This window comes from Variovorax sp. 05T418 (assembly GCF_056396385.1).
This window is the reverse complement of the sequence record NZ_JBFTLJ010000003.1, coordinates 1-55,277: the sequence shown is the minus strand read 5'-3', so window position 1 is coordinate 55,277 and position 55,277 is coordinate 1. Positions and strand designations below refer to the sequence as shown.

Sequence of the window (55,277 nt, the reverse complement as noted above, 5' to 3'; positions counted from 1 at the left end):
GCGCTGGCCTCGCCGGGGCAACCCGCCTGGCCGGTGGCGCGGATCGAGCGCATTGCCGAAGCGGCCGCGGTGCCGCCGGGCTGCATCCCGGTGCTGCAGGTGGTGGCCGCGCCGGCGGAAGACATCGTGCCGGGCCGCATCAGCGCCGAAGCCGGCCGCGTGGCCGGCCACTGCGTGGTCTGGGCTGCGCGCGCCGCCTTGCGTGGCGAGATCGCCGCCATCGTCACGGCGCCGCTGCACAAGGAAGCACTGGCCGCGGCCGGTTTTCCCTATCCCGGCCATACAGAGCTGCTGCAGGCCGAGGCCGCTGCGCATGCGGGCCTCGCGGTGGACGGCATGCCGGTGCGCATGATGCTGGCCAACGACGAGCTGCGCACCGTGCTGGTGAGCATTCACATGTCGCTGCGCGACGCCATCACGGCCGTGAGCTTCGGCAGCGTGCTGGAGACGCTGCGCATCACCCACCGCGCCTTGCAGCGCATGCTCGGGCGGGCGCCGCGCATCGGCGTGGCCGGCCTCAATCCGCATGCGGGCGAGGGCGGACTGTTCGGCTCCGAAGAGCACGACATCATTGCGCCGGCCATTGCGGCCGCCCTTGCCGAAGGCATCGACGCCCACGGGCCTTATGCGCCCGACACCGTCTTCATGCGCGCGCGTGCCAGGCCCGGGGTGCCGGGGAGCGGCGAGTTCGACGTGGTGATTGCGATGTACCACGACCAGGGCCTGATCCCGGTCAAGTACCTTGGCGTGGAGAAGGGCGTGAACGTGACGCTGGGCCTGCCGCTGGTGCGCACCAGCCCCGACCACGGCACCGCATTCGACATTGCAGGCACCGGCCGGGCCGATGCGTCGAGCCTCGTCGAGGCGCTGCGCATGGCCAGAACCTTGGCGGGCGCCTGATCAGGAAGGCGCGCGAGGGCGGCTCAGGGGCGCTTCAGGCTGTCGCGGATTTCGCGCAGGAGGGCGATGTCCTCCGGCGGTGCCACCGGTGCCGCGGGCGCCTCGGCATGCGTCTTGCGCAGCTTGTTGATCTGCTTGACCATCATGAAGATGATGAAGGCAAGGATCACGAAGTTGACCGCGATGGTGATGAAGTTGCCATAGGCCAGCACCGGCACGCCGGCCTTCTTGAGGTCGGCCAGGTTGTTGGCGACCCCCGCCGGCACGGTGCCCAGCACCACGTACAGGTTAGAGAAATCCAGCTTGCCGAACACCAGCCCGACGACCGGCATGATGATGTCGGCAACGATCGAATCGACGATCTTTCCGAATGCTGCGCCAATGATCACGCCGACTGCGAGATCGATCACGTTGCCCTTGACGGCAAATTCCTTGAACTCACTGAGGATGCTCATGATTTCAATATGCTCCAGGAGCGCTGGTGTTGAAGGTGCCGCAAGTATGCCTTCGGAACGGCTCCGGCCGGCGATGGCGAAGCAATAGAAAAGCGCACTTATTTCACGTTAATGAATAATTTCTGGTTAATTGCCACCGGCTTCGGTGACAGCGGCTTCCTGTTGCCCACCGCATTGGGAATTGCTATTTGGCTCGCAATCGACCGCGGCACGCGCCCGGCGGCGGTGCGGTGGACGCTGCTATTCGGCGGTTGCGGTTTCATCGTGATGCTGTCCAAGCTTCTGTTCATGGGCTGGGGCATTGGCAGCGCCCATTTCGATTTCATCGGCTTCAGCGGACATACCGCGCTGGCAACCAGCGTCTGGCCGGTCGTTTTCTGGCTGGCGGCGCGGCGCCGCGCACCAAAGGTGCGCATGGCGGCTGCGGTATCGGGATGGGTATGGGGCGTCTTCATCGGCGTGTCGCGCCTGGCCCTCGAAGTTCACTCCACCGCAGAGGTCGTCACGGGTGCGATGCTTGGAACAGTTGTAAGCGCAAGCTTTTTGCTGTTGCATTGGCACCAGTCCATGTTGGTCAGGACACCCCGCTGGCTCACCTTGGCGATGGCGCTGCCGCTCCTCTTTTTCATAGTGGGGCGGCCTGCACCCACACAGGACGCGCTGGAAACGCTTGCCGCGTGGATGGCGGGCATCGAGCGCCCGTTCACCCGTGCCGATCTCCTGCAGAACCGCAGGGCCGTGCGTCAGCCTGCCAACAGCACACAGTTCCTTACAAAAGAGCAAAGCTTTTCACCAAGCGATTGAGGCGGAAGATTTGTGGCCGGAGCGCCACAATTGCTCCGCGCAGCCGGTTAATTGATAGTTCACATTTGCAAACTGCAGGACACAGTTGCAAGCGTGCCATCGAAGCCCTTTTTCCCAATGAAAGAGGCACTTCAGGCATTGATCTCAGGGATAACCCCATCAAGTCCTGGGTTAATCCGCATATAGACACATTTTTTGCATCTATTGAACGGAAATGGGTCAATGTGCGGGCAGCGACAATTCGCTCCAGCCCGCCTGTCCACGATGCGCGGGCTTTGCTTTGACAAACCGCGGCAAAAAAAGTCCCGCCCAATATCAACTGGGCTCGGGCCTTGCATATGAATCGCGGCTGCTGAAAACCAATTTGTGCAATGGGGATCAATTTGACACGCTTCGTGAACCCGAAGGGGTGGGGTTTTGCCCTAATGGGCGCGTTATTGCTGCAGGGCTGCGCACCGGGCTTCAATTCCATGGGCGCCTACGAGGCGGACCAGAGCCTGCCGCCGGAGTTCCAGTACCTGCCGGCCGATGGTGCGCCGGATGGCGTCATCACGTCCATCTCGCCGGCCTTGATCCGCACGATGGCCGAGTCCCAGCCGGCCGCGGTTCCTGCGGAGGTGAAAGCGCTCTTCGGCGAATCGCCGGTCTACACCATCGGCCCGGGCGACGTCGTGGGCGTGATCGTCTATGACCACCCGGAACTGCTGCCGAATGCCGGTGCGGTGATTACGCAGCAGGCCGACCCGACGGGCATCAGCGTGGCGCCCGGCTTCATCGTCGGCGCGGACGGGCAGATCACCTTCCCCTACATCGGCCGTGTCAAGCTCCAGGGGCTGACCGAGATCGAGGCCTCCGACCTCATCGCCGACCGCATCGCCACCTACATCAAGGCTCCGCAGGTCACGGTGCGCATCCAGTCCTTCCGAAGCCGGCGCGCCTTCGTCGAGGGCGAAGTGCGCAACCCGGGGCTGCAGATCTTCACCGACGTGCCGATGACGCTGGCCGAAGCCCTGAGCCGGGCCGGCGGCATCACCGCCAATGGCGACCGCTCGTTCGTGACGCTCACGCGCGGCGACAAGACCACGCTCATCAACCTGCCCAACCTGCAGGACCTGGGCGCCGACGCCAGCAGGATTCCGCTGCGCAACGGCGACGTGGTCCAGGTGCGGCACCGCGACGAGAGCAAGGTGTTCGTGATGGGCGAAATTGCCCGTCCGTCGGCGCTGCTCATGCACAACGGGCGGCTCAGCCTCAACGAGGCGCTGGGCGAGGCCGGCGGCCCCAACCTGACTTCGGCCAACACGGGCCAGATCTACGTCATCCGCAACAACGCGCGGGGCTTGCCGGCCATCTTCCACCTGAACGCCAGGAACCCGGCGGCGCTGGGCCTGGCCGAGCGCTTCCCGCTGCAGCCGCGCGACGTCGTCTACATCGATTCGGTGCCGCTGGTCACCTGGAACCGCCTGGCCAGCCTGATCCTGCCGGCTGCGCAAGTGATCAATTCCGGCGACGAGGTCTGGAGCCGCCACAGATGAAATCCGTCCTGACAGTCTGCATCGGCAACATCTGCCGCAGCCCGATGGCCGAAGGCATCCTGGCCGCGGGCCTGCCGCACCTGCGCGTGGTGTCGGCCGGCACCGGCGCTCTCGTGGGCAAGCCGGCCGACGCGATGGCGCAAAAGCTCATGCAGGAGCGCGGCATCGACATTTCCGGCCACCTGGCGCAGCAGGTGAACCAGATGCTGTGCCGGCAGGCGGACCTGATCCTTGTCATGGACATGGCGCAGCGCCGCCATCTCGAGTCGGCCTACCCCTTTGTGCGCGGCAAGGTCTTTCGCATTGCCGAGGCCGCCAAGCAGGACGTGCCCGATCCCTACCAACAGGACGAGGCGGCCTTCGAGCATGCCCTGGCGCTCATCGACGTGGGAGCCAGGACGTGGATCGACCGCATTTTGAAAATTACAAAACCTGAGCAGCAACCGACATGAACGCACCCCAGCAAGCCGCCCTGCCGATGCCCGCGCTGGAAGAGGAGAACGACGGGTTCAAACTCGTCGAGTACCTGGACATCCTGATCGACCACCGGTGGTTCATTGCCATCGTGGTTGCCGTGGCCCTGCTGCTTGGCATGGCCTACGCCCTTTTCGGGCAGCCGATGTACGAAACCAATGTGGCCGTGCAGGTCGAGGACTCAGGCAATTCGGCAGGCAGCTTCCTGGGCGATGCGGCGTCGTCGCTGCTGAGCGTGAAGACGCCGGCCGCGGGCGAGATCGAGATCATCAAGTCGCGCGCCATCCTCGGCCAGGCGGTGGAGAACACCAAGCTGTACATCAGCGCGCAGCCGCGCTATGCACCCATCGTGGGCAGCTGGCTCGCGCGGCGCGCCACCGAGCTGTCGAACCCGGGCTTCATGGGGCTTTCCGGCTACGTGACGGGGGCCGAGGCGATCATGGTTCCGCAATTCGACGTCCCCGCGGAGCTCGAAGCGAAGCCTTTCATGCTGACCCTCGGGCCGGACAACCGCTACGAACTGCTCGTTCCCAACGTCGACACGCCGCTCAAGGGCACCGTCGGAATCCCGCTCGTGGCCAACGTTCCGGGCGGCAGCCTCCGGCTGCTGGTCAGCTCCATCAGTGCCAAGCCCGGCGCGCAGTTCCAGCTGGCCCGCAACTCCAGGCAACTGGCGCTGCTGTCGCTGCAGGACAACCTCAAGGTCGTCGAGAAAGGCAAGCAGTCCGGCGTTCTCGACGTCAGCCTGAAAAGCCCGGATCCGGAAAAGCTGACGCAGCTGCTCAATGAAATCGGGCGGCTCTATGTGCGCCAGAACATCGAGCGCAAGGCTGCCGAGGCCGAGAAGACCCTGGGCTTCCTGGACACCGCGCTGCCGCAGTTCAAGAAGCAGCTCGAGCAGTCCGAAGACCTCTACAACCGCTATCGAAACGAGAACGGCACCGTCAGCCTCGACGACGAGGCCAAGAATGCGCTGGCCCAGACGGTCGACCTGCAGTCCAAGCTGCTCGAAGCCGAACAGAAGCGGCGGGAGCTTTCGGCGCGCTTCACCGACAAGCACCCGAATCTCCAGACGCTGGACGCGCAGATTTCGGCATGGCGGAGCCAGATCTCGGCGGTCGATTCGCGCATCCGCAAGATGCCGCTGCTGCAGCAGAACACCGTTCAGATGCAGCGCGACATCAAGGTCAACACCGACCTCTACGTGTCGCTCCTGAACAGCTCACTGCAGATGCGGCTGGCCAAGGAAGGCAAGGTCGGCAACGTGCGCCTGCTGGACGACGCCATCATTCCCGAGGAGCCCGTCTGGCCCAAGCGGCCGCTGATCATCGTCCTGGCGCTGCTGCTGGGCCTGGGGGCCGGCGTCGTGCTCGCCATTGCCAAGAACTCGCTGTTCGGCGGCATCCGCAATCCGAGCGAGATCGAGATGCACACGGGCCTCAACGTGTACAGCAGCATCCCGTTGAGCCCGGCCCAGCGCACGATCGACAAGAACATCGAGAGCAGGGCGCCGGGAATGCACATTCTCGCGCTCCAGCAATCGGAGGATCCCGCGGTCGAAAGCCTGCGCAGCCTGCGGACCGCATTGCAGTTCGCCATGCTGGAGGCGCCCAACAACCGCCTGCTCATCTCCGGCGCGACGCCGGGAGTCGGGAAGACCTTCGTCTCGGTCAATTTCGCGGCCATCACCGCTGCGTCAGGAAAGAAGGTCCTGCTGATCGACGCCGACCTGCGCAAGGGCCGGGTCAACCAGTTCTTCTCCCTTTCGCGCTCGTCCGGCCTTTCGGAATTGATTGCCGGCACGCTCGGCTTCGAAAAAGCCATTCGCTCGTCGATCCTGCCGAACCTGGACGTCATGACGACCGGCATGCTGCCGCCCAATCCGGCCGAATTGCTCATGAGCGATTCTTTTTCCCAGATCCTGGAAAAGCTTTCGCCGGATTACGACCTTGTGATTATCGATACCGCGCCGGTGCTGGTGGCGGCGGACACCGCATCGGTGGCGCCGCTCGCAGGCTCTCTTCTGCTCGTTGCCCGGGCCGAAAAGACGCACCTGGGCGAATTGAACGAAAGCGTCAGAAGGCTGGCGCACGCGGGCTGCTCGGCCAATGGCGTAATTTTGAATGCTATGGACTTATCCCGGCGCCATGCGGGCAGCAGCAGCTACAAATACGGTGGTTACCGTTACACACACTATAAATACAAAAACAACAGGGATACCACCTAGTCTGGTGGATAGTTTCTGAGAAAATTTAGCGAGATTGTGATAATTATCACATTGCGCACTCAATCGGTGCCATCAATCAAACGCTAATAACAAAGGACTAGAGACAAGTGCGTCGCTCTTTTGTATTACGTATTTGGATCGCTCGGCCTGCGCATTGATTTTTCTGCGCTGCAACCTTCACGGCTTCCGTGCAGGGCCGTATTGGCCTGAAAACCAAGCCGCCACGTATCACTGAACCCGAAAGGGACAAGCACCTGCTTGTAAGACGAAAGGTTCTCCTGCAATGAGAGTTCTCAAGCTGCAAATTTGCCTCCGCTTCGAATGTGAGAAGGGGGCATTCCTATGACGAATTTCCGCCATGAAGAGTCGATGGCGCCCGCAGGCGATGAAGCGATCGGCGCCATTGCGAACGACGTCGCATGGACGAGGGTGGAGCATCCCGCGCTGCTGCGCGCCGGAAAAAGAGCGGTGGACATTGCGGCCGCCCTGTTCTTTTTCTGCGCCTTCGGCTGGCTCTACGTCCTGATCGCCCTGGGCGTGTTCATCACTTCCGGGGCGCCTGTCCTGTATTCCCAGCCGCGCTTCGGGCGGGGAGGGCGCGTGTTCAAGTTCTACAAGTTCCGCTCGATGCTGCGGAACTCCGCCGAGATCCTGGAGGAGCACTTGCGCAACGATCCGGTGGCGCGCCAGCAGTGGGACGACTACCAGAAGCTCGAAAACGACCCGCGCATCACGCGTTTCGGCAAGTTCATCCGCAAGACCAGCCTGGACGAGCTGCCGCAGTTCTGGAACGTGCTGGTCGGCGACATGAGCCTGGTCGGCCCCCGGCCCTGCATGCTCGACCAGAAGATGCTGTACGGGGCGGACTGGTCGTTCTATTGCGCCGTCCGGCCCGGCATCACGGGCCTGTGGCAGGTCAGCGGGCGCAACCAGCTGAGCTACAAGAAGCGCGTGGCGCTGGATGTCGCCTATGTCGAGACGCTGTCGGTCGGCCGGGACATCGGCATCTTCATCAGGACCATCTGGGTGGTCGCCGTGGGCCACGGGTCGCGATGAGCGGCTTGGCTTCGAAGGCAACCGATGCTTGATTCACAGATGAAAAAGATCCTTATCTGCGCCGTGCCTTTCAGCGACAACCTGGGCGACGGCGTCATCGCGGCATCCCTGGCCCATATTGCGGGCCTGAAATATCCGCAGGCCCGGGTCGAATTCCTGGACATTGCCGGCCGGCTCGGCTTCGAGGAAGAAAACCTGCGCGGCGGCGGCGCATTCCGGCTCTTTGCGAAGCTGCCTTCGTTCATCAGGTCGGTGATCGTGTTCCTGTATTGCCTCAAGGGCTATTTTCTCGGCTGGCGGAAGAACTGGAAGGCCGCTGTCGACGATGCGGACCTGATCGTCATTGGCGGCGGCCAGCTGTTTTGCGACGTGGCGCTCAATTTTCCGGCGAAGCTGTTTCTCCTGAGCCGGCTGCTGCGTGGAAAGAAGGTGGTGATCCTGTCGGTGGGCGTGACGGCGAAATGGTCTTTTCTCGGGCGCTTTCTCGTCGGGCGATTCCTGAAAAACGCGAGGCCCGCCTTCTACGCCACGCGCGACCAGGAATCGGCCAGCAACCTGCACAATTACTTCCGAATCCCGAGGAGCGACATACAGGTGGTGCCCGATCCGGCGCTCATCTGCGCCGATGCCTTCTCGGACGAGCTTTCGCCGGAAAAGAATTGGGACATCGGAATTTGCGTCAGCAGCCTCGATGCGCTGGTGATGAATTCCGAATACGAAGGCTCTAATTCAACGCAATCGGCCAAATTCTTTGCCACGCTGGCCGAATCATTGCGGGCCGAGGGAAAGCGGGTGCTTTATTTCACGAACGGCGCCTCCGAAGACAACAAGGTCCTGGAAGAAATTTCCTCGGCCTCCGATGCGCCGAAATCGATTTTTCTCGTTCCCCGGCACCCGGATGAACTCGTTGCCTTGATCAGCGCCTGCTCGTGCATCGTGGCCCACCGGCTGCACGCGAATATCGTGGCCTACGGTTTGAACATTCCGTCCATAGGAATGAATTGGGACAAGAAGGTGGAGTCGTTTTTCGAACTGACCGGCAGAAAGCGCTACCTCTTCGACTTGTCGCCCCGCGTCGAAAAGCTGGGTACCTCGGTGCTGGGCCTGCTCGATGACCGGCACCCGGACCGCAAAGCGCTCGACGCATTGAGAAGCCAGGTGGTGGCCGGTATCCATGCATTGATCTGATTGGCACCTATGAAGATATTGCACGTTGCCGAAACGCTCAAGGGCGGGCTCGAAACCTATCTTCGGCTGGTTTCGGGCTTTCAGCAGAACTCTCCCGTGATCAGCCAGGCCAAGTTCATCTTGCCCGGCCCGGTGGAGTGGCTGGACTCCCGGGACACGCATGTGGTCCCCACGGCCCGCAGTCCTCTTGCCCTTGCAAGCTACGCCGCCGAGATCAAGAAAATCATCCGCTCGGAGCGCCCCACGGTGCTGCACCTGCACAGCTCGATTCCGGGCGGAATCGTTCGCGCCATGGCGCTGCTCGGCCAGGTGCCGGCCGAGACCAAGATCGTCTATTGCTCGCACGGCTGGGCCTTCGACCAGGTCGGGCCCTCGTACAAGAAGTCGATCTATCGGTGGATCGAATGGCTGCTGTCCCATTGGAGCGACGCGATCATCTGCATCAGCGGCCACGAGTTCCGGGTGGCCGAGAAATTCGGCATCAAGCGGTGCAAGTGCATTCCGAACGGGATCCAGCCCACCGCGCCCATTGCGGAAAACACGGTGGCTCCCAGGGCCCCGGCACGGCCCCGAAGAGTCCTTTTCGTGGGGCGGCTCGACCGGCAGAAGGGCATCGACGCCTTGCTCGACGCCTATGCCCGCGTCCAGCCCGGCTTCAAGCTCGTGATCGTGGGCGGCGCCGTCAGGAACGATCTTTCCCTTGCGCGCTCGAGCGAGATCGAGTTCGCCGGATGGCTCGAGAAGGACGAGCTCGAAGAAGCCTACCGGTCGTGCGACGCGGTCATCGTTCCCTCCCGGTGGGAAGGCTTCGGCCTTGTCGCGGTCGAGGCCATGGCGCGCAGCAAGCCGGTTTTTGCATCCGCCGTGGGCGGCCTGGTCGACATCGTCGAAGACGGCAGGAACGGAAGGCTGTTTTCGCTCGACGCGCTGGACGACGTGCTGCGCGAGATCGATCGGATCTCCGATGAGGAATTGCAGCGGATGGGGCGTGCCGGCCGGCAGATTTTCGAAGAGAAATACACCGCCGACCGAATGAACGCCGCCATCCTGGACTTGTACAAGGAGTCGGTACAGTGAAGAAGCCTTCATTTTTTTCTTCGGTGGCGGGGCGTTTGCGGGGTGCCTTCAGGCTGCTGTGCGCCTCGGCGGCGCTGGCGGCCGTGGCCTGCACCGCACAGGCCCGCGGCATCGCCGAACTGGGCACGGAATATCCGGTCGCGCTGAGCGTGCAGATCGACCCGGCCACCATCACGAACGAGGATCTGAACGAGATCAGGGCATCGGGCTTCGAATTCGTGAGATTCGGCGCGCGGCCGCCGCTGAAGAGCGTCAACCCGGCATCGGTCGACTACTCGGGCCTGATCAAGCGCGTGAAGAACGCCAGGCTCCAGGCGATCGTGACCTTGTTCGGAGGCCGCGAGATCTGGGGGCAGAGCCCGGCGGAAGCGGGAGAAGGCCAGCGCGAAAAGCTGTTTGCCAAGTTCGCGCTCGAGTTCATGAGCGCGCACGCGGCCGATGTCGCCGTCTGGGAGCTGTGGAACGAGCCCGACCACAAGACCTTCCTGAACCCGTCGCTTTTCTCGAGCTTTGAAACCGCGACCGCCGAGTTCTGCCGCAGCATCGCGCAAATGAAGACGCCGCCGAAGATCGTCATGGGATTCGGCTTTGCGAAGCTTCCCTTCAGCCCGGGCCAGGTTCCCTCGCAGCTCGAGAATGCCTTCGTGTCGGCGGCCAAGGCCGACTGCCTGACGGACATATCGATCCATCCCTACCGCTCCATTCCGGAAACCGCCATCGCGGACTATGGAAAGCTGCGCGCAAAGCTGGACCAGCAACAGCTCGGAAAGGTCGGGATCGTCGCTTCCGAGTGGGGCTATGCCTCCTACCTGCCGGTGCGGGACCGCAACACCCAGGCTTCGCTGATCCTGCGCGAATACCTGACCAACGTGGCCGCGGGCATCAGGCTGCTGAATCTCTATGCCTGGCAGGACCGGGGAACCTCCGTCATCTCGAGGGAAGACAACTTCGGCCTCAAGTCGAAGGGCGGCGAAAAGAAGGAAGCCTTTTCGAGCCTCACCGAATTCCTCAAGATCGCCCGCAATTCGAAGAAGCTTTCATACCAGAGCAATGCCGGCCTGAACAAGCTGGTGCTGAGCCGCGGCAATTCCCTGCTGCACGTGGTGTGGACGCAAAGCGCCGAGCAGAACGTGCTGGTTCCCGCCGACAAGGGAAAAAAGTGCACGCGGGTCGACTTCTTCCCGCAGGTGCGCCACGGCAGCTGCGGCAGCCCCGTCGACGGTGGCTTTGCTGCCAAGGCCACCGACTATCCGGTCCTGTTTTCCATTTCGGAATAGGGTGAACAGGCCCAGGATGGCGTCCCTGTCCGGAATTCGAAAGCGCCTCGCAGGTCCGATCTACGCAGTTGCAGACCAGTGCATCTACAGCGCGAGCCAGCTGCTGCTGAGCTTTGCGCTGGCGCGGGCGCTGTCGCCCTCCGACTTCGGCATTGCCTCGGCCTTCCTGGCGATCGTCAGCTTCCAGTACATCGTGCATACGGCGGTGGTGCACGAGCCGCTGCTGATCAAGCGCTACTACGCGGGCCGGTCCGCCGCCTGGTGGAGCTGGGCGCTCGTGCTGGGGGTCTCCATTGCGGGCTTCCTGGCCTGGCAGTTCACGAGCTTTCCGGGGCCGCTCCGCTGGGCCGGCGTGGCCCTGATCGCGGGCTATGAAATATTCTGGATTTCCCGAAGCATCCTGCTCGTGGGACGCCGCTACCTGGTGCTCTGTGCATCCGGCGTGCTGGTCTGCGTCGGATACGTGGCGGTGCTGATCGGCCTGAAGCCGGCGTCATGGACGCAGGCGCTGCTGTGGATCGCCGTCATCCAGCTGCCCTTTGCCATCCTGGTGGCGACGAGCCTGCGCCAGGTGATGGCACCGCTGCCGGCCGCCGCCAACGCCCAGGCCCTGACGCTCGGGGAAGCCGCCAGCTACGGCTGGAAGGCCAGCCTTTCGCAGTTGATGAGCTGGATCATGACGGGAGGCGCCATCCTGCTGCTGGGCTCCTCGGCGGATTCGGTGCAGGGCGGGCTGCTGAAGATCTACATCACCTTCCTGCTGCCGATGCAGTATGTGCTGCTTGCGTTGGGCTACTACATCCTGCCCAGGCTGGCGGCCAACTGGGCATCCGATCGGCGCAAGGACGCCTTTGGCCTGTTCGTCAAGTTCGTCGTCTTCGGTTTCCTGGTGGCCGAGATCGGCGGAATCCTGCTGGGGCTGCTGGGCCCGTACCTGGTGGTGCTGGCCTTCGGCAAGAACTACGGCGGCATGGATTTTTCGCCGTTCTTCTACGCGCCCGCCATCTTCGGCCTGACGATGTGCCTGCGTACGGGGTTCAGGGCCGCCGGCCGGCCCGGTGCGCTTCTGTGGTGCTCGATCTTCGGTGCGCTGGTGTTCGCTGCGGCCATGCTCGCGGCCACGCCGCCCATTTCCTACATCCAGACCATCAACGCCATGACGCTGGGCTTTGCCTGCATGGCGGCCATGATGATGGCCTGGCTGTTCTTCATCATGCGCGCAGCCGGCTCGGACCAGGCCGGCTGATTCCTGTTCTTCGAAAGCCCTGCCGCACGGGTGAGCGCGGCAGGGGATTGGCGGCCGCGCCGCGTCAGCGCGGCCGTTCGAAGTTCAGGATGTTGTCGCCCGTGCCCGGCGTGCCGCTGTCCGGCGGCGCGAACTTGTAGGCGCTCGGGTCGCGGGCCGAGGTCATCTCGTAGAGCGGATGGATCCGGCCGAGCCGCGCACCGCCGTCGCGCACCAGCGGCGCCCAGGCGAAGTTGGCGGTGAACTTGTTCGAGCGCGGCAGCAGCGCGTCGAAGGGAATGGAAAGATAGATGCCCTTGTCGAAGCTGCCTTCGCCGAACTGCCTGGCCGATACGTTGGTCTTGGTGGCGTAGGCCCCGAGCACCACGCCGTTGTCGAAGCGGCGGCTGATGTCGATGGTGACGCCGCGGTCGCCCGCCAGGTACTGGCCCGCGCTGATCTTGGCCAGCACGCCGTGCCAGCCGGTGTCCCAGTAGAGCGTGGCGTGGCCGGTGTTCACCTTGTAGTCGCGCAGGCCGAAGTCCTGTTCGAAGTCGCGCTGGCGCACGTGGTTGAAGTCGACCCCGAAGGCGATCCGGCTGCGCCATGGCCGGTAGAGCCATTCACCGCCGACGCCCGCATACATGGTTTCCAGGGCACCGCCGTACACGCTGTAGTACTGGTTGTCGGAGAGCCTGCCGACGTGCGTCAGCTGGAGCACCGGCATGGTCAGGCGCCTGGCGGTGACGTACTCGCGCTGCAGGGTTCGCACGCGGGGCAGGTTGCTGCCCGCCGTGTAGGTGAACTTGTCGAAGTTGTCGACCATGCGCAGGTTCAGCGCGCCGTTGACCCAGGTGCTGGGCGTGAAGCGGTATTCCGCCACCGCCTGCACGCCGATCTGGTAGAGCACGAATGCGTTGGGCCCGCCGAGGATCTGGCCGAGGCTGGGCGTGAGGCCGATGCTGAACTTGTCGCTGCGGCGCTCCCACGGGCCAAGGGCCTTGTTGTCGGCCGTGGCGGAAGAGGCATCTGCGGATGCGGCCGCAGTGTGGGCGCTGCTGCCCGGCGGAACGAAGGTGGCCGGATCGCCCGAGCCCACGGGCGGGGGCGCATAGTCGCGCTGGCTGGCCGCGCGAACCTCGCCGGGCGTCTGCGCCTGGTAGTGCGCGGTCACCCATTCATTGCGGTTGACCACTTGCGCGTGCATCGGCAGGCCCCGCTCCGAGTAATGGAGCACGAAGTTCTTGATCGAGGCCGGCGCATCGCGATGCAGCACGGCAATGATCTTCTCGACCCGCACATCCCGGTAGACGGTGGCGCTTTCGGTGATCCACACATGCAGCATCTGGCCTTGCGGTGCGATGCGCTGGATGGTCCAGTCCGTGCGGCTTTCGATGTCGGCCGCGGTGGCGGCCCAGCCCGGCGAGGCGGCCGGCGGGTCCGGCGAGAAGCTCGGCGCCGGCGGGTCTGCCGCCTTGGGCATCTGCAGGGTGGCCAGGTTGGTCTGCAGCGTGAGGCCCAGCATCACCTTGTTGCCGCGTTCGAAGCCGGCCGAGAAAATCACGCCGGGGGAGTAGCGGTACTCCAGGCCGATGTTGAACGGGGAGCGCTGCCGCTGGGGGTTGTTGAGCGGCTCGTTCTTGTAGTCGTTGCCGTCGTATTCGAGCTTGAGCGTCAGCGGGTCCCAGGGCGTGCGCCATTGCACGCCGCCAAAGAGCGCGGCAGGTCCGCGAAAGAGCCGGCCGAAGTTGGCGCCGCCCCAGGTCGTCTCGCTCACGCGGGTCTTGAAGCGGCTGCTCAGCAAGCCGAAGGGGTTGCTGATGTTTCCGCTGCTCCCCAGGTAGCCCCAGCCGATGCCGAGGCTGAAATCCAGGTCGCCGTGGCGCTTGCTGGCCACCAGGTACTCGGAGGAGAAGAGGCCGGTGCCGCCGATGTCGCGAAAGCCCAGCGCCACCTCGGGCAGGTAGGCCGACTCCTTCCACAGCCGCGCCTTCAGGTCGATGCTCTTGTCCTTGTAGCCCTGGTTGCTGAGGCCGACGCCGTAGATCCGGTTGCTGATGGAGGTGTAGCGAAAGCCCGCTTCCAGCCAATCCAGCGGCTGGAACATGACGTTCAGCCGCGTGTAGGGCGAGACGTGCGTGAGCGAGGTCCGCATGTCGCCCGCCTGGCCCATGCGCGCGGTGGGCGTCTGCAGCAGGCCGGTCTCGCCCCAGTCGTTGCCGCTCGTCTGGAGCGCGCGGTATTGCGGTGCTGCTTCGGGACGCACGGAAATGGCCGTCGATGGCGCCGGCGCGGCAGGTGCCGGCGGCACGTCGGGCAAGGCAGGCAGGGCGGGCGGTGCAGCGGGTGCGGCGATGGCGGCGGCCGGTACGGCCGCACCCGCCGAAGGCTGCAGGACCGCGCCGCCTTGCGGCGACGGCCCTTGCGTGGCCAGAAACTTGATGATGCCCTCGGAGATCGCCTCCAGGTCGTCCATGCCGCGCGGCGCGGCCCAGACCCATGCGCCCGGCGCCGGCTCGTTCGAGGGATGCGCATTCCAGGGCGCTACGCCCACGCGGGCGGTGCGCCCGTCGGGCTGGGCGACCCAGGCCCAGTCGTGCTTGCCCTCGGGGCTGCAGGCGGCGACATAGTCCCACGCCGTGCGGCCGGGTTCATGGGCCACCTGGCAAAGCTGCCCATCGGGCTGCAGGACCGAGATGGTCTTCAGCGCTGGCGGCGGCGCCACCAGCTGCTGGCCGGCCGTCAGCACCGGATCTTCTTCCGGGTGCGCCTGCAGCCAGCGCGGATCGACGATGCCGAGCGCGACGCGGCCGGTCACCGGCAGGCCCTGCAGCCAAGCCATCAACTGCTTGCGCCGGCCCTGCTCTTCCGGCGGCACGCGCCGGCTGGCGGCATCGAGCCGCAGCAGCAGGGTGTTCTTCAGGAACTGCTGCGCCAAGCGCTCTTGCGGGATGCGCCATGACAGTCCCGGGGAGGCCGTTTCGGCCGGCTGGCGCAGCAGCCAGGCGCTCAGCCGCTCGCCGGGACGGATATCGGCGTCGTCGGCGGGTGTTTTGTTGTCGACGGGGCTGTTGCCCAGGGGCTGCGCGCCGGCGGCGCAACTCGCCGCCAATGCGCAGGCCACCGCCGCGCGAAGAGGCCAGGGATGTCTGCCGAAGCCACGCAGGAGCGAACTGCTCATGTACCAGCGCTCGCCGCTGCGACGGGTGCTGGGGGGGAAGGCGTCCACTGCTCGAAGCTCATACACAGGTCATTGGAAATACATTGCTCGGAATAGACGACCCGAGGCGTGCCGCCCGCTTGCGAAACGCCAAAGCGCGCCGGAGGCAGCGAGGCGCTCGCCGGATGCGAAACGCTGCGCTCCTCGTACCAGCGCAGCGACGCGCCAGCCGTGCCGGCCAGCGCGGTCTGCTGCGGTGCAGCAATGGGCGTGCGCACGACCTCGTCGCGAATGCCGAACCGGTAGCCCGGCATCATGTCGCGCTCGCGCTGGTAGGTCTTTGGCGCCGCGCCGTTCGCATCGCCAGTCCACGCGGGCAGGCTGGAAAAGCGCACCTCGCGCCAATCGGTGCGAAGGCCGGTGGTTCCCACGAGGCGCCCGTCGAGCAGCCTCACGACCTCGCCGTTGCCGCTGTACCAGACCTCGACGGCGCCTTCGGGGCGCTGGTCGATGTAGCCGAGCACCATGAAGACCGTCTGCTTGCCGACGGCGACCCGCAAATAGCGGTAATTCGGGTTGAAAGTGGGCTGGGGCGTCGCGGCGCTGCCGCTATAGATATGCCGCGCCGTGGCCAGCATGGCCGAGGATCCGGAAGAACAGCCGCCAACGCCCAAAAGAAATGCCGACAAAAGGCAGCATTCAATAAGTCGCGTGGCCAGACCAACGCGCGGAGCCTTCGGCGAATGCCCTCCCGCGAAGAGGGCCCGCACGTTTAATTCGTGCCGGTCGTGCCTGTACCCGTGCCCGTGCCGCCGGTGCCGCCCGTGCCGCTGCCGCCGCCGCTGTTGCCGCCATTGCCGCTGCCAACGGCAGCCGCCAGGCCAACGGCGGCCGCGACGCCACCGGCTTGCTGCGCGGTGATGCGTCCGAATGCGGAATTGGTTGCGCCGGTCGCGCTGGCCGGCTGGGGACCAGGCGTCTGGACCGGCGGGGGCGTTTGTGTTTGTGCCAAGGCCGAGGAAATGCCCAGCGCAGCAATGAAAGTGGCGGAAATCAGGGGGGCGATTCGCATGGCAAATATCCTCTCAATTAGCAGTTAACAGTTGGGACAAGATTAGCAGTTGGCGAAGTGTGCCGCAACTAATTTAGCCCTTGAGACATCTTTTACGCGTGCAAATCCTTGTGTCGAAATGTCTTGTAAATCAGGATTAATTCATTGTTATTAATTGCCTCTTTCGCATGGCCGGGAATGCGCGTTCGCGCAGCGCCAGGCCGGCCCCATTGAATATGCGCGCAACAGCCCGCTACAATCGCCGGTTGACCCTGCTCCAGCGAAGAAGACTTAGAGGATCCCCATGAGTGACATGACCTCCGGCTCCCCCCGGATCGACACAAGCAAGCGGACGTGGTTAATCGCATCCAGCTGTGCCGGCGTAGCGGGAGGCGTGGCCACCGCGATTCCCTTTGTGAGTACGTTCCAGCCCTCCGAGAAGGCCAAGGCCGCGGGCGCTGCCGTCGAAGTCGACATCGGCGGCCTCAAGGTCGGCGAGAAGATCACCGTCGAGTGGCGCGGCAAGCCCGTCTGGATCCTCAAGCGCTCGCCCGAGCAAGTGGCCGAGCTCCCCAAGCTCGACGGCCAGCTGGCCGATCCGCTCTCCAAGCGGCACCCCGACGAATTCACCCCCAAGTACGCGCAGAACGAGCACCGCTCGATCAAGCCCGACGTGCTGGTGGTGGTGGGCATCTGCACCCACCTGGGCTGCTCGCCGACCGACCGCTTCCAGGCCGGCCCGCAGCCTTCGCTGCCGAGCGACTGGGAAGGCGGCTTCCTCTGCCCTTGCCACGGTTCCACGTTCGACCTGGCCGGCCGCGTCTTCAAGAACAAGCCCGCGCCCGACAACCTGCCTGTGCCGCCGCACATGTACCTGTCGGACACCAAGCTCCTGATCGGTGAAGACTCCAAGAAGGCCTGAGGCAGAAGAACAACATGGCTGAATTCCACGAAATTTCCCCCAACGCGCCCGCCGGCGAGAAGCTGCTCAACTGGGTCGACAACCGCTTCCCGCTGAGCAAGCTCTGGAACGACCAGTGGGGCAAGTACTACGCACCGAAGAACTTCAACTTCTGGTACATCTTCGGCTCGCTCGCGATGCTGGTCCTCGTGATCCAGATCGTGACCGGCATCTTCCTCGTGATGCACTACAAGCCCGACGCGAACCAGGCGTTCGCATCGGTCGAGTACATCATGCGCGACGTGCCCTGGGGCTGGCTCATCCGCTACATCCACTCGACGGGCGCCTCGGCGTTCTTCATCGTGGTGTACCTGCACATGTTCCGCGGCCTCATGTACGGCAGCTACCGCAAGCCGCGCGAGCTGATCTGGGTCTTCGGCTGCGCGATCTTCCTGTGCCTGATGGCCGAGGCCTTCATGGGCTACCTGCTGCCATGGGGCCAGATGAGCTACTGGGGCGCCCAGGTGATCGTGAACCTGTTCGCGGCCATCCCGTTCATCGGCCCTGACCTCGCGCTGCTGATCCGCGGCGACTACGTGGTGAGCGACGCCACGCTGAACCGCTTCTTCAGCTTCCATGTGATCGCCGTGCCGCTGGTGCTGCTCGGCCTGGTGGTGGCCCACCTGATCGCGCTGCACGAAGTGGGCTCCAACAACCCCGACGGCATCGAGATCAAGGCCAAGCGCGGCCCCGATGGCCATCCGCTGGACGGCATTCCGTCGCATCCGTACTACACGGTGCACGACATCTTCGGCGTGGTGGTGTTCCTCACGATCTTCTCGGCCGTGATCTTCTTCGCGCCGGAAGCGGGCGGGTACTTCCTCGAGTACAACAACTTCATTCCGGCCGATTCGCTCAAGACGCCGAACCACATTGCGCCGGTCTGGTACTTCACGCCGTTCTATTCGATGCTGCGTGCAACCACCGACGACATGGTCAACGTGTTCGCGCTGATCATCGCCGCGGCCGCCGTCCTGAACTTCATCAAGGGCAAGTCGAGCATGGCCCTGAAGATCGCGCTGGTCGTCGTGGCGGCCGTGGTCATCTTCCTGCTCAAGGCCTTCGACGCCAAGTTCTGGGGCGTGCTCGTGATGGGCGGCTCCGTCATCATCCTGTTCTTCCTGCCATGGCTCGACAAGAGCGAAGTCAAGTCGATCCGCTACCGTCCGGGCTGGCACAAGTATGTCTACGGCGTCTTCGTGTTCTTCTTCCTGATCCTGGGCTACCTGGGCATCCAGGCGCCCGGCGTCTGGGGCAGCCTGGTCATCGGTTCGTTCGCGCTGGACATCGCGCAGACCATTTCCCAGATCGGCACGCTTTTCTACTTCGGTTTCTTCCTGCTCATGCCCTGGTGGAGCAGCAAGGGCGAGTTCAAGCCCGTGCCTGAGCGCGTGACCTTCGCCGCCCATTGAGAAGCCCAAGAGAGCTCGAGAGAAACACGATGAAGAAAAGCATTTCTGGCTGGCTCGCGGTTGTTGGCCTGGCCTTGGGCCTGACCTTTTCCGCAGCCGCATCGGCCGAGTCCGGCGGCATGGCCTGGGACAAGGCGCCCAACAAGACCACCGACGTCGCCTCGCTGCAGAACGGCGCCAAGCTGTTCGTCAACTACTGCCTGAACTGCCACTCCGCGGCGTTCATGCGCTACAACCGGCTGCAGGACATCGGCATTACCGAGCAGCAGATCAAGGACAACCTCCTGTTCGCCACCGACAAGGTCGGCGAGACCATGAAGGCCAACATCGACGCGCGCCAGGCCAAGGAATGGTTCGGCACGACGCCGCCCGACCTGACCCTGGTGGCCCGCTCGCGCGCCGGCCATGGCGGCACGGGTGCGGACTACCTGTACACCTACCTGCGCACCTACTACCGCGACGACACCAAGGCCACCGGCTGGAACAACCTGCTGTTCCCGAGCGTTGCCATGCCCAACCCGCTGTGGGAGCTGCAGGGCGAACGCCGTCCCGTCTACACCAAGATCTCGCAGCATGGCCACGAGACCGAAGTGTTCAAGGGCTGGGAGCAGGTGACCCCCGGCACCATGACGCCGCTGCAGTTCGACACTGCGGTCGGCGACCTGGTGAGCTACCTGCAATGGATGGCCGAGCCGGCACAGAACACGCGCATCCGCATCGGTGTGTGGGTGCTGCTGTTCCTCGTCATGTCGTTGGTCTTCGTGTGGCGACTGAACGCCTCGTACTGGAAAGACGTCAAGTAGTTCCGTCCACGCCGACCGCGCGCCTGGTGCGTGCGGTTCCACAGAGTGGGTTGCCAACGCGACCCACTCTTTTTGATTTTTAGGAGTCTCTCGCCATGATGGTCTTGTATTCAGGAACGACCTGCCCCTTTTCCCACCGCTGCCGCTTCGTGTTGTTCGAAAAGGGCATGGACTTCGAGATCCGCGACGTCGATCTCTACAACAAGCCTGAAGACATCAGCGTGATGAACCCGTACGGCCAGGTGCCCATCCTGGTCGAGCGCGACCTCATCCTGTATGAGTCGAACATCATCAACGAGTACATCGACGAGCGCTTCCCGCATCCGCAGCTGATGCCCGGCGACCCGGTCGACCGCGCGCGCGTGCGCCTGTTCCTGCTCAACTTCGAGAAGGAGCTGTTCGTGCACGTGGCCGCTCTCGAGAACCGCACCGCCAAGGGCAACGAGAAGGCGCTCGAAAAGGCACGCTCGCACATCCGCGACCGCCTCACGCAGCTGGCCCCCGTGTTCCTCAAGAACAAGTACATGCTGGGCGACAATTTCTCGATGCTCGACGTGGCGATTGCGCCGCTGCTCTGGCGCCTGGACTACTACGGCATCGACCTCAGCAAGAACGCGGCGCCGCTCCTGAAGTACGCCGAGCGCATCTTCTCGCGCCCGGCCTACATCGAAGCACTGACCCCGTCCGAAAAGGTCATGCGAAAGTAAGTAAGCTGCGTGCCTGCTTCCATCGTTTTTCGCCGCCCTTCATGATCAACGCGCTCGAGTCGTCCTCCACCCGCCCGTACCTCATCCGGGCGCTGTACGAATGGTGCACCGACAACGGGTTCACGCCCTATGTCGCGGTGCAGGTCGACGACACCGTCCAGGTGCCGCGCGAGTACGTGAAGAACGGCGAGATCGTGCTGAACATCAGCTTCGACGCGACCAGTTCGCTCAAGCTCGGCAACGATTTCATCGAGTTCAAGGCCCGCTTCGCGGGCAGTGCGCGCGAGATCGTCGTGCCCGTGGGCCGCGTGATCGCGATCTATGCGCGCGAGAACGGGCAGGGCATGGCGTTTCCCGCACCGGTACCTGCCGGCAGCGGCGCCGAGGGCGGCGGGCCGTCCCAGGCGGCCGGCGCGCCTTCTTCGCCCCAGGGGCCTGCACGCATGCCGCTGCGCGATGCGTCGCGCGGCACCGAAGGCGATGCCGGCAAGATCGTCCACCTGGTGACGGGTGAAGACGCGGACGAAATGGTCGATGCCGGCGACGACGCCGGCTCGCCCACCGACCCCACCGATGAGCCGCCGCGCCCGCCGGCAGGCGGCGGCAGCCGCCCGTCGCTCAAGCGCGTGAAGTAGCGACAGCAGGCAGCCGACGCACACCGCACCGTTAAAATCCCGCAAGTCAATCCGTGCCGCTTTAGCTCAGTTGGTAGAGCACCCGCCTTGTAAGCGGAAGGTCGTCAGTTCGATTCCGACAAGCGGCACCATATCGAACATACCGGAAAGCCCCCGTGCTGACCGGCAAGAAGGAAGCGGCGACCTGCCCGCTTCTTTCATTCCCGCGGCTGAAGATCAGCAGCGCCCCTTCTTGGCCTGTCCCGGCGGGCAGTGGTATCCGCCACCGCCAGGATGCTCTTCGGCGTGGCGATGGTGCGGCTCCGCGCGGCGCCAGTCGCCTTCCATCCACCGCCATCCGCCATCGGCCTGCACCCAGCGGCCCGGCGCATACGCATAGTCGGGCCGCGCCGCCTGCCAGTAGCCCGAGCGCCAGACGTAGGCGCGCTCGTTCCACTGCCAGTGCCCGGGCACCCACACCTGGCCGGCCCTCGGCCCCGGCATGGGTTCGTAGCGCGGCGCGGGAGGCGCCACCTGGATCAGGCCGGGCACGTTGATCTGGACCGAAACCTGCGCCGCGGCGGGCAAGGCCGAAGCCACGAGTGCGGCCGCGGCCAGGAGAGTTGAGACTTTCATTGAAACCCTTGGATGTGTGTACAGGCCTGCACAACGCAAGCCGGCGGGAAAGTGTAATCAGCACATTCCCTTGGGGGCGGCGGCCGGCGGCGTAGAACGCGGTCGATGGGCGTTCGTCCGGGTGCTAGAGTCCAAGCGCAAGTTGCACGCCGATGCGCAGACTACGCTTCCTTACCCACCGCCACCGCGCACCCTCCACCAACCGGGTGCTCGGCCTGCTGCTGGCCTTCAATGCCGGCGCCGTGAATGCGGGCGGGTTCCTGGTGCTGCACATGTACACCTCGCACATGACGGGCTTCGCATCGCAGTTTGCGGACGGGCTGGTGCTGGGCAACACCAAGCTGCTGCTCAATGCGCTGGGCGCCATCCTCGCCTTCCTGGCGGGTGCGGCGGTCTGCGCCATCCTGGTGAACTGGGGCCGCCAGCACCGGCTGCGCAGCGTCTATGCGGTGCCGCTGCTGCTGGAAGCCGCGCTCATGTTCCCGTTCGGATTGATGGGCGCTATCACGCTGACCTGGCCGACCCCGTTTGCGGTTCCGCTCACGGTGCTGCTGCTGTCCTTCATCATGGGGCTGCAGAACGCCGTCGGCTCCAAGACCTCCGGCGGCAGCGTCCGCACCACCCACATGACGGGCAACATCACCGACGTGGGCATGGAGCTGGGCAAGCTGCTCTACTGGAACCGGCATGCCACGCCGGCGCATGCGATGGTGCGCCACAACCGCCGCCGGATGCAGATGGCGGGCGGGCTTGTCGGCATGTTCGTGCTGGGCGGCATCGTCGGCGCGCTGGGCTTCAACTACATCGGCTTCGTCTGCGTGGTGCCGCTGGCGGCGCTGCTGCTGGCCATCTCCATCCCGCCGCTCATGGAGGACGCGCCGCGCTCCAGGCCGCTGCAGAAGCTCTTGGCCGCCTTCAGACGGCGCCCACGCTGCCCGTGACCGGCAGCACGATGCCGGTGATGTAGCTGGCGCAGCTCGGCGCGGCCAGGAACACGTAGGCAGGCGAGAGCTCTTCCGGCTGCGCCGGCCGTTGCAGGTCGGTGTTCTTGCCGAAATCCTTGATCTTCCCGGACGGGCTGTCGGCGGGATTCAAAGGCGTCCACACCGGCCCGGGCGCCACCGCATTCACGCGGATACCCTTGGGCAGCAAGTTGCTGGCCAGCGACTTGGTGAACGCGTGGATCGCGCCCTTGGTGGTCGAATAGTCGAGCAGGTGCGCGCTGCCCTCCAGGCCCGTGACCGAGCCGGTATTGATGATCGAGGCGCCCTGGCCCAGGTGCGGAACCGCGGCGCGCGCCATCTGGAAATAGCCGAAGACGTTGGTCCGAAGCGTGAGTTCGAAGCGCTCGTCGGTGATGTCCTCGATGGACGCCGCATGCAGCTGGAAGGCCGCGTTGTTCACCAGGATGTCGAGCTTGCCGAAGGCCCCGATGGTCTGGTCGACCGCGTCGCGGCAGAACGCCGGATCGCAGACGTCGCCCTTGACGAGGATGCAGCGTGCGCCTTCCGCCTCCACGTGGCGCCGGGTTTCCTCGGCGTCCTCGTCTTCGTCGAGGTAGGCGATGGCGACGTCGGCGCCTTCACGGGCATAGAGCAGCGCCACGGCGCGCCCGATGCCGGAATCGCCGCCGGTCACCAGGGCCGCCATGCCCTCGAGCTTGCCGCTGCCCTTGTAGTCCGGCGCTTCGAAGCGCGGGCGCAGCGCCATCTCGGCCTCGAGCCCGGGCTTGCTCAGGTGCTGCGCCGGCAGGGGATTGACCGGCTGCGAGCGCGGCCCGGCCTGCGCGGGCTGGCTGGACTTCTTGGCGGCGGGCTTGGCGCTGTCCTTTGCGTCCTGCGTGCGCTGGACGGTCCGCTGCTTGGCGGCGGTGTGCGCGCTTGCGCCGGACCGGGTGGATTTTGCGGGGGATGCGGTGGTCGATTTCATGTGCGTGGGCTCCTGCATGTGAAAGGCAACCGTAGAACGCCGCCGCGCGGCCCGCGTAGGAATCCGTCCCGAATGCACGCCCACCGAAGCTGACCCGGGGATTTCCGAGCCGAGCTGTGGCGAGCTAGATCTCAGCGCCTTCGACAAGGAAGCGCACCCGGCGCACACCCTGCCATTCGTCGGCATCGAGCCTGAAGGCGAGCTTCACGCGCGCGGGCAGCGGCTCGGTGTGGCCGAACCAGATGCCGTCGACCGGCTGTCCCTGGTGCCGCAGCTTGAGCGCCAGGTGCTTCTCGCCCACGAGGCGCTGCGACACCACTTCGACTTCCTCGCTGAAGGTGGGCGGCGCGAAGCCCTGGCCCCACACCTCGCGGTGCAGCGTGTCGACCAGGTCGATGCGCATGTACTCGCGCGCGATCGGCCCATCCGTTTCGATCTGGCGCGTGAGCGCGGAGGCGGCCAGCCATTCATGTGCGACCTCGGCCAGCGCGCGCTCGAACACCTCGAACTTCTCGCGCGCCACGGTGCAGCCGGCAGCCATGGCATGGCCGCCGAAGCGCAGCAGCACGCCCGGATGGCGCTTGGCCACAAGGTCGAGCGCATCGCGCAGATGGAAGCCCGGGATCGACCGGCCCGAGCCCTTGAGCTCGTGCTCCTTGCCGGGCGCGCCGCTGGCGGCAAAGACGAAGGTCGGGCGGTGGAAGCGGTCCTTGATGCGCGAGGCCACGATGCCGACCACGCCTTCGTGGAAGTCGGCATCGAACACGCTGATGGCTGCGGGCGGCGCCTCGCTGCCGTCGGCGGTGGCACCGAACAGCGATTCGGCCAGCAGCAGCGCCTGGTCGCGCATGCCGCCCTCGATGTCGCGCCGCTCGCGGTTGATGCCGTCGAGCATGCGCGCGAGTTCGTCGGCGCGGCCGGCATCGTCGGTCAGCAGGCATTCGATGCCCAGCGTCATGTCGGCGAGCCGGCCGGCCGCGTTGATGCGCGGGCCGAGCGCAAAGCCGAAGTCGAAGGTGGTGGCCACCGCGGCGTTGCGCCCCGCGGCCTTGAACAGCGCCGCGATGCCCGCGGGCAGCGCGCCGGCGCGGATGCGCCGCAGGCCCTGTGCCACCAGGCGGCGGTTGTTGGCGTCGAGCTTCACCACGTCGGCCACGGTGCCGAGCGCCACCAGCGGGAGCAGCACGTCGAGCTTGGGCTGCGCGGCCGCGCTGAAGACGCCGCGCGCGCGCAGCTCGGAGCGCAGCGCCAGCAGCACGTAGAACATCACGCCGACACCGGCGATGCTCTTGCTCTCGAAGCTGCAGCCGGGCTGGTTGGGATTCACCAGCACGTCGGCGGCCGGCAGCTCGGGGCCGGGCAGGTGGTGGTCGGTCACCAGCACCTGCAGGCCGCGCGCCTTGGCGGCGGCCACACCCTCGACGCTGGCGATGCCGTTGTCGACGGTGATCAGCATGTCGGCGCCACTGTCGGCCACGCGCTCGGCAATCGGCGGCGTGAGGCCGTAGCCGTCGACCACGCGGTCGGGCACCAGGTAGCTCACGTTCTTCGCGCCGAGCAGGCGCAGGCCGCGCACCGCGACGGCGCAGGCGGTGGCGCCGTCGCAGTCGTAGTCGGCCACGATGCACAGGCGCTTGTCCTGCGCCATCGCGTCGGCCAGCAGCACCGCGGCCTCGCGCGTGCCGTGCAGCGTGTCGGGCGGCAGCAGGCGCGCCAGGCCGTCGTCGAGCTCGTCCTTGGCCAGCACGCCGCGCGCGGCGAACAGGCGGGCCAGCAGCGGATGCACGCCGGCCTGCTCGAGCGCCCAGACCGTGCGGGGCGGAATTTCGCGGGCAATGATCTTCACAGGGCCTCCAGCACGCTGGCGGCGCGCGGCCGGTCGAACAGGCTTCGGGCCCAGCCCACCAGCCCGCGCGGCTGCACCGCATGGCGCTGCGCGGTGCGGTCGCCGCACAGCGTGAGCGTGACGTCGGCACCGGCGGTGTAGGCGGCCAGCAGGCCGGCGACGGGGCCTGCGTCCAGCGCCTGCCAGGCTTCGGCCCAGCCCAGGCCGTCGTCGCGCAGGGCGGCCACGCGCAGCGTGTCGCTCACCGTGGGCGCGGCGGTGCCGGCCGGGGGAACGCCGGGCTCCAGGGCGCCGGTGCCGCTGAGCCAGAAGGAATTGATCGGCGGCACGCCGCGCGCGGCGCGGTCGTCGTTCACGCGCTGGGTGTAGAGCAGCATCTGCATTTCGTTCTGGAGGCGGCGCAGCGGCCGTGCGGCTTCGGCCAGCGGCGACCACTGCGAGATCGGGTGGCCCACCGCGCGGTCGATGGAGGCCGTGGCCAGTCCCGCGAAGATGTGCGCGCGCGCGAGCCAGCGGCCGGGTGTGGGGGAGGGGTGCAGCGCGATGCCGTCTTCCTCGAAGAAGGGATGGGCGGCGGCCAGCAGCGCGGCCGATTCGGCAGCATCGATCTCGATCGCGGCCGGGTCGCCCAGCACCACGTCGTCGATGCCCACCTGCCAGTTGCACAGCGAGACCAGGCCCCAGCCTTCGCGGTCGCCGGGTTCGGCAATGCCGGCCTGCCGGGCTTCCAGCGCGGCCCAGGGAATGCAGCCGTCGGCTGCGGAAATGCCCAGCGCCCGGGCCAGCGCGCGTTCATGGGGCGGCGAGCGCGTGCTTTCGTCCTGCGTGTCGGCCTCCGCGAGCGAGAGCCGCGAGAGCAGCGCTTCGAGATTGGGAAGCCGGAGCGCGGGCAGTGCCGCGCGGCACACCGGGGAACCGCGGCCGGCAAAGGGGATCAACAAGTGACGGGAGGAAGGTTCGGCCATTCCCCCTATTGTCCGGGATGCTAGGATGAAACGCCCCCCGAAGCGCCTTCGGCGCCTCCCCCCACTGGGGGGCGCACCCAGCGGCCCGGCAAAGCCGGTTCCGCGGGTGCACCCGGCTGAGCTCAAACTGAAAATATGCGACTTCCTTATGAACTGAAGCTCGGCTGGCGCTACACGCGCGCAGGCCGGGCGACGCGGCGCAACGGCTTCATCTCGTTCATCTCCGGCGTGTCGATGCTCGGCATTGCATTGGGGGTGGCGGCGCTGATCATCGTGCTCAGTGTGATGAACGGCTTCCAGAAGGAGGTGCGCGACCGCATGCTCGGCGTGGTGTCGCACATCGAAATCTTGTCGCGCGACGGCCAGGCGCTGCCCGACATCGACGCCATCACGGCCGCCGCGCGCAAGAACCCCGAGGTGGTCGGCGCCGCGCCCTTCATTGCCACGCAGGCGCTCATTGCGCGCGGCGAGGACATGAAGGGCACGCTGGTGCGCGGCATCGTGCCCAGGCTCGAACCCGAGGTGACCGACATCGCCACGACGGCGCAGAAGGGCACGCTCGACAAGCTGGTGCCGGGCGAGTTCGGCATCGTGCTTGGCGGCGAACTCGCGCGCTCGCTGTTCGTGCAGCCGGGCGACCAGGTCACGCTGGTGGCGCCGGGCGGTCAGGTCACGCCCGCCGGCGTGGTGCCGCGGCTCAAGCAGTTCACGGTGGTGGGCACCTTCGATTCGGGCCACTACGAATACGACTCGGCGCTGGCCATGATCCATGCGGAAGACGCCCAGCGCGTGTTCCGGCTCGAAGGCCCGACCGGCATCCGCATCAAGCTCAAGGACCTGAACGAGGCGCGCGAAGTGGCCGACCAGATGGCCGTCACGCTGCCGGGCCAGTTCCTCATCCGCGACTGGACGCGCCAGAACAAGACATGGTTTGCGGCCGTGCAGGTCGAGAAACGCATGATGTTCATCATCCTCACGCTCATCGTGGCGGTGGCGGCCTTCAACCTGGTGTCCACGCTGGTCATGACGGTGACCGACAAGCGCGCGGACATCGCCATCCTGCGCACGCTGGGCAGTTCGCCGCGCAGCATCATGGGCATCTTCGTGGTGCAGGGCGCGATGGTCGGCGTGATCGGCACGGTGGCCGGGCTGCTGCTGGGGCTGGGCATTGCCTACAACATCGACGTGATCGTGCCGGCGCTCGAACAGCTCTTCCACGCGAGCTTCCTGCCCAAGGACATCTACCTGATCAGCAAGATGCCGAGCGATCCGCAGCGCGGCGACATCATGCCGATCGCGATCATTTCACTGGTCCTGGCTTTTCTTGCAACGCTGTATCCCAGCTGGCGCGCGAGCCGCGTCAACCCTGCCGAGGCATTGCGCTATGAGTGACGTGGTTCTCAAGGCGCGCGGCCTCACCAAGCGCTTTCACGAGGGGCGCATCGACCTCACGGTGCTGCACGGCGTCGACCTGGACGTGCGCGCCGGGGAGACGCTGGCCATCGTCGGCGCCTCGGGCTCGGGCAAGAGCACGCTGCTGCACCTGATGGGCGGGCTCGATGCGCCCACCGCCGGCAAGGTCGAGCTGCTCGGCAAGGACATCGCGCATGCCGACGCGGCCGAGCAGGGACGGCTGCGCAACCTGCACCTGGGCTTCGTCTACCAGTTCCACCACCTGCTGCCCGAGTTCAGCGCGCTTGACAACGTGGCGATGCCGCTGAAGATCCGGCGCATGGATTCCGCACAGGCGGCGGCCTCGGCCACGAAGATCCTCGAAAGCGTGGGCCTGGGCGAACGCCTGCACCACCGGCCGGCCGAGCTCTCGGGCGGCGAGCGCCAGCGCGTGGCCATTGCGCGCGCGCTGGTCACGCAGCCGGCCTGCGTGCTGGCCGACGAGCCCACGGGGAACCTCGACCGCAGCACGGCGGACACGGTGTTCGCGCTGATGATCGAGCTCGCGCACAAGCACCGCACGGCCTTCGTGATGGTCACGCACGACCAGGAACTCGCAAAGCGCTGCGACCGCGTGCTGCAACTGGTGGCGGGACGTCTGGCGGGTTGAGTCGATGCCGCTTGCCACGCGTGCATGCAATGTCGGCGAAACTGTCTGTCTGTTCGGCAGGATGCCGTTCAATCACAGGAGCGCTTCTTCATCATGGAAACCGACGACGACACCCCGCCCGCGGCCACCGCCGAGCCGCGCAATTCGTACCTCGAGGAAAAAGCCTTCAAGTCGCGCACGCTGCTGATCTTCGGCAGCATCACCGATTCGGTCGCTGCCGACGTGACGCGCAGGCTCATCGCGCTCGATGCCGACAGCGCCGACAAACCCATCGACATCCTGGTGAGCTCGCCCGGCGGCCACCTGGAGTCGGGCGATGCCATTCACGACATCGTGCGCTTCATCTCCGCGCCGGTGAACATGATCGGCACCGGCTGGGTGGGCAGCGCCGCCACGCACCTGTACCTGGCGGTGCCGCGCGAGCGGCGCGTGTGCCTGCCGAACACGCGCTTTTTGATCCACCAGCCCAGCGGCGGCGCGGGCGGGCAGGCGACCGACATCGCGATCCAGGCGCAGGAAATCATCAAGGCCCGGCACCGCATCGCGCACGAGATCGCGCGGGAAACCGGCAAGCCGATCGACGTGGTGCTCGCCGACATCGAGCGCGACCGCTGGCTCTCGGCCGCGGAGGCGGTCGAGTACGGCCTGGTCTCGCGCATCATCCAGCGCAAGACCGAGCTGCACGCCTGATCAGGCCTTGGGCTTGTAGGCCACCACGTCGATCTCGACCTTGGCGTCGACCATCAGCCGCGCCTCGGTGGTCGAGCGCGCCGGCTTGTTGTCACCGAAGTAGCTCATGTAGATGCGGTTGAAGGCACCAAAGTCGCGCGCGTCCTGCAGCCAGACGGTGCTCTTGCAGACGTCGTCGAGCGTGGCGCCGGCCAGTGCCAGCACCTTCTTCAGGTTTTCCATCACCTGGCGCGTCTGCGCCTCGATGCCGCCCGCCACGATCTCGCCCTCGGCATTGGCCGGCACCTGGCCCGACACGTAGATGAAATCGCCGGCGCGCACGGCCGGGGAGAAGGGACGGGCCTGGCGGTCCGAGGCAACGGGCGGGGCGCCGAGGTATTCGAGCGGCATGGGAGAACTCCTGAAAGGATTGAAAGAAAAGCAGATCGCAAGTATCGATCCAATCTGAAAATTTGTTTCAGAAAAACCCACAAACAAGGGTTAACACGGATGATTTGGCATGGATAGTGCTTCAAAGTGCGGGCCGAAAAGAAAATTTCTTTCACAATTTGCCTGCCCCACGAAGGAGTTCCCCATGTCTCACGCCGGTCTTGTCCAGTGCCTGCCAAAGCTGTCGAAGCGCAGCCTGCTGGGTGCCTCCCTGCTCGCCATGCTGTGCGCCGCGCTGCCGGGCCAGCCCGCGCATGCCCAGGGGCCGCGCAACTTTGCCACGCTCGCCATGGTGGCCGAACCGCAGACGCTCGACCCGATGGCCTCCACGGCCGACCTGGTCGGAACCATCATGCAGCACGTCTACGAGACGCTCTACACCTTCGACGCCAAGTGGAACGTGGTGCCGATGCTGGCCGAGAGCAGCCCCAGGATCTCGGCCGACGGCAAGACCTACGCGATCACGCTGCGCAAGGGCGTGATGCTGCACAACGGCCGCGAACTCAACGCCGACGACGTGGTGGCCAGCCTGCAGCGCTGGATGGACCAGTCGCCGCGCGGCAAGGCCGTGGGCAAGGAAGTCGAGAGCCTCAAGGCCAAGGGCCCGCTGGGCGTGGAGATCGTGCTGAAGGCGCCGTATGCGCCGCTGCTCTCTCAGCTCGCGCTGCCCAGCGGCATGGCCGCCATCATGGCGAAGGATTCCATCGCTTCGCCGCTGAAGGAGTTCGTCGGCACCGGCCCCTACAAGTTCAAGGAGCGCCGCCCCGACCAGTTCGTGCTGCTCACGCGCTTCGACAAGTACGCGGCGCGCAAGGAACCCGCGAGCGGCTACGGCGGCAAGCGCGAGGCGGCCATCGAGGAGCTGCGCTTCGTGCCGGTGCCCAATGCCAGCACGCGCGTGGAAGGCGCACTGGCCGGCCAGTACGACTTTGCCGACCTGCTGCCGGTCGAAGCGCTGCCGCGCCTGGAGAAGTCGGGCGGCAAGACCGTGCCGATCATGACGCCGTCGTTCGGCTTTCCGTACCTGGTGCTCAACACCAAGGAAGGCGTCGCTTCGAACCAGGCCGTGCGCCAGGCGATCCAGTCGGCGCTCGGCGAAGGCGAAATGCTCGCGGCCGGCTTCGGCGACACGCGCTTCTTCGTGGCCGAAGGCAATCACTTTCCCAAGGGCTCGCCGTTCTATTCGACGGCGGGCGCCACGCTCTACAACGAGCGCAGCGCCGCCAAGGCCAAGGAGGCCGCGGCCAAGGCCGGCTACAAGGGCGAGCCGATCCGCGTGCTCACCAGCCGCCAGTACGACTTCCACTACAACATGTCGCTCCTGATGGCCGAGCAGCTCAAGCGCGCCGGCTTCAAGGTCGACCTCAACGTGGTCGACTGGGCCACGCTGGTGCAGCGCCGCAACGACCCGAAGCTGTGGGACATCTACGTGACCCATTCGGGCCAGTTCCCCGAGCCGATGCTCTCGCCGCCGCAGCTGGGCGACGGCGCGCCGGGCTGGTGGGACACGCCCGCCAAGAAAGCGGCGCTGCAGGCCTTCAATGTCGAGAGCGATCCGGCCAAGCGCGGCGCGCTGTGGGGCAAGGTGCAGCAGGTGGTCTATGAAGAGGTGCCGTACATCAACGTCGGCAAGTTCAATGGCCTCTCGGCCAAGAGCCCGGCGCTGGACAACTACCAGCCCGCGACCTGGCCCTTCTTCTGGAACGCAAGGATCAAGTAAACCCCGCCCCGCCACGGAACCGCCCCCCCATGTTTCGCTATCTTGCTTCCCGCGCCGCCGGCATGTTGGTCGTGCTCGCGATCGTGGCGGTGCTCGTCTTCGTGCTCACGCGCGCGGCCTCGGGCGATCCGGTCTCGGTGCTGCTGGGTGACCAGGCGACGGCCGCCGACATCGCGCGCGTGCAGAAGGAATACGGCCTGGACAAGCCGCTGCCCGTGCAGTTCGGCTACTGGCTGCGCGAAGTGCTGCAGGGCAACCTCGGCACCTCGATCTTCCTGCAGCGGCCGGTCACGCAGGCGCTGTGGGAGCGGGCCGAACCGACCACGCTGCTCGCGCTGATGGCCGTGGCCATCGCGGCGCTGATCGGCGTGCCCTGCGGCATCGTCTCTGCGGTGTTCCGCGGGCGCGTGGTCGACCAGCTCTTCACCGGCATTGCGATGCTGGGCGCCAGCATTCCGAGCTTCTGGCTCGGCATCGTGCTGATCCAGATCTTTGCGGTGTCCTTCGGCTGGTTTCCTGTCTCGGGCTACGGCGCGCCCGATGCGTCCCTGGCCGAGCGGCTGCACGCGCTGGTGCTGCCGGCCACGGTGCTGGGCCTCTTGAACTCTGCGCTCATCATCCGCTTCACGCGCGCTTCGATGCTCGACGTGCTCGGCGAAGACTATGTGCGCACCGCGCGTTCCAAGGGCCTGAGCGAGAGCACGGTCGTGCTCAAGCATGCGCTGCGCAATGCGCTGGTGCCCATCGTCACGGTGATCGGCCTCACGGTCGCGCTGATGATCGGCGGCGCCGTCATCACCGAGACGGTGTTCGGGCTGCCGGGTGTCGGCAACCTGGTGGTGAGCGCGGTGCTGCGGCGCGACTATCCGGTGATCCAGGGCGCGCTGCTCGTGATTGCGGCGATCTACGTGCTGATCAATTTCTCCATCGACCTGCTCTACGCCGTCGTCGATCCGCGCGTGAAAGTCTGAGAGAACACAATGCAAATGCCTCGAATGCTCCGCCAGCTGATGCATCGCCGCATCGTGATGGTCTCCGCGCTGGTGCTGCTGGTCATTGCGGTGCTTGCCATCGGTGCGCCGCTGTTCGCCTCCATCGATCCCAATGACACCGCCGTGCTGCAGCGCCTGAAGGGCCCGAGCGCGGAGCACCTGCTGGGCACCGACGAGCTCGGCCGCGACATGTATTCGCGCATCGTGCACGGCGCGCGTTATTCGCTGGCCATTGCGGCGCTCACTGCGCTGGGCGCGGTGGTTGCTGGCACGGTGCTGGGCCTCTTGGCCGGCTTCTTCCGCCGGCTCGACGCGCCGCTGATGCGCGTGGTCGACGCGATGATGTCCTTCCCCGACATCCTGCTGGCCATTGCGCTGGTGGCGATCCTCGGGCCTTCGCTCGTCAACACCGTGCTCGCGCTGGTGCTGGTCTATACGCCGCGCGTGGCGCGTGTGGTGCGGGCCTCGACGCTGGTGGTGCGCGAGTTGCTGTTCGTCGAGGCGGTGCGCGCGCTGGGCGTGCGCACCTCGCGCATCCTGTGGCGGCACATATTGCCGAACCTGATGTCGCCGATCCTCGTGCAGGTGTCGTTCATCTTCGCCTACGCGATCCTGGCCGAGGCGGGGCTCTCGTTCCTGGGCGTGGGCGTGCCGCCCGAGATTCCGACCTGGGGCACCATGGTCGCTGGCAGCCAGCAGTACGCGCACCAGGCCTTCTGGGTGGTGCTGTTCCCGGGGCTCGCGATCATCTTCACCGCGCTCTCGCTGCAGCTGCTGGGCGACGGCGTGCGCGACCTGCTCGACCCCAAGCTCAAGAAGACCCTGTGATGACGAACGCCACGAACACCCCGCGTCTCACGGTCAGCAACCTGAGCACCAGCTTTCCCACCGAGGACGGCCTGATCCGTTCGGTGGCCGATGTGAGCTTCTCGATCCAGCCCGGCAAGACCACGGCGCTGGTCGGCGAATCGGGTTCGGGCAAGTCGGTGACCAGCCTCACGCTGATGCGCCTCCTGCCCAAGACCGCGAACGCGCAGGTCAGCGGCCAGGCCTCTTTCGTGACCCGCGAGGGCAAGACGCTCGACCTGCTGCAGATCGGCGAGCGCGAGATGCGCAGCCTGCGCGGCAACCAGCTGTCGATGATCTTCCAGGAGCCGATGACCAGCCTGAACCCGGTCTTCACCATCGGCGAGCAGATTGCCGAGAGCGTGCGGCTGCACAAGGGCCTGGACCGCAAGGCCGCCATGGCCCATGCGCTACGCATGCTGGAGCTGGTGGAAATTCCCGCGGCCGCGCAGCGCATCCACGAGTACCCGCACCAGCTCTCGGGCGGCATGCGCCAGCGCGTGATGATCGCACTGGCCATGGCCTGCGACCCGACGCTGCTGATTGCCGACGAGCCCACCACCGCGCTCGACGTCACCATCCAGGCGCAGATCCTCGAGCTCATGCGCCGGCTGCAGGCCGAAACCGGCATGAGCATTCTCTTCATCACCCACAACCTCGGCGTGGTCGCGCACCATGCGGACGACGTGGTGGTGCTCTATGCGGGCCGCGTGGTCGAAAGCGCGCCGGTGCGGCCGCTGTTCGCGCAGCCCGAGCATCCGTACACGCAGGGCCTTTTGGCCTGCCTGCCGGGCAAGGCGCGGTTGCCGGGGCAGCCCAAGCCCAAGCGGCTGTTCGCGATCCGCGGCCAGGTGTCGAGCCCGCTCGCGCCGCCGCCGGGCTGCGCCTTCGAGCCGCGCTGCGATCATGCGCTGGCGGGCTGCAAGGAAGCGATTCCGCCGCTGATCGATATCCGCCAGGACCGCCAGGCGCGCTGCATTCGCGTGCAGCCGGACGCTCAGATCGCGAGGGTTGCATGATGCGCGCGCTGCTGCTCCTGTCTTGCTCCCTCCCCTCCCGGGGGAGGGCCGGGGTGGGGGCACGCGGCCGTTCCATCGTTGCGACGGCTTCCACCGCCCAGAGCCCCCACCCCAACCCTCCCCCGGAAGGGGAGGGAGAAAGCCTACGATGACCACCGCCGCTCCCCTCATCGAAGTCCGCGGACTCAAGAAATACTTCGGCGCCAGCGACCGCCCGGTGCGCGCGGTCGACGACGTGTCCTTCGCGATCCAGCCCGGCGAAACGCTGGGCCTCGTCGGCGAATCGGGCTCGGGCAAGAGCACCATCGGCCGCACCGTGCTGCGCCTGGTCGAACGCACCGAGGGCCAGGTGCTCTACCGCGGCGACGACATCGGCGCGCTGTCGGCCGAACGCATGCGCAAGCTGCGCAGCAAGTTGCAGATCATCTTCCAGGACCCGTATGCGAGCCTGAATCCGAAGATGCGCATCAGCGCGATCCTCGGCGAGGCGCTGTCCACGCACGGCCTGCACAAGGGCGCAGCGGCGCGCGACAGGCGCATTGCCGAGCTGCTCGAAACCGTGGGCCTGCGCGCCGAGCATGCGAGCCGCTTTCCGCACGAGTTCTCGGGCGGGCAGCGCCAGCGCATCGGCGTGGCGCGCGCGCTGGCCGTGGAGCCCGAGTTCATCGTGGCCGACGAGCCGCTGTCGGCGCTCGACGTGTCGATCCAGTCGCAGGTCATCAACCTGCTGGCCGACCTGCGCGAGCGGCTCGGCCTCACCATGCTCTTCATCTCGCACGACCTCGACGTGGTCGAGTACCTGTGCGACCGCGTAGTGGTGCTGTACCTCGGCAAGGTGATGGAAGTGGCGACCACCGACGAGCTGTTCGCGCGGCCTTCGCATCCCTACACCCAGGCGCTGCTGGCGGCGAGCCCGAAGCCCGACCCGACGCTTGCCACCGAGCGCATCGCGCTCAAGGGCGACATCCCGAGCCCGATCTCGCCGCCTTCGGGCTGCGTGTTCCGCACCCGCTGCCCGCACGCCATCGAGGCCTGCGCGCAGACCGTGCCGCCGCTCGACGAGATTTCCGCCGGACACTACAGCGCCTGCATCCGAAAAGAGCTGCTCTCCAACATTGCCGCATGAACACCATGACCGACACCACCGCCGACCCGGAATTCAACGACCCGCTGCTGGGCAGCAACTTCAAGGGCTACCCGCGCACCCAGCCGCCGCGCCGCCGCAGTGAAGTCGGCGCCGCGGGATGGAACGTGCTCGCGGGCGACCTGCCGCTGCCGCTGGCCGTGCTCAAGCGCGAGGCGCTCGAGCACAACCTGGCCTGGATGCAGTCGCGCGTGCGCGCCTGGGGCATCGACCTGGCGCCGCACGGCAAGACCACCATGTCGCCGCAGCTCTTCCGGCGCCAGCTCGACGCCGGCGCCTGGGGCCTGACCTTCGCCACCGTCACGCAGCTGGCGGTGGGCGTGGCCGCCGGCGCGCGCCGCACGCTCATCGCCAACCAGGTGGTGAGCGACGAAGACCTGGCCGGCATCCAGCTGCTGCTGCACGCGCACGCCGACCTGCGCGTGGTGTTCCTGGTCGATTCGCTCGCGCAGCTCGCATTGATCGAGGACTGGTCCAAGCGCCATCCCGAGAGCGTGCCTTTCGAGGTGATGCTGGAGATCGGCGTCGAGGGCGCACGCACCGGCTGCCGCACGCATGAGGAAGCCGTGGCGCTTGCCACGCGGCTGCGTGCCAGCGATGCGGCCAAGCTCGTGGGCATCGAAACCTACGAAGGGCAGGGCGCCACGGGTTCCAGCGAAGCCGACGCGGCCTATGCCAGCGCGCTGATGGACCGCGTGGAAGCCATCGCGCGCCACTGCGACACGCAGCAATTGTTCGAAACCGACGAGGTGCTGGTCTCGGCCGGCGGCTCGGCCATCTTCGACCTAGTGGCGGGGCGCCTGAAGCCCGCGCTGGGTTCGCCAGTGCGCGGCCTGCTGCGCTCGGGCTGCTATGTGACGCACGACCACGGCTTCTACAAGCGCATGGTGAGCGCGGTGGACGAGCGCCTGGGCTGCGGTTGCGGCGAGAGCCTGCGCCCCGCGATGGAGGTGTGGGCAACGGTGCAGTCGCGGCCCGAGCCGGGCCTGGCGATCCTGGCCGTGGGCAAGCGCGACATCTCCTTCGACCTGTCGATGCCGGTGCCCATCGCACGCGCCGCACGCGGCATGCTCGAAGCGCAGGCCGTGCCCGCCGGCTGGAAGATCAGCGCGCTCAACGACCAGCACGCCTACCTGCGCTGGGACGCCGCCGAAGAGGCGCAGGCCCCCGTGGTCGGCGACCGCGTGGGCCTGGGCATCTCGCACCCCTGCACCACCTTCGACAAATGGCACTGGATGCCGGTGGTCGAAGAGAACTACCGCGTGAGCGACGCCGTCGCCATGCATTTCTGAACCCGCTGCGATGACTCCTTCCCTGCTTCAGAAGATCGCGCAGGCCCGCAGCAGCGCGCCGGCCACGCGGCGCGCGATTCTCGACCTGATCCTCGAAGACCCTGACCGCGCGCTCGAAGAGAGTTTCGAGCAGCTGGCCGAGCGCTCGCGCAGCTCGGTGCCCACCATCATGCGCACCTGCCGCGACCTGGGCTTTGCGGGGCTGCGCGAATTCAAGCTCGCGCTCGCGCAGGAGCTGGCGCTCGGCGGCTCGCCGCTGCACCGGCGCGTGAACATCGAGGATGCGGCCGACGAAGTCGTCGGCAAGATCGCGCGCAGCGCGGCGGCCTCGGTGTCCGGCGTGCGCGGGCAGCTCGACATGCAGGTGCTCGAAGGCGCCGTGGCCGCCATCGCGGCCGCACCGCACGTCGACCTGTACGGCGCGGGCGCCACCTCGTGGTTCATGGCCAACGACCTGCAGGCGCGGCTCTTCAGGCTCGGCCTCTCGGCCAATGCCTGGGCCGACTACCACCTGCAGCAGGTGGCGGGTGCGGCGCAGCGTCCGGGCGGCGTGGTCATCGCCATCTCGCACGTGGGCGGCATGCCTTCGCTGCTCGATGCGGTGGACATCGCGCGCGGGCAGGGCGCCAAGGTGGTCGCGCTCACGCGGCCCGGCACGGCCCTGGCGGCCAAGGCCGACTTCCTGCTGGGCCTTTCGGTGCCCGACGATGCCGTGATGCACGTGGGCATCGATGCCTACCTGACGCACCTCACGGCGATCGAGATCCTCACGGTGCTGGTGGCCCAGCGACGCGGCGAACCCGCGGTGCAGCGCCTGCAGCGCGCGCGCGAAGCCTTCCAGCGCCACGGCATCGACGCCACCACGCATCCGCTGCAAAGCTGGGACGGCGGCGGCATCAACACGGGAGGGCCCGCATCGTGAGCGATCGATCGAAAGCCATCCTGCTCGAGGCCGGACTCGTGGTCGACGGCTCGGGCGGGCCTTCGTGGCCCGGCGACGTGCTGCTGCGGGACGACCGCATCGTCGCGCTCGGCGAAGGCCTGCGCGGGCGGCTGCCCGAAGGCCTCGCGCCCGAAGACGTCGAGATCGTCGACTGCCGCACGAAGGTGATCGCACCCGGCTTCATCGATGCGCACACGCACGACGACGCCATCGTGCTGCGCGACCCGCTGTGCCTGCCGAAGGTGTCGCAGGGCATCACCACCGTGGTGACGGGCAACTGCGGCATCTCGCTCGCGCCGTACCGCACGCCGCAGTCCAAGCCGCCGCTCACGCTGCTGGGCGCGGAATCGTTCAGGCATGCGACCATGGCCGAGTACCGCGCGGCCGTCGATGCCGCGCAGCCCGCGCTCAACGTGGCGGCGCTGGTAGGCCACACCACCTTGCGCTTTGCAGCGATGGAAGCGCTTGATCGTCCGGCCAGCGGCGACGAGCTCGCGCGCATGGCGGCGCTGCTCGAGGGCTGCATGGCCGAGGGCGCGCACGGCTTGTCGTCGGGGCTGTTCTATGAAGAAGCATTTGCTGCGCCGGCCGAAGAAGTGACCGCGCTCGCGCGCGTCGTGGCAAGGCACGGCGGCGTCTACGCCACGCACCTGCGCAGCGAGATGCAGCAGATCATCGAGGCGCTGCATGAAGCGGGCGACACCGCTTTCAGCGCCGGTGTGCCGCTGGTCATTTCGCACCACAAGTGCGCGGGCCCTGCCAACTGGGGCCGCACGAAGGAAACGCTGCCGTTGATCGAAGCGCTCGCGCAGCGGCAGAAAATATCGATGGACGTGTACCCCTACGTGGCCGGTTCCACCGTGCTGCGCGAAGACCTGGTCGACGGCGTCATCGACGTGCTGCTGACCTGGTCCGACCCGCACCCCGAGATGACCGGCCGCCTGATCTCCGACATCGCGCGCGAGTGGGGCACCACCGAGCAGGAGGCGTGCTTGCGCCTCAAGCCTGGTGGCGCCTGCTACTTCCAGATGCAGGAAGAAGACGTGGAGCGCGTCATTGCGCATCCGCTCACCATGATCGGCAGCGACGGCCTGCCGCACGACCGCCATCCGCATCCGCGGCTGTGGGGCGCCTTCCCGCGCGTGTTCGCGCGCTACTGGCGCGAGCGCCGCCTGTTCACGCTCGAGCAGGCCGTGCACAAGATGACCGGCATGACCGCGCGCAACCTGCGCATCGCAGACCGCGGGTTGCTGCGTGTGGGTGCGATGGCCGATGTGGTGGTGTTCGACCCCGAGACCATTGCCGACACCGCCACCTACGACAAGCCGCACGGCGTGAGCCTGGGGGTGGAGCGGGTGTTCGTGAATGGGGTGCTCGCGTATAGGGGCGGTGATGCTGAAGCGAAGGTGCTCGCGCGGGCGGGGCGGATGCTGACTCGAGGGAGCTGAGGCGCACGTTGCGCTGGGGTCTTGTGTTCGGGGCGCGTGCACAGGCCACCGGGTACTCCCCTCCGCGAATGTCCCCCGGCCTGCGGCCTCCTCCTTGATTTCGCTGCGGGGAGCACCCGATGCCCTGTGCACCTGGGCACGCCGCTGGTGTACCGCTGATCAACAACTGCTCTGTCCAACGCTCCCGCTGATGGGGTGCCTTGCGCAGCGAAATCAAGGGGGAGGCCGAAGGCCGGAGGACATTCGCGGAGCAAGGGACCCCGTCGGCGGGAGCGCGCCCCGAACAACAGCGCCAAGCCGAACAACGCCAAGCCGAACAGCGGCGCCAAGCGCGCGCGCAGAAGGCGTGGCATGCTGGCGCATGGCCCATTCCACACCGCTTTCCGACTCCCCGGCCCAGCCTTCGTCTTTCCACCGCCGCCCGGTCCCCCTCGCCAAGGCCTACCGCCTGCTCAACCACGGCCCCACCGTCCTCGTGAGTGCGGCGCATGGCGGCCAGCGCAACATCATGGCTGCGGCGTGGGCAATGCCGCTGGATTTCGATCCGCCCAAGGTGGCGGTGGTGCTCGACAAGAGCACCTGGACGCGCGTGCTGCTCGAAGGCGCGGGCAGCTTCGCGCTGCAGGTGCCCACGCGGGCGCAGCTCGATCTCACCGATGCGCTGGGCAACAGCTCGGGCCGCGAGATCGTGGAGCGCGACGGGCACGACAAGTTCGCGGCCTATGGCCTGCAGACCTTCGCGGGCGTTGCAACCGAGGCGCCGCTGCTGGAAGGCTGCGCGGCCTGGCTCGAATGCCGCCTGCTGCCCGAGCCGCCGATCCAGCAGCGCTACGACCTGTTCCTGGGCGAGGTGATCGCGGCGCAGGCCGATGCGCGCGTGTTCGCCGACGGCCGATGGAACTTCACCGGGCATGACGAGCTGCGCACGCTGCATCACGTGGCGGGCGGGCATTTCATCGTCGATGGCGAGGCCATCGATGCGCGGCCGCTGGCACCCGTGCCCCGCTAGCCTTGCCGCGCGTGGCCGGCTCCCGTTTCAGGGAACGGGGTTGCGCGCGACCGGTACCACCAGCATGCGGCGCAATGCGAGCACGCCGCACAGGCCCGCGATAAAGACGAGCAGCAAGGCCCACGCCGTGTCCGCCGTCGAGCTGCCATCCGGCCAGTCGCCGATGAAGATCGTGCCGCTGTTGTAGGCCGCGTGCAGCGCGATGCACGGGATGAGCGAGCGGCTGCGCTCATAGAGCCATCCGAGCACGGTGCCCATCACCAGGCCCACGACGAACTGGTAGATGTTCAGGTGCGCGGCGCCAAAGAGCAGCGCCGAGCCCACGATGGCCTGCCAGCGCGAATAGCGCAGCAAGAACCCGCGCAGCACGATGCCGCGGAACAGCATTTCCTCGAGCAGCGGCGCCATCAGGCACACGGCCAGGGTGGCCGCGACGCTGCCGTCGGCCATGCGGCTGAACATCGACTCCTCCCAGGCGGAAAGCGGCGCGATGAGAATCAGCAGGTTGAGCACGGCGCTCATCACCACCATCAGCCCCGGCACGAGCAGCAGCACGGGCGGCACGACCAGCATCAGGGTGGCGCGGGCGGAAGCCGGCGACTGGTGGAAGAGTTCGCGGTAGCTGAGCTTCTGCTGGTGCATGACCACGGCGAACACGCAGCCGTTGCCCAGCACCGCCGACAGCACGCCGAGCTGCATGCCGTTCAGGCCGAGCCAGCGATTGGCATCGCGCAGCGCCGCGCCAATGACGAATTCGCAGAGAAACACCGCGAGGAACAGCAGCGCGGCCTGCGTGGCAGAGGGAAAGGCCGTGCTTTTGGGGGAGGGCATGGGCTGGGCTGCTACAGCACGAACGGAATGAAGCGCCGCGTGCCGCGCATGTATTCGCGGTAGTCGTCGCCGAAGTGCGCGATGCATTCCTTCTCGTCGCTCAGGGCCGTGAGGAACAGCAGCACCGTGGCCGCCACTACCAGCGCCAGCGTGAGCCAGGTGAACTGTTTGAGGAAGGCGCCCCAGGCCAGCAGCATGAGCGCCGTGTACATCGGGTGGCGGATGTAGCGGAAGGCGCCGGTCGAAACAATGGAAGAGGTCTTCTCGAAACCGTAGAGCGCCGGATCGTCGCTGCGCGCCTCGGTCGGCTTGCCGTGGGCCTTGAGCAGTTTCACCGCATGGATCGGCAGCCAGATCGACAGCGCGAGGAATACGCAGGACAGCAGCTGGGTGAACGACAGCGGGTCCACATGCCACACCGGCAGGTTCACGATGATCAGCGCCAGCATGCATTCCCACGCGAAGAAGCGGTAGAAGCCATGCGAGCCGGGCTGGCGCAGCGGGCCGCGCGAAACGTACAGCAGCGCGGCCGTACCGGCGACGAAAAGAAAGATCTGGAACCAGGCAAGCATGGCGGCCGAATTTACACGGGCCGCCCGGCTTCAGCCAGAGATGGAGAATCCGCCGTCGACCGGGATCGCGGTGCCGGTCACGTAGTCGGAAGCAGCGCTCGCAAGGAACACCGCGGTGCCGGCGATGTCGGCCGGCTGGCCCCAGCGCCCGGCAGCGGCGCGGGCCACCACGCGGTCATAGAGACCCGGGATCTGGCTGCGGGCGCCGTCGGTCAGCTCGGTCTCGAACCAGCCCGGCAAGATGGCATTGACCTGGATGTTGTCGGCCGCCCACGAAAGCGCGGTCGACTTGGTGAGCTGCACGATGCCCGCCTTGCTCGCGGCATAGGCGGGTGCGTAGGGCGCGCCGAAGATCGACATCATCGAGCCGATGTTGATGATCTTGCCGCCGCCGGCCGCCTTCAGGTGCGGATGCGCAGCACGGCTGCAGAGAAAGGCGCTGGTCAGGTTGGTGTCCAGCACCAGGCGCCATTCGTCCAGCGCGAGCTGGTCGACGGGCTTGCGCACGGTGGTGCCGGCGTTGTTGACGAGGATGTCGAGGCGGCCGCAGCGCGCGGCTGCTTCATCGACCGCCTTCTGCACCGAGGCTTCGTCGGCCACGTCGACTTCGAGCGCGAAGCTGTCGCTGCCCAGGGCCCGGAGCGCCTCGACCGCGGCGGCCGACTTCTGCATGTTGCGCGCGGCAATGACGACGCGGGCGCCGGCCTTGGCCAGCCCCTGCGCCATGCCCAGGCCGATGCCGCCGTTGCCGCCGGTGACGAGCGCTGCTTTTCCTGTGAGATCGAACATCAGGTGGTTTCTGGTTTCTTGGAGACGAGGGTCAGGATATCGTAGCTCGCGACCAGCTCGCCGTCCTGGTTCGTCACCTCCACGTCCCAGGCCACCACGCCCTGTCCCTGGCCGCTCGCGTCCTTCCTGTTGCGGTCGATCTTGCGCTTGCAAGTGAGGCGTGCGCGGATGGTGTCGCCGATGCCCACGGGCTTGACGAAGCGCAGCGTGTCGAGGCCGTAGTTGGCAAGCACCGGGCCCGGCGCGGGCGACACGAACAGGCCCGCCGCGGCCGACAGCACGAAGTAGCCGTGCGCGATGCGTTTGCCGAACGGCGACTCCCTGGCCGCCACCTCGTCGAAGTGCATGTAGAAATAGTCGCCCGAGATGCCGCCGAAGGCCACGATGTCGGCCTCGCCGACGGTGCGGCGGTGCGTGAGCAGCGAGTCGCCGATGCGCAGGTCTTCGAAGTGGCGGCGGAACGGGTGCACCTCGCTCTCGCGCACGGCCGCGCCGCGCACGTGTTCGCCGGTGATCGCGGCCAGCATGGTGGGCGAGCCCTGCACCGCGGCGCGCTGCAGGTAGTGCTTCACGGCGCGCAGGCCGCCGAGCTCTTCGCCGCCGCCCGCGCGGCCCGGGCCGCCATGCTTGAGCTGCGGCAGCGGCGAGCCGTGGCCGGTCGATTCGGCCGCGGCCTCGCGGTCGAGCACCAGCAGGCGGCCATGCCATGCGGCGGCCACCGGAATGGCCCTGGCCGCGATGGCCGGGTCGCGCGTGACCAGCGTGCCGACCAGGCTGCCGCGCCCGCGCGCGGCCAGCGCCAGGGCTTCGTCGATGCCGTCAGCACTGTCATAAGGCATCAGCGTGCTGACGGGGCCGAAGGCTTCGACATCGTGCGCGGCGTCGTGCTCGAGGGGCTTCCGGCTCAGGAGCAGCGTGGGCGCGAAGAAGGCACCTCCGGCCACGCCGTCGCCCACCGGCGAGAAGCCGTCGCGCTCGCCGTACACCAGCTCGGCGCCCTGCAGCAGCGTGGCGACGCGCTCGGCTACGTCGGCCTGCTGCGCATGCGAGGCGAGGGCGCCCATGCGCACCTCTTCGCGCGAGGGATCGCCGATGACGGTCTTGGCCAGCCGCGCGCGAAGGCGTTCGGCCACCGCATCGAGATGCTGGCGCGGCACGATCGCGCGCCGGATGGCGGTGCACTTCTGGCCGGCCTTGACGGTCATTTCGCGCGCCACTTCCTTCACGAACAGGTCGAACTCCTCGTCGCCCGGCGTCACGTCGGGCGCGAGGATCGCGCAGTTGAGCGAGTCGGCCTCGGCGTTGAACGGGATCGAGTGGCGCACCAGGTTCGGGTGTACGCGCAGCCTGGCGGCGGTGTCGGCCGAGCCGGTGAAGGTGACCACGTCGGCCCCTTCGAGCCGGTCGAGCAGGTCGCCCGTGCCGCCCACGACCAGCTGCAGGCTGCCCTCGGGCAGGATGCCCGACTGCACGATGAGCCGCACCAGCGCCTCGGTGAGATAGCTGGTGGCCGTGGCCGGCTTGCCGATGCAGGGCATGCCCGCGAGAAAGCTGGGTGCGAATTTCTCGAGCAGGCCCCACACCGGAAAGTTGAAGGCGTTGATGTGCACCGCCACGCCGCCGCGCGGCACCAGGATGTGCGTGCCCGCAAAGCCGCCCTTCTTGCCGAGCGCAAAGGCCGGGCCTTCGTGCACCAGGTTGCCCGAGGGCAGCTCGTTGCTGCCGATGCCGGCATAGGCAGCGAGCGTGCCGGCGCCGCCTTCGATGTCGATCCAGCTGTCGGTGCGCGTGGCGCCCGTGTGGGCCGAGACCGCGTAGAGCGTTTCCTTGTGGGCCGCCAGGTGCTTGGCCAGCGCCTTCAGCCGCTCGGCGCGCTGCTGGAAGTCGAGCGCCATCAGCGCCGGCAGGCCGACGCGGCGCGCATGGGCGAGCGCCTCGGAAAAGTCGATGGCTTCGGCGTGCGTGCTGGCCACGGGCTGGCCGTTGACGGCGCTGCGCAGCTGCTGCGCGCCCTGCTGGCCGATCCAGCGGCCGGCGATGTAGCTTTGAAGGGTGGTCATGGTGATGTCCTTTCGCTGTCTTGGTATTGCTCCTTCCCCTTCCGGGGGAAGGTAGGGATGGGGGCAAGTGGCGTTCGTTCGGCGCAGTGCTCTGTCAAGCGCCGCTCGCCCCCACCCCAACCCTCCCCCGGAAGGGGAGGGAGAAAGGCAGGGGTCATTCCTTCTTTCCGATGCCCAGGTAGGTGTCGATGATTCTCTGGTCGTGCATCAATTCGCGTGCATGGCCTTCGAGCGCGACGGCGCCCATCTCGAGCACATAGGCCCGGTCGGCCACCTGCAGGGCGGCGCGTGCGTTCTGCTCCACCAGCAGCACCGAGACGCCATGGCTTCGCAATTGCGAGACCACGCGCAGCACTTCGCGCACCACCAGCGGCGCCAGGCCCAGCGATGGCTCGTCGAGCATCAGCAGGCGGGGCCGCGCCATCAGCGCGCGGCCGATGGCCAGCATCTGGCGTTCGCCGCCCGAGAGCGTCGAAGCCAGCTGCGGCTTGCGTTCGCGCAGCCGCGGGAAGATCTCGAACACCTCTTCCATGCGCGCACGCTGGTCGCGCTTGCCCTTGCGCCACTGGTAGAAGCCGCCGAGCAGCAGGTTGTCCTCGACCGACATCTCGCCGAACAGCTCGCGCCGCTCGGGCACCAGCGCCACGCCGCGCGCCACCATGGTCTCGACGCTCGGGCGCGCGATGCGCTCGCCGTGCAGCATGAGCGCGCCGGTGGAAGGCAGGAGCCCCATCGCCGCGCACAGCAGCGTGGTCTTGCCGGCGCCGTTGGGGCCGATCACGGTGACGATCTCGCCTTCGTTCACATGCAGCTGCACGCTGTGCACCGCCTCGACGCTGCGGTAGGCGACGCAGAAGCCGTCGAGTTGGAGGATGGGCGTGCTCATCTTGCGTCCTCCAGCAGTTCGTCGTCGGCACCGCCCAGGTAGGCTTCGAGCACGCGCGGATTGGCCTGCACTTCGGCCGGCGTGCCGGTGGCGATCACGGTGCCGAATTCAAGCACCGTGATGCGGTCGGCCAGGTTCATCACGAATTCCATGTCGTGCTCCACCACGAGGATGCCCAGGCCTTCGGCGCGCAGCTGGTCCAGCAGCACCGAAAGCGCGCGCTTCTCAAGGTGGCGCAGGCCCGCGGCGGGCTCGTCGAGCAGCAGCACCGAAGGCTGGCCGGCCAGCGCGCGTGCAATCTCGACCACGCGCTGCTGGCCCAGCGAGAGCGATGCGGCCGGCGTGTCGGCATGCGCGCCGAGGCCGCAGCGCTCGATCTGGCGGCGCGCCTCGGCCATCAGTGCGGCTTCCTCGGCGCGGTCCAGCCGCAGCATCGCGGCGAGCCAGCCGCGCCTGGCGCGCAGGTGGGCGCCGAGCGCCACGTTCTCGGCCACGCTGCGCTGCCCGAGCAGGCGCACATGCTGGAAGGTGCGGCCCAGGCCCAGCGCGGCGAACACGCGCGAGGGCCTGGCCGTCATCGGCTGGCCCGCGAGCCGCACTTCGCCGGCGCTCGGATCGTCCACGCCCGAGACCATGTTGAAGAAGGTGCTCTTGCCCGCGCCGTTCGGTCCGATCAGCGCATGGATCTCGCCGGCCTTCAGCGTCATCGAGATGTCGTTGTTGGCCACCAGGCCGCCGAAGCGCTTGCTGACCTTGGTGGCCTGCAGCAGCACCTCGCCCCGGGCGGGCAGGTTGCGCTGCGCGAGCTGCACGGCCGGCGCGGTATGGCTCGCGGCCGGGGCATGTGGGCGCACCCAGCGGCTCGCGATGCGCGCGAGCGTGGGCCACAGGCCGTCCGCGAAGCGCTGCAGCACGAACAGCATGAGCAGGCCGAACACGATCACTTCGAAGTTTCCGCTGCTGCCCAGCAGCGATGGCAGCACGTCCTGCAGCTTTTCCTTCAGCAGCGTGATGAGCGCGGCGCCCAGCACCGCACCCCACAGGTGGCCCGCGCCACCGACCACCGCCATGAACAGCAGCTCGATGCCGATGTTCAGGTTGAAGGGCGTCGGATTCACGAAGCGCTGCAGGTGCGCATAGAGCCAGCCCGAGACGGCCGCCAGCAGCGCAGCCAGCACGAACAGCTTCACGCGGTGGCGCGCCGTGTCCACGCCCATCGACTCGGCCATCAGCCGCCCGCCCTTGAGCGCGCGGATGGCCCGGCCTTCGCGCGAGTCGAGCAGGTTGTGCATGGCCCATAGCGCGAGCAGCAGCACGGCCCAGATCACCACGCCCAGCGCGCGCGGCGTGGCCAGCGAGTAGCCGGCAATCACCAATGGCGGCACGCCGGTGATGCCCGTCTGCCCGCCGAGGAAGTCCATGTTGCCGAGCAGGTAGTACAGGCTCAGGCCCCAGGCGATGGTGCACAGCGGCAGGTAGTGGCCCTGCAGCTTGAGCGTGACCGCGCCCAGCGCCCAGGCCAGCGCAAAGGTGAAGGCGAGGCCGAGCATCAGCCCGGCCCACGGCAGCAGCGCGGGGCCCACGGCGCCGCCCAGCCATGCGGCGGCCATGGGCGAGGTGCAGATCCACGCGGTGGCGTAGGCACCCATGCCGACGAATGCGGCCTGGCCGAAGGAGGTCATGCCGCCCACGCCGGTGAGCATCACCAGCCCGGCCGCGACCAGCGCATAGAGCCCGATGTTGCTGAGGACCGAGACCGTGAACTCCGGCAGGAAGCCCCAGGCGAGGGCCAGCGCCGCCACGCAGGCGAGCGTCAGCTGCCGGGGCGTGACCAGCGCGCGGCCGGCCGGTGCGGCGGCGGTTGCAGTGGTGCTGGACGGGGTGTTGTTCATTCCTCGTCCTCCACATGGTGGCTGTGCAGTGAACGCCACCACAGCACCGGAATGATCAGCGTGAACACCAGCACCTCCTTGAACGGACTGGCCCAGAACGAGGCAAAGGCCTCGAGCTGCCCGACCAGCAGCGCGCCCGCGAGCGCCAGCGGATAGCTCGCCAGCCCGCCCACGATGGCGGCGACGAAGCCTTTCAGCCCGATCAGGAAGCCGGTGTCGTAGTACACCGTGGTGAGCGGCGCAATCAGCAGGCCCGAGACCGCGCCGATGAGCGCCGCAAGCGCAAAGCTCAGGTCGCCCGAGAGCTCCGTCGGAATGCCCGACAGCCGCGCGCCCACGCGGTTGATGGCGGTGGCGCGCAGCGCCTTGCCGATCATCGAGCGGCCGAAGAAAAGAAACATTGCAAGCACCAGCAGCAGCGTGACGCCAACCACCACCAGCGACTGCCCGCCGACCGGGATGCCGCCGATGTCAAAGCGCTCCTCGGAGAATGCCGTGGTGCGATAGCCCTCGGCACCGAAGAACAGGAGGCCCAGGCCCACCAGCACGCCATGCAGCGCGACGGAAACGATCAGCAGCATCAGCACGTTGGCGCTGGCCAGTGGCCGGTAGGCCAGGCGATAGAGCAGCGGCCCGAGCGGCATGATGAGCAGCAGCGTGGCGAGCGCCTGGCCCGCCATCGACGTGGGCTTGAGCAGCAGCACCAGCGCGGCCGCGGCCAGCGGCAGCACCACGCACCATGCGAGCGCGGAGGCCCAGTCGACCACCGCGCCGCGCTTCCAGCGCCAGAACTCGACCACCAGCACCATCGCCGCCAGCGCGAGCAGCAGCCACAGCGTGGCCGGCACGCGGCCGGCCTGCAGCACCGCCATCGAGAGCGCCCCGAAGGCGACGAACTCGCCCTGGGGAATGAAGATGACGCGCGTGACCGAGAACACCAGCACCAGCGCGAGCGCCATCAATCCGTAGACGGCACCGTTCACGATGCCGTCCTGCCCCAGAAGCAGGGCGATCTGCAGATCCATAGAAAAACCTTCGGGCCTTGCCCGTGTGTCGAATCAGTGTCCGGCGCGAGCCCCCACCCCGACCCTCCCCCGGGAGGGGAGGGAGCAAGACCTGCGATCAGGGTTGGTATTTCCAGGCGCCGTTCTCGATCTTGACCATCACGCGTGCACGCTGGTCCAGGCCCAGATGGTCATTGGCAGTCATGTTGAACACGCCATGCGCGCCCGACACTTCCTTGACCTGCTCGAGCGCGTCGCGCAGCGCGGCGCGGAACTCGGGCGTGCCGGGCTGCGCCTTCTTGAGCGCCACCGGCACGGCCGAGGTCATCAAGAGGCCCGCGTCCCAGGCGTGCGCGCCGAAGGTCGACACCGAGTTCTTGCCGTTCGCGGCCTCGTAGGCCGTGACGTAGGCCAAGGCCGATTTCTTCACCGGATGGCTCGCGGGCAGCTGCTCGGCCACCAGCACCGGACCGGCAGGCAGGAAGGTGCCTTCCACGTCCTTGCCGCCGACGCGCAGGAAGTCGGCATTGGCCACGCCGTGCGTCTGGTACATCTTGCCGGTGTAGCCGCGCTCCTTGAGCGTCTTCTGCGGCAGCGCGGCCGGCGTGCCCGAGCCCGCGACCAGCACCGCATCGGCCTTGGCGGCCATGATCTTCAGCGCCTGGCCGGTCACCGAGGTGTCGGTGCGCGCATAGCGCTCGTTGGCCACGATCTTGAGCTTCTTCAGCTCCGCCGCCTTGGCGAATTCCTGCGACCAGCCCTCGCCGTACGCATCGGAAAAGCCGATGAAGGCCACCGTCTTCACGCCGCTCGCGGCCATGTGCTCGGCAATGGCGAGCGACATCATGATGTCGTTCTGCGGCGTCTTGAAGACCCACTGCTTCTTGGCATCCATGGGCTCGACGATGCGGGCCGACGCGGCAATGGAGATCATCGGCGTCTTGGCTTCGCTCACCACGTCGATCATCGCGAGCGAGTTGGGCGTGGTGGTCGAGCCCAGCACGATGTCGACCTTGTTCTCGGCGATGAGCTTGCGCGTGTTGGCCACCGCGGCCGTGGTGTCCGAGGCGTCGTCCAGCACGATGTAGTTGATCTTCTGGCCGCCGATGGTCTTGGGCATCAGCGCAATGGTGTTCTTCTCGGGAATGCCGAGCGAGGCGGCCGGGCCGGTGGCCGACAGCGTCACGCCCACATTGACGTCGGCCCAGGCCGCGGCGGCGGTGGCGCACAGCGCGGCGATCAGCAGGGGCTTGAAGAAAAATTTCATTTTGGACTTGTCTCCGGGTTGAAAAATCGTTGTGGCGTCAACGCTCGTCGAAGGACAAGGTGACGCGCTCTGTGAGAGGGTGGGCCTGGCAGGTCAGCACGAATCCCGCGGCTACTTCATTCTTGTCGAGCGCGAAGTTTCTTTCCATGCGGACTTCCCCCTCCACCAGCTTCGCGCGACAGGTGCCGCACACGCCGGATGTGCAGGAGAACGGCACTTCGAGCCCGGCGGCCGACGCCGCATCGAGGATGCTCGGCTGCCCTTCGGTGAAAGTGATCTCGCGCTGCAGCCCGTCGCGCACGATGGTGATGCGCGCCTGCTTGGCATCGCCGGGCAGCGCTTCGTGCACCACCGCACCCACCTGGCCCGCCGACGCGGCCGAAGGCAGCGCAACGCCGAAGCGCTCGATGTGGATGCGTTCCTCGGGCACGCCCGCGGCCAGCAGCGCGGCCTCGGCCTCGTCGTTCATCTGGAACGGGCCGCAGATGTAGGCGTGGTCGATGCCGGCCGCCGGCACCAGCGTGTTCAGGAATTCGCCGATCTTCTCGCGGTTCATCACGCCGCGGCCCAGCGGCGAATCCGTCTGCTCGTCGGAGAACACCAGCTGCAGCGCGAGCCGCGTCATGTAGCGGTTCTTCAGGTCCTCGATCTCTTCCTTGAACATCGTGGACTGCAGCTGCCGGTTGCCGTAGATCAGCGTGAAGCGGCTCAGCGGTTCGCGCGCCAGCACGGTCTTCATGATCGAGAGGATCGGCGTGATGCCGCTGCCGCCCGCAATGCCGACGTGGTGCCGTGCGGAGCCCGGCTCGATCGGCACGAAGAAGCGGCCCTGCGGCGCCATCACCTGCACCGTGTCGCCGGGCTGCAGGTGCGCGTTGATCCAGTTGGAGAACACGCCGCCCTGCACCTTGCGCACGCCCACGCGGAGCTCGCCGTCGTCCAGGCCGGCGCAGATCGAATAGGAGCGGCGCAGGTCCTGGCCGTCGATGTCGCGGCGCAGCGTGAGGTACTGGCCCTGCGTGAAGCCGAAGACCTGCTGCAGCGCGGGCGGCACTTCGAACGAGACGATGACGGCTTCCGAAGTGTCGGGCTCGACGGTCTTCACGCGCAGGGGATGGAAGAGGGTGCTCATCGCTCAGATCGGCTTGAAGTGTTCGAAGGGTTCGCGGCAAGTCATGCAGCGATACAGGGCCTTGCAGGCGGTGGAGCCGAAGGCGGAGAGGCGTTCGGTGTGCTCGCTCGCGCAGCGCGGGCAGGCAATGCGTTCGCCGCCGGCGATGCGGCCGAAGAGGCGGATGGGCATGGCGGTGCCGGCTGCGGCTTCGGGCGTGAGGTGGGCCGGCGGCGCAATGCCATAGGCCTTGAGCCTGGCGCGGCCTTCTTCGCTGATCCAGTCGCTGCTCCAGGCGGGCGCGCGGCGCAGGGTGGCGCGTGCGCGGCCGAGGCCCGCCTTTTCGATGGCGGCCAGCACGTCGTGCTCGATGGCCTCGGTCGCGGGGCAGCCCGAGTAGGTCGGCGTGAGCACGATCTCCAGGCCGTCCTCATGTTCGATCACCTCGCGCACGATGCCCAGGTCGCAGACCGACACGGCCGGCACCTCGGGGTCGAGCACGGTGTGCAGCACGGCCCAGGCCGCGTCGATGCGCGTTGCAATGGCGGTGCTCACCACACGCCTCCAGGATAGCTGCGCTGCAGGTGCTGCATCTCGGCCAGGATGTAGCCCATGTGTTCGCTGTGCACGCCCTGCTTGCCGGTGCTGCGGAAGGCGGTCTCCTGCGGCATGGCGAGCCCGGCGGCGTCGAGCACCTGCTGCATCTCGGCGAGCCACGGTTCGCGCAGTTCGCTCCATGCGGGGCCGAGGCCGCTTGCGCTGGCTTGCGCATCGACCGCATCGCTCTCGAACAGCTCGGGCATGTAGAGCCAGAGCTGCTGCAGCGCCTTTTCCGTGCGGCGGCGCGATTCGTCGGTGCCGTCGCCGAGCCGCACGACCCAGTCGCCTGAATGCTGCTGGTGGTAGCGCGCTTCCTTCACGGCCTTGCCGGCGATGGCGGCCACCTCGGCATCGCTCGATGCGGCAAGGCGCTGCCACAGCAGCTTGAGCAGCGTGGCGACCATGGTGTTGCGCACCACGGCAAAGGCAAAGTCGCCGCGCGGCAGCTCGACCAGCGTGAGGTTGAAGTAGTCGCGCTCGTCGCGCAGGTAGGCGAGCTGGTCTTCGTCGTGTTCGCGGCCGGCGCCTTCGAGCTTGCCGGCGTGCGTGAGCAGCGCGCGGGCCTGGCCGACGAGGTCGAGCGCGATGTTGGCCATGGCGATGTCTTCTTCCAGCACGGGCGCATGGCCGCACCATTCGCCGAGGCGCTGCGCGAGCACGAGGCAGGTGTCGCCTATGCGCAGCAGGTATTGCACGGGAGGTGTGCGGTTCAGTTCGATCGAGGCTTGCATTCAGTGGCTCCAACTCTGTCTTGCTCCCTCTCCCCTTGGGGAGAGGGTTGGGGTGAGGGCGTGGGCGGTGGAGGAAACCTGTCGGTGGCGAAGGCCGGCAACCCTCACCCTGGCCCTCTCCCGGAGGGAGAGGGGACAACTCAAAGTCCACTCGCGGGCGCTCATCGAGGTCTCACATGTGATCGACCGACTTGGGCAACTTGTAGAAGGTCGGATGCCGGTACACCTTGTCTTCCGCCGGATCGAAGAACATGTCCTTGTCCCCCGGGTCGCTCGCCACGATCTGGTCCGAGCGCACCACCCAGATGCTGCTGCCTTCCTGGCGGCGCGTGTAGACGTCGCGCGCCATCTGGATCGCCATCTTCGGATCGGCCGCATGCAGGCTGCCGCAATGCTTGTGGTCGAGACCGGCCTTGCTGCGCACGAACACTTCCCACAAGGGCCACTCTTGCTGGATATCGGCGCTCATGCGGCCTCCTTCATCGGTTGCTTGTTGGCGTAGGCCATCGCGGCTTCGCGCACCCACGCGCCTTCTTCCCAGGCATCGACGCGGGCTTGCAGGCGTTCGCGGTTGCAGGGGCCGTCGCCGCCGATCACGCGCCAGAACTCGCTCCAGTCGATGGCGCCGAAGTCGTGCGCCTGGCGCTCTTCGTTCCACTTGAGGTCGGGGTCGGGCAGGGTCACGCCGAGGATGCGGGCCTGCTCGACGGCGGCGTCGATGAACTTCTGGCGCAGCTCGTCGTTGCTGAAGCGCTTGATGCCCCAGCGCATCGACTGCGCGCTGTTGGGCGACTGGTCGTCCGGCGGGCCGAACATCATGACCGAGGGCCACCACCAGCGGTTGACCGCGTCCTGCACCATCGCCTTCTGCGCCTCGGTGCCGTGCGTCATCATCGTCAGCAGGGCTTCGTAGCCCTGGCGCTGGTGAAAGCTCTCCTCGCGGCAGATGCGGATCATGGCGCGTGCATACGGTGCGTAGGAGCAGCGGCAGATCGGCACCTGGTTCATGATGGCCGCGCCATCGACCAGCCAGCCGATGGTGCCCATGTCGGCCCAGGTGAGCGTGGGGTAGTTGAAGATCGAGCTGTACTTGGCCTTACCGCTGTGCAGCGCGTCGAACATCTGGTCGCGCGAGGTGCCCAGCGTTTCGGCGGCCGCGTACAGGTACAGCCCGTGGCCGCCTTCGTCCTGCACCTTGGCCAGCAGGATGGCCTTGCGCTTGAGCGTGGGCGCGCGGCCGATCCAGTTGCCTTCGGGCAGCATGCCGACGATCTCCGAATGCGCATGCTGGCTGATCTGGCGCACCAGCGTCTTGCGGTAGTGCTCGGGCATCCAGTCCTTCGCCTCGATGAAGTCGCCGGCGTCGATGTGCGCGTCGAAGCGCTCCTCGAGCCGCATTTCCTCGGCGGAGCGCACGGCTTTCTTCTGCTTGCCGTCGCCTGCGTCCTTGCCCATGGTGTCCATTGCCTGGGTGTACATGTGCGTGTCCTTTCTGTGCGGTGTGTGGGCGCGCGGGCGGCTCAGCGCGGGCGCGTGTCGATCACGCGGCGGGCCTTGCCGGTCTGCGTGCGTTCCATTTCGTCGGGGCCGTGCACGACCACGCGGGTGGAGATGCCGATGAGCGTCTTCACGCGTTGCTGCACCCAGTCGGAGATGGCGTTGCGGTCGGCCGCGGCGGCCTCGTGCGGTGTGAGTTCGCAGTGCACCTCGACCTGGTCGAGCAGGCCTTCGCGGCTCACGCGTACCTGGTAGAGGCCGGTGAGCGCGCTGTGCGCGAGCACGATCTCTTCCACCTGCGTGGGAAAGACGTTGACGCCGCGGATGATCATCATGTCGTCGCTACGCCCGACGATCTTGCCCATGCGGCGGAACGAACGCGAAGTGGGCGGCAACAGGCGCGTGAGGTCGCGCGTGCGGTAGCGCACGATCGGCATGGCCTCCTTGCTGAGCGAGGTGAAGACCAGTTCGCCTTCCTCGCCGTCGGCCTTGAGCTCGCCGGTGTCGGGGTCGATGATCTCGGGGTAGAAGTGGTCTTCCCAGATGACGGGGCCGTCCTTGCTCTCGACGCATTCGCTGGCCACGCCGGGGCCCATCACTTCGGACAGGCCGTAGATGTCGACCGCATCGAGGCCGGCCTTGCCCTCGATGTCGCGGCGCATGGCCTCGGTCCACGGCTCGGCGCCGAAGATGCCGATCCGGAGCGAGCTGTCCTTGGCATCGAGGCCCTGGCGCTCGAACTGCTCGATGATCACCTGCATGTAGCTGGGCGTGACCATGATGATGTCGGGCTTGAAGTCCTGGATCAGCTGCACCTGCTTCTCGGTCTGGCCGCCCGACATCGGGATGACGGTGCAGCCCGCGCGCTCGGCGCCGTAGTGCGCGCCAAGGCCGCCGGTGAAGAGGCCATAGCCGTACGACACGTGCACCATGTCGCCGGCACGGCCGCCCGCCGCGCGGATGGAGCGCGCGACCAGGTCGGCCCAGGTGTCGATGTCCTTGAGCGTGTAGCCGACCACGGTCGGCTTGCCGGTGGTGCCCGACGAGGCATGGATGCGCGCCACCTGCGCGCGCGGCACGGCGAACATGCCGAAGGGGTAGTTGTCGCGCAGGTCGGTCTTCACCGTGAACGGAAACTTCGAGAGGTCGGCCAGCGACTTCAGGTCATGAGGGTGCACGCCCTTGGCATCGAAGGCCCGGCGATAGTGCGGCACGTGGTCGTAGGCGCGCTGCAGCGTGGCGCGCAGGCGCTGGATCTGCAGCGCGGTGATCTCGTCGCGGCTCGCGGTTTCGATGGGCTCGAGCTCGCCGGGGGCAGGGTGTCTGGCTGTCATGGGCTTGTGTCTCCTCAGGCGGCAACGGCGGGGCGGCCCTTGGCGGTGTACGAACGGCCGCGGAACATGGCGATGCGCTCGCCGCGCTGGTTGGTGATCTCGGTGTCGTACACGCCGGTGCGGCCGGCCTTCGACACTTCGAAGCAGCGCGCGGTGAGCACGTCGCCTTCGCGTGCCGGTGCGATGAAGTCGATCGAGAAGCCCGAGGCCACGGTCAGTTCGTTGTACGAGTTGCACGCGAAGGCAAAGGTGGAGTCGGCCAGCGTGGCCATGAAGCCGCCGTGGCAGATGGCATGGCCGTTGAGCATGTCGGTGCGCACGCGCATCTCGAGCGTGGCCTGGCCGGGGCCGACCTCGACGATGCGCATGCCGAGGCCCTTGGAGGCGTTGTCGTTCGCGAACATGCCGTCGCGGACGTACTCGGCGGTTTGCTGGGGGGTGCGGGTGGTGTCGGTCATTCTTGGGTTCCGCTTGTGCCGGGCTTGGGGTGTCTTGTTTCTTGGCGCTGTTGTTTTTGTTGTTCGCGTTGTTCGGGGCGCGTGCACAGGCCACCGGGTACTCCCCTCCGCGAATGTCCCCCGGCTTCGCCTCCTCCTTTATTTCGCTGCGGGGAGCACCCGATGCCCTGTGCACGGTGGGCGCGGCTCTTGTGCCGGCCGATCAACCAATGCTCTGTCCAACGCTCCCGCTGATGGGGTGCCTTGCGCAGCGAAATGAATGCGAAGGGACTTCTCGCTTCCTGGTCACGGCATCGAGTGCCAAGATTGATTTGCGAAGTCAATCTGAAACCTTTGGAAGGAGAAGCCC

52 protein-coding genes and 1 tRNA gene (1 of these 53 running past the window's edge) are annotated in these 55,277 nt (G+C 66.9%); 29 read left to right on the top strand and 24 right to left on the bottom strand.

The window, feature by feature from the left end; genetic code table 11:
* Positions 1-900: the 3' portion of a 4-hydroxythreonine-4-phosphate dehydrogenase PdxA gene (pdxA, locus tag AC1DMS_RS06240; protein WP_307593847.1), read on the top strand. 150 nt of this gene lie to the left of the window's left edge; only the last 900 of its 1,050 coding nucleotides appear in the window; its start codon lies beyond the left edge, outside the window; it ends in the stop codon at positions 898-900.
* 23 nt (positions 901-923) lie between these two features.
* Here the strand turns inward: pdxA and mscL are convergent, their stop codons facing one another.
* Positions 924-1,355, bottom strand: coding sequence for a large conductance mechanosensitive channel protein MscL (gene mscL, locus AC1DMS_RS06235; protein ID WP_012746336.1), 432 nt, complete (start codon positions 1,353-1,355; stop codon positions 924-926).
* A 111-nt stretch (positions 1,356-1,466) separates the two neighbouring features.
* On the opposite strand from mscL, the gene AC1DMS_RS06230 reads away from it, so the two are divergent.
* The 9 genes from AC1DMS_RS06230 (at position 1,467) to AC1DMS_RS06190 (ending at position 12,239) form a co-directional block, all read left to right on the top strand.
* The gene (locus AC1DMS_RS06230; protein WP_012746337.1) at positions 1,467-2,159 is read left to right on the top strand and encodes a phosphatase PAP2 family protein; all 693 of its coding nucleotides are present in this window, start codon (positions 1,467-1,469) and stop codon (positions 2,157-2,159) included.
* Between the two features lie 371 nt (positions 2,160-2,530).
* A complete protein-coding gene (locus tag AC1DMS_RS06225; RefSeq protein ID WP_012746338.1) occupies positions 2,531-3,694 on the top strand; it encodes a polysaccharide biosynthesis/export family protein in 1,164 nt (387 codons plus the stop codon).
* Entirely contained in the window at positions 3,691-4,146 is a 456-nt protein-coding gene (locus AC1DMS_RS06220; RefSeq protein WP_012746339.1) for a low molecular weight protein-tyrosine-phosphatase, read from the top strand. Before AC1DMS_RS06225 ends, AC1DMS_RS06220 begins: the two co-directional genes overlap by 4 nt.
* Positions 4,143-6,395, top strand: coding sequence for a polysaccharide biosynthesis tyrosine autokinase (locus tag AC1DMS_RS06215; RefSeq protein ID WP_062363029.1), 2,253 nt, complete (start codon positions 4,143-4,145; stop codon positions 6,393-6,395). The genes AC1DMS_RS06220 and AC1DMS_RS06215 overlap by 4 nt, the downstream gene beginning before the upstream one ends.
* A gap of 342 nt (positions 6,396-6,737) precedes the next feature.
* Positions 6,738-7,451 (top strand): sugar transferase, encoded by a 714-nt coding sequence (locus tag AC1DMS_RS06210; protein WP_062363026.1) that lies wholly within the window; start codon positions 6,738-6,740, stop codon positions 7,449-7,451.
* 24 nt (positions 7,452-7,475) lie between these two features.
* Entirely contained in the window at positions 7,476-8,639 is a 1,164-nt protein-coding gene (locus AC1DMS_RS06205; RefSeq protein ID WP_062363023.1) for a polysaccharide pyruvyl transferase family protein, read from the top strand.
* A 9-nt stretch (positions 8,640-8,648) separates the two neighbouring features.
* A complete protein-coding gene (locus tag AC1DMS_RS06200; protein WP_012746343.1) occupies positions 8,649-9,716 on the top strand; it encodes a glycosyltransferase family 4 protein in 1,068 nt (355 codons plus the stop codon).
* Positions 9,713-10,993, top strand: coding sequence for a glycoside hydrolase 5 family protein (locus AC1DMS_RS06195; protein ID WP_062363020.1), 1,281 nt, complete (start codon positions 9,713-9,715; stop codon positions 10,991-10,993). The genes AC1DMS_RS06200 and AC1DMS_RS06195 overlap by 4 nt, the downstream gene beginning before the upstream one ends.
* 16 nt (positions 10,994-11,009) lie before the next feature.
* Positions 11,010-12,239 carry a lipopolysaccharide biosynthesis protein gene (locus AC1DMS_RS06190; protein WP_062363018.1) on the top strand — a complete coding sequence of 410 codons (1,230 nt, stop codon included), beginning with the start codon at positions 11,010-11,012 and terminating at the stop codon, positions 12,237-12,239.
* A gap of 64 nt (positions 12,240-12,303) precedes the next feature.
* Here AC1DMS_RS06190 and AC1DMS_RS06185 read toward each other — a convergent pair whose 3' ends face one another.
* From AC1DMS_RS06185 to AC1DMS_RS06175, 3 genes are all read right to left on the bottom strand, one after another.
* On the bottom strand, positions 12,304-15,399 hold the full coding sequence (locus tag AC1DMS_RS06185; protein WP_062363015.1) for a YjbH domain-containing protein: 3,096 nt from the start codon (positions 15,397-15,399) through the stop codon (positions 12,304-12,306).
* The gene (locus AC1DMS_RS06180) at positions 15,396-16,016 is read right to left on the bottom strand and encodes a YjbF family lipoprotein (protein ID WP_062363012.1); all 621 of its coding nucleotides are present in this window, start codon (positions 16,014-16,016) and stop codon (positions 15,396-15,398) included. The genes AC1DMS_RS06185 and AC1DMS_RS06180 overlap by 4 nt, the downstream gene beginning before the upstream one ends.
* Before the next feature lie 134 nt (positions 16,017-16,150).
* Positions 16,151-16,450, bottom strand: coding sequence for a hypothetical protein (locus AC1DMS_RS06175; protein ID WP_018906501.1), 300 nt, complete (start codon positions 16,448-16,450; stop codon positions 16,151-16,153).
* Positions 16,451-16,733: 283 nt separating this feature from the next.
* Here AC1DMS_RS06175 and petA point away from each other — a divergent pair, with 283 nt between their 5' ends.
* The 6 genes from petA to AC1DMS_RS06145 all read left to right on the top strand — a co-directional run bounded on the left by petA (position 16,734) and on the right by AC1DMS_RS06145 (position 21,078).
* A complete protein-coding gene (gene petA / locus AC1DMS_RS06170) occupies positions 16,734-17,351 on the top strand; it encodes a ubiquinol-cytochrome c reductase iron-sulfur subunit (RefSeq protein ID WP_012746349.1) in 618 nt (205 codons plus the stop codon).
* A gap of 14 nt (positions 17,352-17,365) precedes the next feature.
* Positions 17,366-18,802, top strand: a complete 1,437-nt coding sequence (locus tag AC1DMS_RS06165; protein ID WP_012746350.1) for a cytochrome b — start codon at positions 17,366-17,368, stop codon at positions 18,800-18,802.
* 29 nt (positions 18,803-18,831) lie between these two features.
* Complete coding sequence (locus AC1DMS_RS06160; RefSeq protein ID WP_012746351.1) at positions 18,832-19,605, top strand: cytochrome c1; 774 nt, start codon at positions 18,832-18,834, stop codon at positions 19,603-19,605.
* A gap of 95 nt (positions 19,606-19,700) precedes the next feature.
* The gene (locus tag AC1DMS_RS06155; RefSeq protein WP_012746352.1) at positions 19,701-20,312 is read left to right on the top strand and encodes a glutathione S-transferase N-terminal domain-containing protein; all 612 of its coding nucleotides are present in this window, start codon (positions 19,701-19,703) and stop codon (positions 20,310-20,312) included.
* A gap of 41 nt (positions 20,313-20,353) precedes the next feature.
* Positions 20,354-20,947 carry a ClpXP protease specificity-enhancing factor gene (locus AC1DMS_RS06150; RefSeq protein WP_012746353.1) on the top strand — a complete coding sequence of 198 codons (594 nt, stop codon included), beginning with the start codon at positions 20,354-20,356 and terminating at the stop codon, positions 20,945-20,947.
* Positions 20,948-21,002: 55 nt separating this feature from the next.
* Positions 21,003-21,078 (top strand) — tRNA-Thr (locus tag AC1DMS_RS06145).
* Positions 21,079-21,163: 85 nt separating this feature from the next.
* On the opposite strand, the gene AC1DMS_RS06140 is transcribed toward AC1DMS_RS06145, so the two are convergent.
* Positions 21,164-21,562: a YXWGXW repeat-containing protein gene (locus tag AC1DMS_RS06140; protein WP_012746354.1), complete on the bottom strand. Its 399-nt coding sequence runs from the start codon at positions 21,560-21,562 to the stop codon at positions 21,164-21,166.
* Between the two features lie 152 nt (positions 21,563-21,714).
* Between AC1DMS_RS06140 and AC1DMS_RS06135 the strand changes: the two genes are divergently transcribed.
* Positions 21,715-22,503, top strand: coding sequence for a YoaK family protein (locus tag AC1DMS_RS06135; protein ID WP_012746355.1), 789 nt, complete (start codon positions 21,715-21,717; stop codon positions 22,501-22,503).
* Here AC1DMS_RS06135 and AC1DMS_RS06130 read toward each other — a convergent pair.
* The 3 genes from AC1DMS_RS06130 to AC1DMS_RS06120 form a co-directional block, all read right to left on the bottom strand.
* Entirely contained in the window at positions 22,478-23,491 is a 1,014-nt protein-coding gene (locus AC1DMS_RS06130; protein WP_062363007.1) for an SDR family oxidoreductase, read from the bottom strand. The genes AC1DMS_RS06135 and AC1DMS_RS06130 overlap by 26 nt on opposite strands.
* A 124-nt stretch (positions 23,492-23,615) precedes the next feature.
* Complete coding sequence (recJ, locus tag AC1DMS_RS06125) at positions 23,616-25,337, bottom strand: single-stranded-DNA-specific exonuclease RecJ (protein WP_012746357.1); 1,722 nt, start codon at positions 25,335-25,337, stop codon at positions 23,616-23,618.
* Positions 25,334-26,302 carry a hypothetical protein gene (locus AC1DMS_RS06120; RefSeq protein ID WP_012746358.1) on the bottom strand — a complete coding sequence of 323 codons (969 nt, stop codon included), beginning with the start codon at positions 26,300-26,302 and terminating at the stop codon, positions 25,334-25,336. Before AC1DMS_RS06120 ends, recJ begins: the two co-directional genes overlap by 4 nt.
* Positions 26,303-26,437: 135 nt before the next feature.
* Between AC1DMS_RS06120 and AC1DMS_RS06115 the strand changes: the two genes are divergently transcribed.
* The 3 genes from AC1DMS_RS06115 to AC1DMS_RS06105 all read left to right on the top strand — a co-directional run bounded on the left by AC1DMS_RS06115 (position 26,438) and on the right by AC1DMS_RS06105 (position 29,054).
* On the top strand, positions 26,438-27,694 hold the full coding sequence (locus tag AC1DMS_RS06115; protein ID WP_012746359.1) for a lipoprotein-releasing ABC transporter permease subunit: 1,257 nt from the start codon (positions 26,438-26,440) through the stop codon (positions 27,692-27,694).
* The gene (lolD, locus tag AC1DMS_RS06110; RefSeq protein WP_012746360.1) at positions 27,687-28,364 is read left to right on the top strand and encodes a lipoprotein-releasing ABC transporter ATP-binding protein LolD; all 678 of its coding nucleotides are present in this window, start codon (positions 27,687-27,689) and stop codon (positions 28,362-28,364) included. The genes AC1DMS_RS06115 and lolD overlap by 8 nt, the downstream gene beginning before the upstream one ends.
* A gap of 93 nt (positions 28,365-28,457) precedes the next feature.
* Positions 28,458-29,054, top strand: coding sequence for an ATP-dependent Clp protease proteolytic subunit (locus tag AC1DMS_RS06105; RefSeq protein ID WP_124957377.1), 597 nt, complete (start codon positions 28,458-28,460; stop codon positions 29,052-29,054).
* On the opposite strand, the gene AC1DMS_RS06100 is transcribed toward AC1DMS_RS06105, so the two are convergent.
* Positions 29,055-29,444 (bottom strand): RidA family protein, encoded by a 390-nt coding sequence (locus AC1DMS_RS06100; protein ID WP_478180822.1) that lies wholly within the window; start codon positions 29,442-29,444, stop codon positions 29,055-29,057.
* Positions 29,445-29,628: 184 nt separating this feature from the next.
* On the opposite strand from AC1DMS_RS06100, the gene AC1DMS_RS06095 reads away from it, so the two are divergent.
* The 9 genes from AC1DMS_RS06095 to AC1DMS_RS06055 all read left to right on the top strand — a co-directional run bounded on the left by AC1DMS_RS06095 (position 29,629) and on the right by AC1DMS_RS06055 (position 39,896).
* Positions 29,629-31,203 carry an ABC transporter substrate-binding protein gene (locus AC1DMS_RS06095; RefSeq protein ID WP_478180821.1) on the top strand — a complete coding sequence of 525 codons (1,575 nt, stop codon included), beginning with the start codon at positions 29,629-29,631 and terminating at the stop codon, positions 31,201-31,203.
* Between the two features lie 29 nt (positions 31,204-31,232).
* Entirely contained in the window at positions 31,233-32,174 is a 942-nt protein-coding gene (locus AC1DMS_RS06090) for an ABC transporter permease (protein WP_278875722.1), read from the top strand.
* Positions 32,175-32,183: 9 nt separating this feature from the next.
* On the top strand, positions 32,184-33,023 hold the full coding sequence (locus tag AC1DMS_RS06085) for an ABC transporter permease (RefSeq protein WP_436301388.1): 840 nt from the start codon (positions 32,184-32,186) through the stop codon (positions 33,021-33,023).
* Positions 33,023-34,060 (top strand): ABC transporter ATP-binding protein, encoded by a 1,038-nt coding sequence (locus tag AC1DMS_RS06080; protein WP_478180820.1) that lies wholly within the window; start codon positions 33,023-33,025, stop codon positions 34,058-34,060. Before AC1DMS_RS06085 ends, AC1DMS_RS06080 begins: the two co-directional genes overlap by 1 nt.
* A gap of 148 nt (positions 34,061-34,208) precedes the next feature.
* On the top strand, positions 34,209-35,186 hold the full coding sequence (locus AC1DMS_RS06075) for an ABC transporter ATP-binding protein (RefSeq protein WP_478180819.1): 978 nt from the start codon (positions 34,209-34,211) through the stop codon (positions 35,184-35,186).
* The gene (locus tag AC1DMS_RS06070; RefSeq protein WP_018906489.1) at positions 35,183-36,496 is read left to right on the top strand and encodes an amino acid deaminase; all 1,314 of its coding nucleotides are present in this window, start codon (positions 35,183-35,185) and stop codon (positions 36,494-36,496) included. Before AC1DMS_RS06075 ends, AC1DMS_RS06070 begins: the two co-directional genes overlap by 4 nt.
* Before the next feature lie 10 nt (positions 36,497-36,506).
* Positions 36,507-37,418, top strand: coding sequence for a MurR/RpiR family transcriptional regulator (locus AC1DMS_RS06065; protein ID WP_012746369.1), 912 nt, complete (start codon positions 36,507-36,509; stop codon positions 37,416-37,418).
* Positions 37,415-38,887, top strand: coding sequence for an N-acyl-D-amino-acid deacylase family protein (locus AC1DMS_RS06060; RefSeq protein WP_478180818.1), 1,473 nt, complete (start codon positions 37,415-37,417; stop codon positions 38,885-38,887). Before AC1DMS_RS06065 ends, AC1DMS_RS06060 begins: the two co-directional genes overlap by 4 nt.
* Positions 38,888-39,248: 361 nt before the next feature.
* On the top strand, positions 39,249-39,896 hold the full coding sequence (locus AC1DMS_RS06055; protein ID WP_478180817.1) for a flavin reductase family protein: 648 nt from the start codon (positions 39,249-39,251) through the stop codon (positions 39,894-39,896).
* Between the two features lie 27 nt (positions 39,897-39,923).
* Here the strand turns inward: AC1DMS_RS06055 and AC1DMS_RS06050 are convergent, their stop codons facing one another.
* The 15 genes from AC1DMS_RS06050 to paaI form a co-directional block, all read right to left on the bottom strand.
* The gene (locus AC1DMS_RS06050; protein ID WP_478180816.1) at positions 39,924-40,727 is read right to left on the bottom strand and encodes a lysostaphin resistance A-like protein; all 804 of its coding nucleotides are present in this window, start codon (positions 40,725-40,727) and stop codon (positions 39,924-39,926) included.
* Between the two features lie 11 nt (positions 40,728-40,738).
* Positions 40,739-41,299, bottom strand: coding sequence for a methyltransferase family protein (locus AC1DMS_RS06045; RefSeq protein ID WP_436042733.1), 561 nt, complete (start codon positions 41,297-41,299; stop codon positions 40,739-40,741).
* A gap of 30 nt (positions 41,300-41,329) precedes the next feature.
* Positions 41,330-42,088 (bottom strand): SDR family NAD(P)-dependent oxidoreductase, encoded by a 759-nt coding sequence (locus tag AC1DMS_RS06040; RefSeq protein ID WP_018906485.1) that lies wholly within the window; start codon positions 42,086-42,088, stop codon positions 41,330-41,332.
* Positions 42,088-44,148 carry a phenylacetic acid degradation bifunctional protein PaaZ gene (gene paaZ, locus AC1DMS_RS06035; protein WP_478180815.1) on the bottom strand — a complete coding sequence of 687 codons (2,061 nt, stop codon included), beginning with the start codon at positions 44,146-44,148 and terminating at the stop codon, positions 42,088-42,090. The genes AC1DMS_RS06040 and paaZ overlap by 1 nt, the downstream gene beginning before the upstream one ends.
* A gap of 154 nt (positions 44,149-44,302) precedes the next feature.
* The gene (locus AC1DMS_RS06030) at positions 44,303-45,034 is read right to left on the bottom strand and encodes an ABC transporter ATP-binding protein (protein ID WP_478180814.1); all 732 of its coding nucleotides are present in this window, start codon (positions 45,032-45,034) and stop codon (positions 44,303-44,305) included.
* The gene (locus AC1DMS_RS06025) at positions 45,031-46,926 is read right to left on the bottom strand and encodes a branched-chain amino acid ABC transporter ATP-binding protein/permease (protein ID WP_478180813.1); all 1,896 of its coding nucleotides are present in this window, start codon (positions 46,924-46,926) and stop codon (positions 45,031-45,033) included. The genes AC1DMS_RS06030 and AC1DMS_RS06025 overlap by 4 nt, the downstream gene beginning before the upstream one ends.
* Positions 46,923-47,951 carry a branched-chain amino acid ABC transporter permease gene (locus AC1DMS_RS06020; RefSeq protein WP_012746378.1) on the bottom strand — a complete coding sequence of 343 codons (1,029 nt, stop codon included), beginning with the start codon at positions 47,949-47,951 and terminating at the stop codon, positions 46,923-46,925. The genes AC1DMS_RS06025 and AC1DMS_RS06020 overlap by 4 nt, the downstream gene beginning before the upstream one ends.
* A gap of 97 nt (positions 47,952-48,048) precedes the next feature.
* On the bottom strand, positions 48,049-49,197 hold the full coding sequence (locus tag AC1DMS_RS06015; protein WP_192323016.1) for an ABC transporter substrate-binding protein: 1,149 nt from the start codon (positions 49,195-49,197) through the stop codon (positions 48,049-48,051).
* 37 nt (positions 49,198-49,234) lie between these two features.
* Positions 49,235-50,329 carry a 1,2-phenylacetyl-CoA epoxidase subunit PaaE gene (gene paaE, locus AC1DMS_RS06010; RefSeq protein ID WP_278881047.1) on the bottom strand — a complete coding sequence of 365 codons (1,095 nt, stop codon included), beginning with the start codon at positions 50,327-50,329 and terminating at the stop codon, positions 49,235-49,237.
* Between the two features lie 3 nt (positions 50,330-50,332).
* Positions 50,333-50,866, bottom strand: a complete 534-nt coding sequence (paaD, locus tag AC1DMS_RS06005) for a 1,2-phenylacetyl-CoA epoxidase subunit PaaD (RefSeq protein WP_423838448.1) — start codon at positions 50,864-50,866, stop codon at positions 50,333-50,335.
* Positions 50,860-51,639, bottom strand: a complete 780-nt coding sequence (paaC, locus tag AC1DMS_RS06000; RefSeq protein ID WP_478180812.1) for a 1,2-phenylacetyl-CoA epoxidase subunit PaaC — start codon at positions 51,637-51,639, stop codon at positions 50,860-50,862. The genes paaD and paaC overlap by 7 nt, the downstream gene beginning before the upstream one ends.
* A 172-nt stretch (positions 51,640-51,811) precedes the next feature.
* A complete protein-coding gene (gene paaB / locus AC1DMS_RS05995; RefSeq protein ID WP_012746383.1) occupies positions 51,812-52,108 on the bottom strand; it encodes a 1,2-phenylacetyl-CoA epoxidase subunit PaaB in 297 nt (98 codons plus the stop codon).
* Positions 52,105-53,118: a 1,2-phenylacetyl-CoA epoxidase subunit PaaA gene (gene paaA, locus AC1DMS_RS05990; protein WP_436301397.1), complete on the bottom strand. Its 1,014-nt coding sequence runs from the start codon at positions 53,116-53,118 to the stop codon at positions 52,105-52,107. The genes paaB and paaA overlap by 4 nt, the downstream gene beginning before the upstream one ends.
* 41 nt (positions 53,119-53,159) lie before the next feature.
* Entirely contained in the window at positions 53,160-54,470 is a 1,311-nt protein-coding gene (gene paaK / locus AC1DMS_RS05985) for a phenylacetate--CoA ligase PaaK (protein WP_478180811.1), read from the bottom strand.
* Between the two features lie 14 nt (positions 54,471-54,484).
* Entirely contained in the window at positions 54,485-54,928 is a 444-nt protein-coding gene (gene paaI, locus AC1DMS_RS05980; protein WP_278881040.1) for a hydroxyphenylacetyl-CoA thioesterase PaaI, read from the bottom strand.
* Positions 54,929-55,277: the final 349 nt, after the last annotated feature.

What these genes read in the sequence shown, in the direction of transcription:
- mscL (WP_012746336.1), bottom strand. Translation starts at nt 1,355, where the DNA reads ATGAGCATCCTCAGTGAGTTCAAGGAATTTGCCGTCAAGGGCAACGTG.
- AC1DMS_RS06230 (WP_012746337.1), top strand. Translation starts at nt 1,467, where the DNA reads ATGAATAATTTCTGGTTAATTGCCACCGGCTTCGGTGACAGCGGCTTC.
- AC1DMS_RS06225 (WP_012746338.1), top strand. Translation starts at nt 2,531, where the DNA reads ATGGGGATCAATTTGACACGCTTCGTGAACCCGAAGGGGTGGGGTTTT.
- AC1DMS_RS06220 (WP_012746339.1), top strand. Translation starts at nt 3,691, where the DNA reads ATGAAATCCGTCCTGACAGTCTGCATCGGCAACATCTGCCGCAGCCCG.
- AC1DMS_RS06215 (WP_062363029.1), top strand. Translation starts at nt 4,143, where the DNA reads ATGAACGCACCCCAGCAAGCCGCCCTGCCGATGCCCGCGCTGGAAGAG.
- AC1DMS_RS06210 (WP_062363026.1), top strand. Translation starts at nt 6,738, where the DNA reads ATGACGAATTTCCGCCATGAAGAGTCGATGGCGCCCGCAGGCGATGAA.
- AC1DMS_RS06205 (WP_062363023.1), top strand. Translation starts at nt 7,476, where the DNA reads ATGCTTGATTCACAGATGAAAAAGATCCTTATCTGCGCCGTGCCTTTC.
- AC1DMS_RS06200 (WP_012746343.1), top strand. Translation starts at nt 8,649, where the DNA reads ATGAAGATATTGCACGTTGCCGAAACGCTCAAGGGCGGGCTCGAAACC.
- AC1DMS_RS06190 (WP_062363018.1), top strand. Translation starts at nt 11,010, where the DNA reads ATGGCGTCCCTGTCCGGAATTCGAAAGCGCCTCGCAGGTCCGATCTAC.
- AC1DMS_RS06185 (WP_062363015.1), bottom strand. Translation starts at nt 15,399, where the DNA reads ATGAGCAGTTCGCTCCTGCGTGGCTTCGGCAGACATCCCTGGCCTCTT.
- AC1DMS_RS06180 (WP_062363012.1), bottom strand. Translation starts at nt 16,016, where the DNA reads ATGCTGGCCACGGCGCGGCATATCTATAGCGGCAGCGCCGCGACGCCC.
- AC1DMS_RS06175 (WP_018906501.1), bottom strand. Translation starts at nt 16,450, where the DNA reads ATGCGAATCGCCCCCCTGATTTCCGCCACTTTCATTGCTGCGCTGGGC.
- petA (WP_012746349.1), top strand. Translation starts at nt 16,734, where the DNA reads ATGAGTGACATGACCTCCGGCTCCCCCCGGATCGACACAAGCAAGCGG.
- AC1DMS_RS06165 (WP_012746350.1), top strand. Translation starts at nt 17,366, where the DNA reads ATGGCTGAATTCCACGAAATTTCCCCCAACGCGCCCGCCGGCGAGAAG.
- AC1DMS_RS06160 (WP_012746351.1), top strand. Translation starts at nt 18,832, where the DNA reads ATGAAGAAAAGCATTTCTGGCTGGCTCGCGGTTGTTGGCCTGGCCTTG.
- AC1DMS_RS06155 (WP_012746352.1), top strand. Translation starts at nt 19,701, where the DNA reads ATGATGGTCTTGTATTCAGGAACGACCTGCCCCTTTTCCCACCGCTGC.
- AC1DMS_RS06150 (WP_012746353.1), top strand. Translation starts at nt 20,354, where the DNA reads ATGATCAACGCGCTCGAGTCGTCCTCCACCCGCCCGTACCTCATCCGG.
- AC1DMS_RS06140 (WP_012746354.1), bottom strand. Translation starts at nt 21,562, where the DNA reads ATGAAAGTCTCAACTCTCCTGGCCGCGGCCGCACTCGTGGCTTCGGCC.
- AC1DMS_RS06135 (WP_012746355.1), top strand. Translation starts at nt 21,715, where the DNA reads ATGCGCAGACTACGCTTCCTTACCCACCGCCACCGCGCACCCTCCACC.
- AC1DMS_RS06130 (WP_062363007.1), bottom strand. Translation starts at nt 23,491, where the DNA reads ATGAAATCGACCACCGCATCCCCCGCAAAATCCACCCGGTCCGGCGCA.
- AC1DMS_RS06120 (WP_012746358.1), bottom strand. Translation starts at nt 26,302, where the DNA reads ATGGCCGAACCTTCCTCCCGTCACTTGTTGATCCCCTTTGCCGGCCGC.
- AC1DMS_RS06115 (WP_012746359.1), top strand. Translation starts at nt 26,438, where the DNA reads ATGCGACTTCCTTATGAACTGAAGCTCGGCTGGCGCTACACGCGCGCA.
- lolD (WP_012746360.1), top strand. Translation starts at nt 27,687, where the DNA reads ATGAGTGACGTGGTTCTCAAGGCGCGCGGCCTCACCAAGCGCTTTCAC.
- AC1DMS_RS06105 (WP_124957377.1), top strand. Translation starts at nt 28,458, where the DNA reads ATGGAAACCGACGACGACACCCCGCCCGCGGCCACCGCCGAGCCGCGC.
- AC1DMS_RS06100 (WP_478180822.1), bottom strand. Translation starts at nt 29,444, where the DNA reads ATGCCGCTCGAATACCTCGGCGCCCCGCCCGTTGCCTCGGACCGCCAG.
- AC1DMS_RS06095 (WP_478180821.1), top strand. Translation starts at nt 29,629, where the DNA reads ATGTCTCACGCCGGTCTTGTCCAGTGCCTGCCAAAGCTGTCGAAGCGC.
- AC1DMS_RS06090 (WP_278875722.1), top strand. Translation starts at nt 31,233, where the DNA reads ATGTTTCGCTATCTTGCTTCCCGCGCCGCCGGCATGTTGGTCGTGCTC.
- AC1DMS_RS06085 (WP_436301388.1), top strand. Translation starts at nt 32,184, where the DNA reads ATGCAAATGCCTCGAATGCTCCGCCAGCTGATGCATCGCCGCATCGTG.
- AC1DMS_RS06080 (WP_478180820.1), top strand. Translation starts at nt 33,023, where the DNA reads ATGACGAACGCCACGAACACCCCGCGTCTCACGGTCAGCAACCTGAGC.
- AC1DMS_RS06075 (WP_478180819.1), top strand. Translation starts at nt 34,209, where the DNA reads ATGACCACCGCCGCTCCCCTCATCGAAGTCCGCGGACTCAAGAAATAC.
- AC1DMS_RS06070 (WP_018906489.1), top strand. Translation starts at nt 35,183, where the DNA reads ATGAACACCATGACCGACACCACCGCCGACCCGGAATTCAACGACCCG.
- AC1DMS_RS06065 (WP_012746369.1), top strand. Translation starts at nt 36,507, where the DNA reads ATGACTCCTTCCCTGCTTCAGAAGATCGCGCAGGCCCGCAGCAGCGCG.
- AC1DMS_RS06055 (WP_478180817.1), top strand. Translation starts at nt 39,249, where the DNA reads ATGGCCCATTCCACACCGCTTTCCGACTCCCCGGCCCAGCCTTCGTCT.
- AC1DMS_RS06050 (WP_478180816.1), bottom strand. Translation starts at nt 40,727, where the DNA reads ATGCCCTCCCCCAAAAGCACGGCCTTTCCCTCTGCCACGCAGGCCGCG.
- AC1DMS_RS06045 (WP_436042733.1), bottom strand. Translation starts at nt 41,299, where the DNA reads ATGCTTGCCTGGTTCCAGATCTTTCTTTTCGTCGCCGGTACGGCCGCG.
- AC1DMS_RS06040 (WP_018906485.1), bottom strand. Translation starts at nt 42,088, where the DNA reads ATGTTCGATCTCACAGGAAAAGCAGCGCTCGTCACCGGCGGCAACGGC.
- paaZ (WP_478180815.1), bottom strand. Translation starts at nt 44,148, where the DNA reads ATGACCACCCTTCAAAGCTACATCGCCGGCCGCTGGATCGGCCAGCAG.
- AC1DMS_RS06030 (WP_478180814.1), bottom strand. Translation starts at nt 45,034, where the DNA reads ATGAGCACGCCCATCCTCCAACTCGACGGCTTCTGCGTCGCCTACCGC.
- AC1DMS_RS06025 (WP_478180813.1), bottom strand. Translation starts at nt 46,926, where the DNA reads ATGAACAACACCCCGTCCAGCACCACTGCAACCGCCGCCGCACCGGCC.
- AC1DMS_RS06020 (WP_012746378.1), bottom strand. Translation starts at nt 47,951, where the DNA reads ATGGATCTGCAGATCGCCCTGCTTCTGGGGCAGGACGGCATCGTGAAC.
- AC1DMS_RS06015 (WP_192323016.1), bottom strand. Translation starts at nt 49,197, where the DNA reads ATGAAATTTTTCTTCAAGCCCCTGCTGATCGCCGCGCTGTGCGCCACC.
- paaE (WP_278881047.1), bottom strand. Translation starts at nt 50,329, where the DNA reads ATGAGCACCCTCTTCCATCCCCTGCGCGTGAAGACCGTCGAGCCCGAC.
- paaC (WP_478180812.1), bottom strand. Translation starts at nt 51,639, where the DNA reads ATGCAAGCCTCGATCGAACTGAACCGCACACCTCCCGTGCAATACCTG.
- paaB (WP_012746383.1), bottom strand. Translation starts at nt 52,108, where the DNA reads ATGAGCGCCGATATCCAGCAAGAGTGGCCCTTGTGGGAAGTGTTCGTG.
- paaA (WP_436301397.1), bottom strand. Translation starts at nt 53,118, where the DNA reads ATGTACACCCAGGCAATGGACACCATGGGCAAGGACGCAGGCGACGGC.
- paaK (WP_478180811.1), bottom strand. Translation starts at nt 54,470, where the DNA reads ATGACAGCCAGACACCCTGCCCCCGGCGAGCTCGAGCCCATCGAAACC.
- paaI (WP_278881040.1), bottom strand. Translation starts at nt 54,928, where the DNA reads ATGACCGACACCACCCGCACCCCCCAGCAAACCGCCGAGTACGTCCGC.